Consider the following 55,839-nt stretch of genomic DNA (forward strand, 5'->3'; position numbering starts at 1 on the left):
CGTTGGTCAGGTCTATGCAATTGATATCCAAGAGGCGATGCACGAGTACTACCGCGACAAGGGTGTTCCGGAGAACACCGAGCTCGTGACGTCTGGTGTAGATAGTCTCCCGTTCGAATCCGACGAACTAGATACCGCAGTCTCGACGATGACGTATCACGAGTTTGCAAGTGCACAGGCACGTTCCGAACTCGCACGCGTTCTCGCTCCTGGCGGTCGCCTCGTTATCGGCGATTGGTCAGCGGACGGCGCCGGCGAAGATGGCCCGCCGTTGGAAGAACGCTTTGCTGCCGGTGAAGTGACGTCAGCACTTCGCGATGCCGGCTTCGAAATCGACTTCCAGGCGACCCGACCGGAGACGTTCCTCGTCGTGGGTATCACCGATGAGTAGTATTGGGCCCTCGCAGCTGGACGACCGTCGATCCGACGACGACGTTTTCGTTCTCGATATTCGCCCAGAACAGGAGTACCGGGAGAACCACATTTCGGGAAGCACCAACGCACCGGTCTACCGAGACCTGCAACAAGGCCGTCTCGAAGCGCTCGACTCGCATCTGGACAGGATTCCAGACGACACGGAAGTCGTCACAGTATGTAAGGCGGGTATCGTCGCTCGGAAAGCGACCGAGTACCTCGAAGACGCGGGCTACACAGCCACGACGCTTACCGGCGGATTTACTGGATGGCGACAGTACGAGCGAAATACAGTGCTGTATCGGATTGCCCCTTTCTCCGAAAAATTGTCCGGTAGCCGGGAGAGTGAGACGCTCCAATGACGAGGTCGGTTTGCACGCCGTCACGTACTGTCACCGATTTAGGGCGATACTCTAGCTGAGGAACACTGTGTTAACTCTCAGCGGGTGCTGCGGGTTGCGATTCGTTTTCGTACTTCTCTTCGAACTCGCTGATGAGCTGGCCCATTTTCGCGTACCAGTCGTTGAGCGTCCGCTGCATCTCGTTGGTGATCTCGTCGGCGTCACGCGGATGGTAGACGTGGTAGTAGCCACCCTGCTCGTAGTTCACCTGTTCCTTCTGGATGAAGCCCGCCTGGAGCAGCCGCTGGACGCTGCGGTACGCAGTCGACCGTTCACGGTCGACCTGTTCTGCGATTTCGTCGACGGTGAGTGGTTCCTGGCGGTCCTGAAGCAGCTGGAAGATGTCCTTGTCGATCGTCTTGAGGTCGTGGAAACACTCCAGCAGTCCCTCACACTGCATGTCCCGCCGGAGCATCTCACTCATTGATTCAGCCATTACTAACGGAGTGTAGGTGTTAGAGCCTCAAAAGTATTTGCATAGTCGGCACAATACTGTACCGACCTACGACGTGGTGAGCCGGCACCACGTCCCGGTCCGGTCGTTCCGGAGCCGGCAAACGGCGGCGAGGACGACGGCGCCACTGACAAGCAGCGCCGCACCGAAGATGAGCACCGTGCTCAGCGTGTTGAGCAGGTCGATCCCGTAGACCGTCCCGAGTTTGTTCGACGCGACGGCGAGACTCCCCGCGAGCAGCATCGCCGCGAAGTAGCCCTTGATCTCGTCCTCGTCGACGAGGTTTGTCGCACCCGCCCCGACGCGAGCCCCGAGCGCGCTCCCGACGAGCAGGAACGCGACGACGGGCAGCGCGACCGAGCCCGACTGGGCATAGGTGAACGCACCGAACGCGCCCGAGATCGTGATCTGGAGGATGTCAGTTCCTACGGCGATTGCAGCAGGAACCCCGAGCCCGTACATCATCGCCGGCATGAGGAGGAACCCGCCGCCGACGCCGAGGAAGCCCGAGAGGACGCCGATGACGAGCCCCACGGCGAAGATAATCGTCCCCGAGACGCGGACGCCGCCGCGTAACGTCACCATCGGCGGGATGTGAATCGATTGGACGCGGTCCGCGAGGTCGCTACTCGTCTCGGTATCGTCGTCGTCGGACCACGCGTCCCGGAGCGTGAGCAGCCCCACAGCGGCGAGCAGGCCGACGTAGGCGACGTTGATGATGAGGTCGGCCATTCCGGTGGCTTCGAGGAAGAACACGACGCTCTTCCCGCCCTCGATGCCGATGGTCATCGCGACGGTCATGATCGCTGCGAGCTTGTAGTCGACCTGGCCGTGGTCGCGGTGGCGGAGCGCGCCGATGACGCTCGTCCCGAAGACGAACGCGAGCCCGCTTCCGACGGCGACTGTCGATGGATAGCCCATCACGAGTAGTGCAGGTGTGACGAGGAACGACCCGCCCATACCGAAGAACCCGAACAGGGTCCCGATGAGCAGGCCGAACCCGACGAACACCGCGACCATCGTAAGGCTCAGACCGAGGATCGCCACGGTTAGTCACCTCCGAGGGCGTCGATGACGGTCGCGCCGACCGTGTTACTAAGCAGGCCGTACGCCAGGTACAGCATGAAGGCTTCCGCGAGGACGACCCCAACGGTGGCGACAGCCTGCGCGGGCCCACTCAAATTCTCGAGTCCGAACATCTTACACGACCCCCATAGTCTTGTTTCTAAACCCAGTTACCGTACAATACTGTTGCCGGACGGTGGTGTCTGTGAGCTGTGATGGCATGATTAGGTTCCCTCCTCGCTGCCCGTCAGCGAGCGGACGTATCCCTGTGCGTACGCGCCGAGGAACATCCCGCCGATGGCCCAGAGGATCGGATAGTTCCCGACGCCGAAGCTCGCGTAGGCGGCGCCAGGACAGATTCCTGAGAGCCCCCAGCCGACGCCGAAGATCACGCCCCCGACGACGACGTTGCGGTCGAACTCCTTCACGCGGCGCGTGTACTCGCTCGCTGTGAGCGGCGCACGATCGAGGTAGCGCGTTGCGACGGCGAACGTGATGCCGGTGACGACGGCGGCCCCGCCCATCACGAAGACGAGTCCGAAGTCGTCGAACTGGAGGAAGTCCAGCACGACCTCGGGACGCGCCATGCCGCTGACGGCGAGGCCGAGGCCGAATATCAGCCCCCCGACGTAGATGACGGGAAGGAACCATGGGCTTCGCGTCTCGTCGCTCATGGTGTCACCCCCAGTGCTTGGACGAGTTGCGCGGTTCCAATGGCGAATGCCATGAATGTCGCGACGTTCACGAGCGACGTGTTCGAGAGGGAGCCGACGCCACAGACGCCGTGGCCAGACGTACAGCCCTTTCCGAGGCGGGTGCCGATGCCGACGAGGACGCCGCCGCCGAGCAGCCGCCACCACTGGACGTCAGTCGTCCAGATCGTTGGATCGGGCGCGAGGACGAGCCCCCAGAGAGCTGCGCCACTGACGATACCGAGTGTGAACACGACCCGCCAGCCGCGCGACTGGATATACTTGAAGCGGTTGAACCGCTCGACGTCGGAGACGTACGACAGCGTGGATTCGAGGAACGTGCTCGCGCCCGCGATGATGCCCGTCGCGAGGTAGATGACTGCCGCGCCGAGGCCGACGAGGAGGCCGCCGACGAGGTACGGCAGTATCCCGCGGGGGAAGGGCGTCTCGAGCACGAGCGGTGCGAGAAGTGGCTCCATCGTTAGTTCGTCATCGCCTCTTCGCTCGCGGCGCAGTTGTTCGGGCCGAGCTCCAGCTCGAAGGCCTCCTCGTCGTCGGGAGACTGCTGGCCGAGGTTCGTCGCGATGATGTCCTCGTAGTTCGCCGGCTGCGGCGGCATGTCCGAAACGATGAACTCGACGAACTCGTCTTCGTCCATGGTGAGCGCATCCATCCGCTCGACCAGGTCGCCGAGTTCCGCGGTGTAGGTGCCGTCGTCGTTCGGCGTCGCCGCGTCGCTGAAGTGTGCCGGTGCGACCACCGTGTCGTCAGGGAGGGGAAGGATCTGTTCCTGGAGGCTCTCGTAGAGCGTGCGGGCCGCGTCCTTGGCCGCCTCGGGGTCTTCGAGGTCGGGGCGCGCGACGCTCTCGGTGAACAGGCCGTCCCCCGTGAACAGTACGTCGCCGACCTTGTACGCGGTCATCCCGGTCGTGTGGCCGGGCGTGGCGATGGTCTCGATTTCGACGTCGCCGACGGAGAGTGTGTCGCCGTCGGTGACTGTCTCGTAGGCCAGGTCGTAGTCGACACCGCGCTCGGCGGCGGCCGCGGGGAGGACGGCCGTTGCGTCCGTCTCCGTGGCGAGGTCGCGGACGCCCGAGATGTGGTCGGCGTGGATGTGCGTGTCGAGCGCGTACACGATGTCTGCGCCTAGGGCTCGCGCGTCCTGTTCGTACTCGTCGGTGAATGCACGGAGCGGGTCGACAACCGCCGCTTCGCCGTCCGAGGCGACGAGGTAGGCGAGACAGCCGCTGGAGGGACGGCGGTACTGGGCGACCGTGGCGTCGACGTCCACGTCGAGTTCCTGGTACTCGTAGATGCGCGCCCAGCCCTTCATGCCGCGTTCGAGGTGGTCGACGTCGTAGCCGGCGTCCTCGAGGTTGTCCGCGACGAGTTCGCTCGACCCGCCCTTCGCACAGAGCGCGGTGATCCGGCGGTCGTCGGGGAGCTGTTCGTGGAGGTCCTCCGGGATCTCGTCGAGCAGCTCGAAGTATGGGTAGTTGACGACGTCGACGTTCTCGCCGTCGATGTGCCATTCCTCGAAGTCGCTTTCGGAGCGTGCGTCGAGGATGAACACGTTCTCGCCGCTATCGATGCGTTGCTTCAGCTCTGCAGGCGTGGTTGATGCGACCGTTTCGTCCGATTCGGGATTTGCCGCGTCGGTCATCGTCAGTCCTCTCTATCTACTGCTCGCAAATAAGGCTTTGTATAGTAGTTCAACTATAGTACAACACTCTATTGGTCAAAAACCACTATTAGGGCTACTGAGGCGGGTTATACTTGGACAGAAGGTAGTGTGTTGTGGACTAAGGAAATTACTATCGATATCCTTTTCTAACTCCACCCAATATTGGGGAGTGAAGTCACTACCATGACACAGTACGAAGCCACTGAAACTCTCGACGTGAAAGGCGAAAACTGTCCGATGCCCGTTGTCAAGACGAAGCAAAACATCGACCAGCTCGCCGAAGGCGAGATCCTCGAGGTCCTCGCGACCGACCCGGGGAGCATGAGCGATCTCGGCGGCTGGGCGGACACGACCGACGGCGTCGAACTCGTCGACCAGCAGGAGGGCGACGACGTGTACACGCACTACGTGCGCAAGACGGAGTAAACCAATGGAGAAAATCGGAATCATCGTCGACAACGACAGCCCGAAGAGCCTCGCGATGGCGATGAACCTCGGCCACACGGCGCTCGCCTCCGACACCGAGGTTCTCGTCTACTTCACCTTCGATGGACTCACCCATCTCCTCGAAGGTGAGAACGACCTCTCGGAGATCGAGCCGCTACTCGAAGAGGGGATGCCAAACCCGTACGACCTCCTCGACGCGCTGGTGGCTGATGGTGGCGATCTCGTCACGACAGTCGCGTGCACGACGACCCTCGACATGCTCGAATGGGACCAGGACGCTATTGATGAGACTGTCACGACCAAGTTCGCGGGTGCGGCTACGTTCCTCGATGAAGTCGAGAACGCCGATCAGGTGTTCACGTTCTAACGATGAGTACGAATACGTCACAACCACAAGGTGAGGACGTACCCTCCCGTGCGGAACTCGCCGCCCGCATCGACGAGTTGGAGACTGAACTCGCCGCGGCGACGGAGGACGATAGTGACCCGAAGATGTCGATTATCGCGACGAAGGGTACGCTGGACATGGCATACCCGCCGCTCATCCTCGCGAGTACGGCAGCCGCGTTCGGCTACGAGGTCACAGTCTTCCACACGTTCTGGGGACTCGACATCCTCCACGAAGAGCGCTCCAAGGACCTACAGTTGAGTTCGGTCGGCAACCCGAACATGCCGGTCCCGAATGCCGTCGCTGCGCTTCCTGGGATGGACCGTGTGACGACGAGGATGATGGAGAAGAAGATCGACGACAACGATACGGCCACCATCGAGGAACTCATTGACACGTCTCTCGACATGGGCGTGAAGTTCCAGGCCTGCCAGATGACCATCGATCTCATGGACTACGACGAGGACGACTTCTACGACGGTGTAACGACCGGTGTCGGCGCCGCCACCGCGATTCAGGATATGGCTGACGCTGACATCCAGCTTCTCATCTAATGCAAATCCGGCTTAACTGTTGGTGAACGTGGCTGGAACTCGTTTTTGGCCAGCTTCCGGGTGAGTCACCGCCCCGAGTACGGTCCGTCTCTGGTGAACCCCGGACACAATACCTAATAGCGAGGTAGCTAAATTGAGTAGTATGTCCTATACTCTGGACAAGCGTGTCGACGGTAAATTCGATAACGTCGTCGAACGGACGACGAATGCACTGTCAGAGGAGGGGTTCGGGGTTCTCTGTGATATCGACGTCCAACAGACGCTCAAGAAGAAACTAGACGAAGACTTCCGCCAGTATCGAATTCTTGGCGCCTGCAATCCCCCGCTTGCGCAGCAGGCCCTCGAAGAAGAACTCCAGTTAGGGACGCTTCTGCCCTGTAACGTCGTCGTGTATGAGACGGACGAGGGCGAAATCGGCGTGAGCGCAGTCGACCCGGAGGTTATGCTTTCCGTGGTTGATAACCCTGAACTGGACTCGGTTGCAGCGGAGGTTCGGGAGCGATTCGAACGTGTCCTCAGCGAACTCTCAGACGCCTAATCGCACGACAGCCGAACAGTAATATGCTCACTTCTACGTGCTATCCATGACGGGTCCCGCCTCTGAGGATGTCGACCCAACTGACCCCGAGTATCGGAATATCGGGGAAGGGTTACTAGACGAGGAGATGGGGCCCAGTTCCGCGATGGCGCACCTGTATCGCGGCGAAATCCATCGGATGAAGCTCTGGCGCGAGCGCCTCGACCGGACAACAAACTGGGCGGTCATCGTCATGGCCGCAATCATCACATGGGCGTTTTCAAGTCCGAACAACCCACATTACATCCTCCTCATCGGCGTGGCGACGCTCTCGGTCTTCCTTGTGATCGAGGCGCGTCGCTATCGTGGGTACGAAATCTGGCGTACTCGGGTTCGGATTCTCCAGGAGAACGTCTGGGCGTACGGACTCGACCCTTCAGCCGGCGTCGTTGATCCAGACTGGCGAGCAAAGCTCAGCGAAGATTATCGTACGCCGACCATCAAAATCAGCGCCGAAGAGGCAATCGCTCACCGCCTCCGACGCGTGTACCTGCCACTATTTGGGGTGCTGCTTGCTGCGTGGCTTGTCCGTATTACCGCATTCTCTCCCGAACCGTGGGTGGAGAGTGCAGCAATCGGCATGATTTCGGGTGTCGTTATTCTTGTTACTGTTGGACTCTTCTACCTTACCGCCATTATCATCGGGTGTCGGCCGCGGACATGGCATGCGAAAGGCGAACTCCGAGCAGAGGATCTCCGGGAACAGCGACGCAAATGAGAGCGGTCGTTTCATCACTCGAACGACGAGTCGGAACTTCACGCCCGTGCCGTCGGGAATATTGCAAATCTCTAGAACGGCGAAACCATCGATGCCGAAGCTGTCGTGCTTATTGCAAATAGCAGCGGTTGGAACTCCTGAAATCGATGTCACAGCAGCGCGAGCAAATCATGGATTTGTTCGACCGTGGCGTGACAGTCAAGCAGTGCAGCAATACGATCGAAGGCACCGATATCTCAGAAGACGATCTCATCGAAGGCGTCGAACTCGTGTCGTCTGGCGTTGGCGAGTTAACGCGCCTCCAGAACGAGGGATATGCGTATATCAAACCCTAACGCGCTAGAATAGTTTCGGAATCGTATTCCGGAAGATGTTGAGCGAGATGACGAACAGCAGGGTGATGACGAACCAGTTGAATTTCTGCTCGTCGACTTCGAGCCGCCGCAGATAGGTTCCGAGGAGAAGCCCCACAATCGTGATGACCGCAATCACGGACCCGAGCCAGAGCCGGTACGTAGTCATGAGATCTGTGAAAAGAGCCATCTGAAGAATGCGGACCGTGAAGATAATTCCCAAAACCATGGAGAGCCCGCCGATATAGCGCTCGGTGTCACGCTCGAACGTATGGAAATACGCCGGGAGTAGTGGGCCGAGGTTGGATGCTGCGAGCAGGAACCCCTCAAGAAAGCCAGCAGTACTGAGTGCGACTGGGTGGTGTGCTTCTTCGATTGTCACAAAGTTCTGAACGACTTGGAAAACGACGTATGCGAAGATGATTACGCCGATGAGGAACGGCACAATCGGTCCAGCGGTGTACTGTGCAAGGACGTAGACGCCAGTGATTGATCCCGCAATCGCCAGTAAGACGAGGATCCATTCTTGACGGACAAATGAGATTCCAGTCTTGGTCTCGCCAATCTGGAACATATTGATCATCCAGGGCGGGATTGCGAGAACGACCACCGCGAGCGTCGGGTCAATAACAGAGGCGAAGATAGGCGTCGTAATGAGTGCATATCCGAATCCGATCATCCCTTTCACGACACCTGCGACGATAGCGACGACAGCAAATAGCAGGAATAACTCGGTCGAAACATCCGACTGAATACCTTTCATAACGTTCCCCCATCCCGGGAAAAAGACGATCGCGCTCGTGAAAACCGCGAGCGTCGCGAGCGTCATCGTCACTTCTCGATACCGGAAATGAAGCAGGTGCGCGATGAACTGGTGGGGATCGACTCTGGATTTGCGTGTCCTCATACTACGGAGTAGGCTACTGATGAATCACATTAGCTGAACCCGTAATTCAGTATCCTCTTCGGCAACGTACTCGTGCAGGTATGACGGTCCGGTAACCGCAATTCTCGCCATTAGCGCGGGGCTAAGTGACGAGCACGGCGGTTATAGAATTAACAGCTGTCATATATACCGGTAATACTGTCATTAGCCATCGCAGTGTTAATTGACTCAATGAGCCATCAATAGGATATCTCCCCTCCAACATATGACCAGTAGTATCGCCATTACGGCATCTACACAGGATTAGTCGGCGTTTCACATTCGTTTCAGAAGGTGAATAAGTACTCCCCCATAATTATAATGTCATTCGCCGGTACAGATATTTTTATATGGCACTCACACGCCGGCAGTATCTCGGGCGGGCCGGTCGCGTCGGCGGCGTGGGTGCTGCCGCACTCCTGGGTGGCTGCGCCAGCAACCAGCAACCCGACACAGAGTCAGTAACCGTTCGAATCGGGTCGAAGCCGTTCACTGAGCAGAAGATTCTCGGCTACCTCGCCTACGAACGGCTACGGAGGATCGATTGGATTCGTGCCGTCGATGAAATTGGGGCAGGAAACTCGCTATCGAACTGGGAGGCAACAGCAGCGGGGGATCAACACCTGTACTGGGAGTACACGGGTACGGCGTGGCTGCAGCTCCCACCTCGCCACGAAAGACGGATTACCGACCCAGAGTCACTCTTTGAGCGAGTCCAAGCGGACGCTGATTCCCAGCGGCTCCAGTTGGCTGACCCAGCACCGTTCTCGAACGAGTACGTCATCGCTGCCGACGCTCGATGGGCAGAACGGGCCGACGTAACGACCATCAGCGACTTGGCAGCCCATATCCGAAACGGCGGTGATTCGCCGGGTGTTGCCGTCAACGAGGAATTCTTTCACCGGCAGGATGGGTGGCGTGGACTCGCTTCATATTATGAAATCGAGACTGCGAACGGTGAGCCATTCATCGTAACGTCGATCGGGTTGACGTACGAACTACTCGAACAGGATCGCGTGCAGATTGCAAGTGGATTTGCGACGGACCCGCAGCTCAACCGGTCGTCGGTTACAGTCCTCGAGGACGACCGTGACTACTTTCTTCCCTACCAACCGACCCCAACAGCGTATGCACCGCTCATAAACGAACATCCGGAGATTTTCGAGAGGCTCTCCCCTGTGGTTTCAGCACTCGATAAGTCGACAATGCGAGGCCTCAACAGCCGGGTCCTCCTCGATGGAGATCATCCGTTCACGGTCGCAACACAGTTTTTAGAGACTGAGGTACTCGACGATGCGTAGATCCCTGTCATCCCTCCCAGTTCTGGGAACGGTCGTCGATGTTGTGCGGTCGTCGTTCCGGCGGAAACTTACTACTGCGCTCCTCGTTGTCTTCCTGATCATCAGTATCGGCACAGTCGGCCTATATGTACAGGTGGGGGGATTGCTGGAGGAGAACGTCGAACAGTCGATGACCGCGGCTGCCGAGACCGAAGCGGACGAATTGCGGGAATGGTGTGGCAAGAACCGACTCGTCACTCAGCTGCTCTCCGAACATCCCGTCTTCGAGGATGGCGACCGCACCGAGGTTCGGGAGTATTTACAGGCACAGCAAGGGGACAGATCAGATACCGAAATCGTTCGGGCATACGTAATCGATCGGCGGAACCAGACTGTTGCGGTCAGTTCTGATGAAGACATGGAGTCGCAACCTATCGAAGACCTTGGCTGGACTGAACGGTTTGCCTTCCAGGATTTCGACGACGTGCAAGTGACCGACCCCTACGCAGTACAAAACGAGACGGTTATCGGATTTATTTCCCCAATTCGCCGGACCCCGGAGCAGTTGCTTGTCGTCGAAGTGGACACCGCGACTATCTTCGACCGCTTCGAACACCCCGTTGACGGTGGTTTTACGCGTGTGGTCAATTCCAACGGGACGGTCGTGTTCAGTGATGATGCAGCGGCGACGCTCACTCAATACAGCGATGAAAATCGTCGTGCACCGGCAGTCAGCAGTGGCCTGCGAGGGGACTCTGGATTCACGGAGTCACCAGCTTACGAAACTCGCCCTGAGACAGAGGGAGAGTATGTCGCTGCGTATGCTGCGGTTCCGAACACCGACTGGGTTGTCATCGAGCACGCGCCAGCCAGTGAGGCGTACGTCATTACCCAGCAGGCGCTTCGATGGATCGGCGGAATCGCAGCGCTCACCCTGCTTGCGCTTGTGGGTGTCGTCGGCGTTCTCGGCCGGGATGTGACCGGCGCGCTCTCCCAGCTAACCGACCGGGCAGAGCAGATCGAAGATGGTCAGTACGACGTGGAGTTCGATACCGACCGGGCGGACGAGTTCGGTGATCTCAACCGGACGATAGCATCGACACGGGATGCTCTGCAGTTGCGGATCAATGAGATCCGCGAAACCCAGACAGAGCTTGAAGCATCGAATGCGAGTCTCGAAGAGCGATCCAAGATGGTGAACGTTCTGAATCGTATCCTCCGTCACAACGTTCGAAACGAGGTGAACATCATTACTGGACGAGCTGAATTGGCTGCGTCCCGCATCGACAATGAGGCTGCCCAAGCAGATTTAGAGGCTGTGCAGAATGCTGCGTGGGAACTCAGTACGATTTCGTCTCGAACACAGCGGATCAAGCAGCTGCTCGCCGAAGAGAACACCGAACCAGAACCCCTTGATTTGGACAATATCGCCTCGAAGTTAGCAAGAGTCGATGCCGACACCCCATGCGCAGATGTCGAATTCCACGATGAGACAAACGACGTAGCTGTCCAAGCGACACCGACGTGCCCGACCGCAGTCGCAGATGTTGTCCACCAGATTGCGACGCACAATGAAGGGGAAGTTCACGTGGATGTTACGGTTACCGTTACTGACGCTGGAACAGATGAGGAGAAGGTTGTTCTTCGAATCGATGACGATGCCGACGGACTCCCCGAATTAGATGTTCAAGCTGTCAACGCAGGCGAAGAGACCCCGCTCAATCACGCGGAGGGGCTGGCGCTCTGGTGTCTCGAATGGACAGTGACGAAATCCGATGGTGAACTACACGTCGCTCCTGAGGATACGACTCTCAAAATCAAGCTCCCGACTGCTTCGACCGTACCGTAGACAGTTATTCGCTGTTTTGCTTTTTTTTACAGCGACTATCGTAGGGCCGGTTTCTGTATCGCTTGATGGTATATTCTAGAGTTAACCAACACAGCTACGTTTGAGGGATTATGTGTTGGTTAAGTTTTCTGCGCCTGCGGAAGTGTGGAGTTGCGTTTTGACACGTAGCGAGCGGAGGTCCACTACCTCGGGCCGGAAGCCGTCGCGCCGGATGGAGGTCCAACGGGCGACGTTTGCGACCGACTAGTCGTCTACGAGAACGCACAGTCGCGGGACGAACCCGAGCAGCGCACAAGGCGTGCCGTCGCTGAAGCGATGGACGTCTCAGTCTTCTCGAAAGGTGGTCGCTACGAGGTGCAGTCCACGTCCGAGAACCGGAGCCTGCGCGATTGGAGAAGTGTTCGAAGAATGAATTACCGCCCTTGTTTCGTTCTCCAACGCTCAGAGCGTACCGGCCTCCTTTCGAAACAAGTCGAAAGCTGACGGCAACAACGGCAGACTTGCACCACCAATTGTTCACGCCACTTACCACCAAACTCGGAGTTCAATAGAGCCCTGCCTCGTGACTTCATCCACGCTCGCCTAGTCCGGGCGGGCGTTAATGGTCCCCCAGGCAACGAGCGCCAAGGAGACGACCAGGGATGTCCCCCAGAGGTAGGCGGTCGCTAACAACATGGGTTCGACCGACCGCATCAGCATCGACGCGGGGAGAAGCCACTGCCCAATAATGAATGACCAGACGGCGACCGAGCGGGTGCGCCCCGAAAGAGTTGTGTGCTTAATACCAAACCCGGTGACGACGGCGAGAATAGACAGCATCCCAAATTGGGCGTGTGCGGTGACCGCCATCGGCGGCATCGTGGGGCCGGCGGGTGACAGCGCGAACGTCTGGAGCAGTCCCCACAGCGCTTGCACGGTGAGCGCGACAAAGCCCGACACCCGGAGCGTCCATGACATTAAGTGACAGATGGTACGAGCACGTCAGTGATAAGTCTACGGAGACGACTGTCTGCCGCGTCCAACTCGTAACAGCGACCCGGGCGGGTTGACGGCTCTCGTCGGAATGGAGTGTAAAGCCGGTACAGTAATACGCATCCCCAAACATCATCCGGCAGTGCGACGGAAGAACAAGCTACTGGTCGCCGGGGTCGGCATCCTTGTACTCCTAGGCGTTCTAGGGGCGACGACGATGAGCGCGTCCACTGAGTTTGTAACGCCGACAGTGCTTTCCGAAGACGACAATTACGAGGGCAACTGGGTAAACCTTGAGGGTACCGTCCAAAATCTGGACACCAGCGGCGAACGCACCACGTTCGCCGTAGCTGACGGGAACCACTCTGTCCCCGTCACCTACAAAGGGACGCTCCCCGACACGATGCAGGAGGGGCGGATCGTCGTCGCGAAGGGTCGGTACGCGGATGGCTCTCTGACCGCCCAGCAGCTCTCGGTGCGTGCCCACGAGGGCGAGGAGCGACCCGACGACGTCTGATGACCGCCGATGAGCCCGCTACCGACGGTAAGAGCGCCGGTCCGCCGGCGATAAGCGCCAACAACTTAACGAAGCGCTACGGCCAGTTCCACGCCGTTGACGGTGTCTCATTCTCGGTTGCGGACGGCGAGACAATCGGGTTCTTCGGGCCGAACGGCGCGGGGAAGTCAACAACCATTCGAATGCTCGCTGGGCTCGTGCGGCCGACGGCCGGGTCGGTCCGCTTCGGGGGTGTGGAGCGGTCGCTCGGCGACCCGGACGCCACCAGTGGTGTTGGCGTCGTGACGCACGACGCGATGCTGTACGACGACCTGACCGCGCGTGAGAACCTCCAATTTCACGCCCGCCTACACGGCGTTGACGGCGTCGACGCCCGAGTCAAAACGGTCCTCAACAACGTGGGTCTCGCCGACCGGGGAAGCCAGCGGCCTGCGACATTCTCGCATGGCCTCCGGAAGCGCCTGTCCCTGGCGCGCGCGTTGCTCCACGACCCCGACGTACTGTTGCTCGACGAACCGTACTCGGGGCTCGACCAGCGCGGTGTTACCGACCTCGGCCACATTCTCGATGGCATCGACGACAGGACCATCCTCATATCTACCCATAATCTCAACCTGGGACTGCAGCGGTGCTCGCGAGCGCTCGTCCTTGACCGTGGCCGCGTCCAGGCCGACATCCAGACCGCGTCCACGTCGCCGGACGAGTTCGAAGCTACCTACCGACGTGCTATCGGGCTTGACGGCCAGTCGACGGACAACCGCTCCACCGCCACCGACCAGCAATGACGAGCTACCTTACCGCCGTCTACCTCGTAATGCGCAAGGATCTCCACCTAGAGGTGCGGACAAAGCAGGTGACGACCACGGCCGCCGTGTTCGCGTTACTGGTCGTACTGGCGTTCGCGTTCGGATTCGTGAAGACGTTCACCGACCCTCAGGTCGTCGGGCGGAGCGCGCTCTGGGTTGCGTTCGTGTTCGCCGGCACCCTAGGAGTGACTGAAGCGGCCGACGTCGAGGCCCAGCACGCCGCCCTTGACGGCCTACTGCTGGCGCCTGTCGATCGATCGGCGGTGTACGTCGGGAAGGTCCTCAGCACGACCGCGTTCGTGCTCGCCGTAGACCTCGTCACCCTCGCCGCGACAGGCGTATTCCTCGGGTATGAACTTGCGCTCTCGGTGATGCCGGCGCTCGCCGGCGTGCTCGCGCTGGCCGCATTCGGCTTCTCAGCGGTCGGCGTTGTCGTATCGACGTTGACGTTTCGGTCGTCGCTGGGCGAACTCGTGTTGCCCGTGCTACTCGTGCCGCTGGTCGTGCCGGTGTTGCTCGCGGGCGTCGAACTCACAGCTGCGCTCACGACCGGCGCACCGACGGGCACGTGGCTTCGTGTATTGGGTTCGTACGCAGGCATTCTATTCCTTGGCGGACTTGTGACCTTCGAGTACGCCGTCGAGGAATGAGAATGAGCGAAGGGTGGCGCTGATTACAGCACGCGGTAGGCGACGAGGCCGCCGCCGACCATCACGGTGAGACTGCCGAAGACGGGAATCGTCGGGAACTCAGGGATCGAGTTGCTCTCCGATGACCCTGTCTCGGCCATATTGGCTCCACCAGCACTTCCGTTACCGCCGGCCGTAGCGGAGCGCGCGTCCGAGACATCGACCCTGACAGTCTCGTTCGCGCTCACTGGGCCGTCTGACGTGAGAACCGGGACGGGCGAGTCACCAACGCGGAGGTTCTCGGAGTGGTCAACCTCGTCGATGTCGTATCCCTGGAACGACACCGCGAAGCTCTCCGCGTCACGACGGAGTTGCTTCTCGAACGTTCGGTCGGCAATATCGTAGGCGACGCCGACCTGTGTGCTGCCGTTCGCGGGGACTGACACGTCCACAGCGACTCCGCCGTCGACGCGCCGATAGTTGGTCTCTTCACCGGCCGCCATCGCGGAGTACGGCTGGCCGTCCGACGGCACCCCGACGACGACCGTACCGGCGAACGGCCGGTCAGCGCCGTTCTGGAGGGTAAGCGTTTCCACCACGCCCGTGAGACCCGAGCGGTTCTGTGGTGCAAGCACGCGGACGACGTGGCTGACGGGGTCGCCGCCCATCACCGACAGCACGCTGGGTTCGTCGACGGGCGGCGGCGTCGACACGGTCACATTCTGGGTGCCGCCGTCCACAGTGGAGACTGTCTCGCGATACTGGACGCCGTCGACGGCGACGGCGAGGCGGTACGTCTCGTTTGACTCCAGGGGAGCGAACGCAAACGTTCCGTTTTTGGCCGCCTGGGTGCGGTCGACCGAGAAGCCGGCCTCGTCGATGAGGCTGACAGTGGTGTTTGGTCGCGGCTCGCCAGCCTCGTCGACTACCTGGCCGGAGATGGCGGCCTCGAGGTCGATGGTCGCCGTGGAGTCGTTCCGCAGCACCTCGTAGTGGGCGGCGCCGTCGTGGACGACGCGGACGACGTACGCGGGCGAGTCGGGCGCGTCAACGGAGAAGGTGGTTCCATCGACGGTCGTCCGCACGGAGTTCCCCGTACTGCGCAGGTTTTCGTCGACGGGTGCGACGGTCACGCGAGCGCCATCGGCTGAGCCGTCCGCAACGGTGACGGTGCCTGAAACTGAGGTAGTCGCTGCAGCGATACTTGGGAGGGCAATGATGCAAGCGGTGAAAACAACGACTGCGGCAAGAGCGTGCTTATGGTTCATGTTAGTCTGTTGTCTCCGGTTCGACATCGGTACTCGAAGCAGTCGAAGCAGTTAGCGTCTGAATACCGTGCTCGGGGTCAAACACGAGCACGGTGGACATCCCCGCGACGAGCAACACGATGCTGAGCCGCAGCAGGGACATTAACGGCACCTGCTTGACGGTCATCGAGGCAGTGCCGTCGCTGACGCCCGCGATGACGTAGGTGTCGGTCACGAGTCCCCGGTCGATGAGAACATCCCTGACCTGCATGTTACCTTGCTGGGGGTACTCGCGCTGACCGGCGACCCCGGAAGTGACAAGTTTCCCGTCCTCGTAAACGGCAAGCGAGACGCCGTCAACTTGTACGCGCGTCGGGACCACACCTTCGGGGGGGTTTGCTGGTGAGCCGATGGTCTGCGGGCTCGCGAGCACCGTTGCGTCGGCGTTCGGCACGAAGTTCCACATCAGCCGGCCGCGTGCGACGAGGCCTTGGCCGGTCTGGACGGAGAGATTGCCCGTGGTCTCGTTGCGTTGGATGACGCCCACCCACGTCCGAGAGTTATCAAGTTGGATAACCGTCGCCTGTGGCCCCCTTCTGATGTCAGTGACGGTGCCGTACACCGCCTGTACCGTTCCGTTTAGTGACGGTCCACGAGCAGCCACTTGGTCGGCCGAGAGCGCGTATGACTCAGGCTTGGGGTTCTGGGGGAACTCGTTGCTGGTGTAGTCAAGCACGCGGACCGAGTAGTCGGTGCCGGCAACGTCCTGATAGGAGGTGTCGACGGACTCCGACGCGATGCCGGTCGCCATCGCTGACGCCTGGCCCGCGAACATATACATAAACGGAAGCGACAGCACGAGTAGCACGGCACCGACATGGATGGCAGTGATTCCTGTCTCCTTGAACATCGCGCCCCGGTCGGCGGTCGCCGGGATTCGGGCGAGCGCGCGCTTCGTGACGCCGAGAATGGCGTACGCGGCCGGGGGGAGAATCGAGAGCACGCTGATACTCCCGAGGACGCCGTATATAGGGGATTGAGTCGGCGGCGAAGGGGAAAGCTGCCAGGTCTCTGAGGGTGCGACGAACGCAGCGGCCACGGCCGCTGTGCCGAAGACGGCTAACCCGGTGAGGCTGCGGCGGCGCCCCTCAACGTCGAAGTCCATGTAGAAACCCAATAACAGCAGCGCGATGCCGACCAACGGGTAGCTCCAAAGGTTGAAGTAGTGAGACTCCACGGACACTTCGACGCCGGTAACCGCGGCCCGGAGGACGGGGAACGACAGCCCCCAGAGGGAGACGAACGTCAGCAGACCGAACAGCAGGACGGCGGCGTGCAGGAGATTGTCCCGCGTGAGCCACGCGCCGTCTGAGCCGGTCGCTTCGCCGTCCTGGAGGAACCAGTACGCGAGCGGGACGACGACGCCCAAGACGCTAGTCAACACCATCAGGACGATGAATGAGATGCCGATACCGCCGTCGGCGAAAGAGTGAACACTCCGGAATGTCCCGCTGCGGACGATGGAGGTGGTGTAAATTGCGAGCGAGAATACCGTCGCAGTCATCGCGGGCGCGAGAATCCGGTACTCGTCGTTCGGCCGGTACCGGACGACGGCGTGGACAGTGGCAGTGAGGAACAACCACGGCACGAGAATAGCTGTCTCCACCGGGTCCCACGCCCAGATACCACCCCAGCCGAGTACGGTGTACGACCAGAGGCCGCCGAGCGCCACGGCGACCGTAAGGAACAGCCAGCTGACGCGCAGCCAGCGCGTGACGCTCCCGCGCCAGGCCGCAAACACGCTTCCGTCACCCCGGAATAGAGAGACGAAGTGCGCGGCGCCGATGGCGAACGGCATCGTGAGCAGCGCGTAGGAGACAAACATCACGGGTGGGTGGATGGCCATGTACGGGTCGACCAGCAGAGGGTTGAGCCCCTCGCCACTCGTCGGAATGTACCCTGGTGGCGCGTTCGCGAACTCCGTCCGAATGGACGCGAACGGGCTCTGGAGCAGTAGCATCCCGACGAAGTACGTGACGATCCCGAACGTGATAGCGTGGACGAGCTTCGAGTGGCGGTCCGGGAACCCGCGGATGACCCCGGCGGTGAACGCGACCAGCGCAGTGAGCGCCGCCCACAGCAAGATCGACCCCTCGTTACCGGCGTACACGCCGGTCACGCGGTACAGCAGCGGGAGGTAGTCGGCGGTGTTGTTCCACACATACGCGTTCGAGTAGTCCGTCACCACGAACTGGTACGTGAGCTGGGCTAGGGCGCCGGCCAGCGCTACCGCGCCTGTGCCCGTGAGCATCGTCACGTACCCGACGTGCCGGTCGTCATCGGCGAGGTACGCGCGGGCAAGAATACCGGTTGCGCCCAGCAGAACGGCGAACGCAGTGGCGAGCAGGACATTCCCGACGTTCATTGGTTGTCACCCGCGTCGTACTCGCGCTCGGCCTTTGCGAGGTAATTGAGGAACGCCTCGCGGTCGGCGTATCCGGAGATCTTCACAAGCTGTTCACCCTCGGGCGTGATGATGACGTGCTGTGGCGGGTAGTTGGCGTTGTACCGCTGCTGGAGGCGGCCGTATTCGCCCTGGTCGCTGTCGAGGTTCACCGCTACCTTCACGAAATCGTCGAGTTCAGCTTGTACCTCGGGGTCAGAGTAGACGTACTGGTTGTAGTCTTCGCAGTACGTACACCACGTCGTCCAGAAGTAGATGACGATGGGGCGGTCCTGCTCGCTGGCTAGCTGCTCGGCCTCGGAGAAGTCGGTCCGCCATTCGGTTTCGCCGTGGTACGAATAGTTATCGTCGCTCAACACTGGTGCGGAGTGCATCGACAGGTAGCCAATGCCCAGAAGGAAGACGAAGAAGGCGATTGTAAGCGCCTTTCGAGGCTTCATCGATGTGTGATGCTTTCTCACCTCCCTCATTAAAATGTGCTGTCTGTGAACGACCCGGGGTCGGCGCACGTCAGACGGTTTCTCGCGTGTCCGCTAATACTCCCATGTCCGCAGAAAAGCTTTATTACAGTCGTGTCCACATATTGGAATACCGATTGCGAATACCGCAGTAGCAAGCTGAAATCACCACCGGGACCGATGAGCAATACGTAGAGATCTACGATGAGCAAACGAGATTCAACGAGACTACTGAAACCGACGCTGCTCGTGGTCGGAGCGGTCATCGCGGGTGTCATCGTCGTCTTCGCCGTCAACGGCGCGTTGGCGTTCATGAGCGACACCGGCGGGGCGCCGTCGGCTATGGAGGGCGATGGCGGTGGCGGCGGTGTCATCCAGCTACCGGGAACGTGGAGCGGCTCGCAGTGGTACAGTCCGGAACTCCGCGACGAGGGGTTCGAGTACAAGAATGCTTCAGCGGGCGACAAGGTGGAGTTCGTCCCGAAGGAGATGAACAACTCAACGCTCCCGGAGAACGAAAATCGGCGGGAGCTCATCCAGTACGGGCGTGAGATCTTCGCGAACACGTCCAACGAGATGCCCAACCACGTCGGCAACGAACTGTCGTGTGCGAACTGTCACGGCGGCGGCGACCTGCCGACGACCACCGGTATGGTCGGCCAGGATATCGACATGATTCCGCTCGTCGGCACCGCAGCCGGCTATCCCGAGTGGACCGGCCGCACTGAGCGGATGCGGGACATGCGCCAGCGCATCATGGGCTGCTTCCTGCGGAGCATGGACGCGCCCGGTTCCCCCGAGGGGGTCCCAGCGTACGACAGTCGTGAGATCCAGGCGATGGAGTCGTACATGGTCTGGCTGAACAAGGGCACGCCGAGCCAGAAGGTGCCGTACTGGCGGCACATCCGGAAGCCCGAGGGCGACGAGAAGGTGAACGTAACAGAAGCCAACCCGGTGCGGGGCGCCGATCTCTACCTCGAGAACTGCGCATCCTGCCACGGCGCTGACGGCCAGGGGACTCCCGGCCAGTATCCGCCGCTATGGGGTGAGGGCTCCTACAACGACGGTGCCGGCATGGGCCGGCTGTACACGTCTGCCGGATTCATCCGGGAGGCCATGCCGTACGGCACGGCGCACACGTTCACGGACTGGAGGGACGTCCATGACGTCGCCGCGTTCATGAACGGCCACAAACGCCCGCACCTCCCACGGCAGCCCAAAGACTGGGCCGAGTCTGGGGCGCCCGACGAGGGGATCTACTACCAGCGCGTTCAGGAGCGGTTCGGCTACGACATGAACCCGATGACGAAGAAGCTCATGATCGCCGGGATCCCCATCGGCTCCCAGGAGATTAACCAGAGCGTCATCCCTGACAACGTTGACCGCTACGACCAGCCCCTCCGTGACGTCGAAGTGAACGGCTCGTGGCAGACCACCTGGATTCGGACGTACGAGGAATACGACAACGGCTGGTCCACGAACGAGACCGAGCCGAACAACTCAACGTCCACTGACGCGCAAGAGTTGATAGGGGCAGCAATAGACGGCGGCAGTAGCCAGCAGGCAAGCTGACCGCCGTCCGTGATTCGCTGACATAATGGTAGAGGCTCCAACTACGTTCGCGGTGTTCGCCGCCGGCATTCTGACGATCTTGACGCCGTGCTGTCTGCCGATGATCCCGGTACTCGTAGTTGGGTCGTCAGGCCACTCGTTGCGCCCGGTGGCCATCGTGGCGGGGAGTACGCTCACGTTCACCGTGCTCGGGGTCGCGACTGGGATGATAGGGTCCGTAACCCCTGACACCGTTCGGTTACCGTTCGCCATCATGATGCTGGCGTTCGGGGCCATAATGGCAGACGACGACCTCAACGAGATGTACTCCCGGTACGCGTCCCGGTTGTCAGGACGCGCGTCGGCTGCGAGCACGCGGATCGACAAGGACGAGCGGCCGCTGACAAACGCGTTCGTCGTCGGCCTCCTGCTCGGGGTTATCTGGCTACCGTGCGTCGGTCCCGTCCTTGGGGGCGTGCTCGCGCTCGCCGGAACGACCGGTGACGTTGGGCGGAGCGCATGGCTGTTGTTCACCTACGGTGGCGGCTTCTCAGTGCCGCTGCTCGGGGTGGCCTACGCCGGTAAGCACGGTGTCCAGCGGGTCTTCAATTCCATCACTGAGGGTGTCTCGGGGGACGCGGTCCAGACAGCGACCGGGTACACGTTCCTGGCATTAGGCGTGGCCGTCCTCTTCGACGTGGACAAATTGCTGCTTGCGTCAATCGTTGAGTACCTATGAGAGCACACGCATGAGTTCGGACGAGATTGAATCGACGACCGATCAAGCAAGCGAGCGGTCCCAGAGTCTGCGGCTCGGACAGCTGGTCGGACGTGTGACCCGCGTGCTGCGTGCGGTAATCATGAGCCGCGTCGTGAAGTGGGGAGCGCTGGTGTCAGGCGTGGCATCGTTCGTACTGGTGTTCGGTTCCGCGTCGGACGTGATGTACGGCGTCTCCCACGGTGGAAACCTGCTGGCGTATTGGCACATCGCGCTGGCATGGGTGGCGGCATCCGCGCTCGGGACGACGTTCGTCGGCAGTGCGCTCTACCTTCGGTACCGGGGAGCGTTCTGGAGCCGGCTCGCGCACAGCGCGGGTGAACTCGGGTTCTTGCTCGTGACGCTGACGCTGCTGTTCGGGAGTTTCTGGGGGAAGGTTATCTGGAACTCCTACTGGGAGTGGACGGACGTACGGCTGGTGACGTTTCTGGTCGTGTGGTTCATCTACGCGGGCTACCTGGTCGTCCACGCTGGTACCGATGGTGGCAGCGGCGACCGGTACGCCGCCGTCTACGGTGTGCTTGGCTTTATCACGGTGCCTATCTCCTACGTCTCGACGCGTCTGTGGACGCCGACATTTCACGAGACGACGCTGGGGAACCCGGACGTGAGCGCGAATATCGACCCGACGACGCTACTGGTGTCGCTGCTGGCGGCGTCGCTACTATATCTCTACCTACTCGGGCTCCGCATACAGCTGCACGAACTCGAAGACGACCTCGCGGCACGCCAGCAACGGAGGTGACATAATGGAACCACTGCTACTGGCCGGCTACACGGCACTGTTCGTGACGCTGTTCGGGTACGTAGCGTACCTGCAGCGGCGGATGGAACACCTTGAGCGCCGTCTCGCCGACCTCGACGACTGAAGTCACGCCAACGACCAATAGCTTATTGCCATTACATGGTTCATACATTATTATGAGTTCGAGTGGTAATGGGGGTACGACGGCGGCCGGCCGTCGGGCGTTCCTCAAGAGAGCAGCGCTGGTGACCGGCGCCGCCGCAGCGGGCGGCACAACCGGAACAGTCACAGCTCAGGAGGGCCAGAATTACGACGGCTGGCTCGCCGACACGAGTAACTTCAATGGAACCTACGACTACACGGGCCAAGACCAGGTGACTGTCTGGGTCGGCGCATCCGGTAACGGTGGAAACTTCGCGTTCGCCCCGGCAGCGATCCGCGTCGATCCCGGCACCGAAGTCGTCTGGGAGTGGACGGGCAAGGGCGGCACCCACAACGTCGTCGACAACGCAGGAAACTTCGAGAGTGACATATACAGCCAGGCTGGCAAGACGTACTCACGGACGTTCGAGTCAGAGGGGACGTACAAGTACCTCTGTGTCCCTCACCAGACGTTTGGGATGAAAGGCGTCGTTGTCGTCGGCGGGTCAGGCGGATTGGATCCAAGCGAGTTCGAGAAACCTGCCTCGGCCAGTGACTCCGCCGATGGTAACGGAGCGGGTGGTGACGACTCGTCCAACGGTGGAAACGGCCGACCGGTGTCCCTGGAGGCGGCTCTGATGGTGACTAGTGTGGCAATAGCGTTCCTCTCGCCCATCATGTTCGGCCTGTTCCTGATGTTCGACGACAGCGACGACACTGCCGCCGCCAAGTAAGCACCACTGTCGGCGACCCATCTAATGTTCGACGATAAGATGCACGCCGCCAGCACAGCTGAACCAAGTGACACAAGCAAGTGACATCCTTCGCGCCGTGAACGGTGCGGCTTCCCTCGACAAAGGGAATCCGGTCTTGTACCGGTCGGTTTCAAGACGTGCTCTTCCGAGGTCGGCGGAGCGGGTTTTCAACCCTCGCTCGGAAGCGTCCTCTGGCCTTGTCACGGGGGCTCCTATCCGCCACCGAGTTATCGCCTTGCAGTTTCTCAACGTGGCTCTCTCCGTGGCGGTCGTGTGGCTCAAGAGAGTAAGGCTCTCCCGCCATCACAAAAGGCTCGGGACCTTTTGGACGGTAGTGACTCGATGGAAACGCTGCTATGCCATGAGAGCGTGAACCAAGATATGGGGCGCAAGAGACCGATATCTGAACCGTGCCATCGAGCACGTGGTAGTGACTGGTCCATGTGCGAAGGGAGCCGAGTCATGGGCGTTACAGCCCGGATGCCGCGCGCCGCGGCATCCGGGAAAGCCCGAATAGGTGCATCTCTGCTTCACGCACTGGCGTCCCGGGTGAACAAACCATGTACCTCGGAATCGACGTCCACAAACGGTACGCACAGGTAGAAAATATTCGAGTGGTCGGAAAGAATACATGACACGAGTGGTCACTACCGTGTGTATCGCCGAGTTGGCGCCAGAATTGAGACCGCTGCCGCCAGATTACCTGTCACCACCCTTCGCCCTCCACCCCCATGGAGGAGCACCGGCGATACACCGCTTCACCGTTTTCGACTACACTGCAGAACCCCCTCATTCTGAGAAGTTACTCCCCGTATTATCGCAAGTCGGCGTGGATCAGTCCGGATAAGTAGGGGACGGAACGGTGTCTGACGTGTGCCATACCCATACTTCCACGGCTTCCATCTCCCGGCAGATATTTATAACAGACACCCCCCCATGGCTTCCAACTTCTCCGAAAACCCATGCTTCCACGGCTTCGAGGAGTTCCACGCTCTTAACCACACACCCCCCACGACTTCCAACTTACTTCTTACTCATCTAACACACCGTGTTCTCTCGCTTCCGCACGCAAATCATCTAAGATAAATCCATCATCCGTCTGGTCTGACTCCTCCAGTGCTGACGCTACAGTTTCCAAATCTGTAACGAGCGAGTAACGATTTGGGACGCCACGCTGATTGCGAGCGTTATTGGAGATGTGGAGAATGCCCTTATCTACCATTGAAAGCAGGTTATTGTGCGCTCCACGCCGAGAAATAGCACTCTTCCCATGCTCTTTGACTGTTGCTTCATACGTAGCGTAAATATCCGATGTGCCAGCCGGTGTTTCGGCTCGTGCATGATACTGGGAGATGGACAGCAGGAGATACCGCTGCGAATCGCTCAAATTCTTGATTCCACGAGTGACCGTCTCCTCCTCGACGATTCGTTTTGCCTCTCGGACATGGCGTTCTTTCACTTGTTCAAACGGTTGCGTGGATTCTGGAGCATTCCGAACCTCATCTTCAGCGAGTTGAGTTGCCTTCCGAAGGATGCGGATGGCGTAACGGGCACTCCCGTGTTCCTTGGTGGCGACCGCAGCACAAAGCGGGATAACGTCCTCGGAGAGTGCGTCCTCATAGAATGCGTCCTCTGCTCGTCGTTGAAGAATAGACTGCAGGTCTTGAGAGTCGTATTCTGGGAAGTGAACTTCTGACTCACAGAGTGTGTCCCGCACTGAGGTTTTCATGTTATTTTTAAAGTAGAGGTCGTTGGAGATGCCGACGATGCAGATTTCTGAGTTAAGTTGACCCATAGATTGCCCCCGAGTGAGCTGGTAGAGGAGTTCGCCGTCTGAACCGAGCCCATCAATTTCGTCCAGAACAAGGATGACGTAATCGTCACCGTTCGCCAGCCCCTCGAAGAGTTGTTCGTAGACCTCTGAGGAAGGATACCCAGTGCGACTGAGTTCGGGCTCATCCAGGTCGATGGTTGTGAGTGGGCTCGTCGGAGAGCGGAGTTCGTTGACGATGTCAATGGCGGCTTGATACGATGACTGCGAGCCAGAACAGTTCGTCTCCACAATGTCTACGTCCACACCGTTGTCTTCTGCTTTCTGCTGTAGCTCGGGCAGTAGTGTTCGTGTGGCGAGTGTCTTGCCGACACCTGACTCGCCGAAGAGAAAAATGTTGTCGGCGTCCCATCCTTTCAGAATTGGAGCGAGAAGATTAACGTATTCATCCATTTCCTCGCCCCGTTCTTCGATTTCGTCTGGTTGGTATTCCGGCTTCAGATAGGAGATGTCCTTGATGAAGACATCCTTGACAAGGCTGTCGTCGAAATACTCAGTCATTACTGATGGAGTGAGACAGCGATTGGCATAAAACCAGAGGGTTCCACACCCACCACGGCTTCCAACCCCTCGAACACTTATAAAACACCCTCTCCCCACTATTTCCAACCTAGACTAGGATAACCAGTGCAGTCTACAGCATTTACACTCTAGATAGGGAAACAAGTAAGTGGTTGACAGCAGAACCAAAACCGTAGTGGGTTCAAATCAAAGGGAGTGAGGCACTCGAAGAGTGTCCTCCGACCGATGAACCCATCCTGTTGTCCAGCATCCTGTGGAGAGTTGGAAATAGTGGGGAGAGGGTGTGTCTTAAAGAATTGCCCCGTTGGAAGTCGTGGAGGCGGTGGTTGGGGGTGATTGTCTCTATCTTGCCATCTCCTGCATCGTCCACGAGAAATCACGCTTCCAGCACCAATCCGCTTGACGTCCTGCTTGGTCTCTCCTCATCTTGTCCTTGCTCGTGTCCAGCTCGCTCCAACGGTTTCGCTCATTTGAGCGAGAAATCTTTGACACTATCGACCTCGGGACTTACCGAGGAGACGACTACTCTATACAACTGCTGACGAGGGGACCGGCTTCGGACTCAGTATCGTCGAAGAAGTCGCCAGTCGACACGGCTGGGAGGTTTCGGCAACAAACGGACAAGCGGTGGCGCCAGCTTCGAAATCACTATCACTTGCTAATCGCCCATCCTGATGAGACAGACGAGAAAGGAGGCCAGAACCATCGGTCACTCACGAAGTTCGCTACCCCTCAGGCTGATAACACTGTAGAGTGCCAGTCTGTCAAGGGCCAGCCATCGATTCTTTCGATATTGCGATATGCGATGGCTTGCATCATGTTCGTTTCTCTCGGACGCCCTCGCGGTCACGAGTCATGTCTTCGCAGTTCGGACATACACGTGGTTCGTCGATAGAGTCCGGGGTGAATACACGGACGTAGACGTCTGTGACGTGGCTGCCACAGTTCTGGCACTCCGGCATACCAGTAGCAGTCATCTTATCGGTCATAGGCTTTCTGTCAGCGACGAAACGAGCGAGTAGAACTGCAGAAGCGTCCACAACCCTTCCAGACTTAGTCTTGGGAAGCTCACAACTCAATACCTTGTCGCATAGATCGCCTGGCTATGGAGTGACCAATTTGGCGCTGTTGAAATCCTATTGATCAGATACTATGTTCGGTGAAACAGCCGGTAAGTGAGGATGCGAAGTAAGCACCGAGCTTTCTGTCAGGTGTCGATAATCGGGTGGTACTGTGTTGACTGCCGGGGCGCATCGCTCACCGGACCAGCGTTAGTCCCGAGGTCGTACCGCCGCGCACCACGAACCCGTCTTCAACCGCGACGAGACCATCAATCGTCCCAAGTCCGTACTCCTCGCGTGACCACGTCGTTCGCTGGTCGCCCGTCTCTCGGTCGTAGAGCGTAATTCCGGTGTTCGTCCGGCCAAGCGCGATCCAATCATCACCGATGAGAGGACGGCCAGTAACGATTCCAGTGTTCTTTTTCCAGCGTGTTACACCCGTCGCTGCGTCGAGGACGAAACTCGTACTGCCCATGCCTGCAGGGACGACCACGTCATCGCCATCGACGGCGAGGCCGGAGTGAATCTTCTCAACGCCGTCGAGTGACCGTGACCAGACCGTCTCCCCGCTGTGAGCATCAATCGCGTACACCGTTCCGCGATTGTCCGCAACCCAGACCGTCCCATCTTGAACGGAGGCCGACCCGACAATCTTCCCGAGTGAGAGATGCCACCGCTGTTCGCCGTCTAAATCGTGACCGTAGATGTCACCAGTCCCATTAGCGTTCTCTGTGGTGTAGACGCCTGCATTATCGAGAGCTAGTGTGTCACCACCATTAGCACTCCATAGGCGGTCTCCAGTCCGCATGTCGATCGCAATCAGGGACGACCCAGCAAGGAAGACGGTCTCATCATGCGCCGCGACGGACGTCGCCTCCCGGCTCCCAGCAGTAACACGCCAATACCGGTCGCCAGTCCCCTGATCGAGCGCGTCCAGACGATTCAGTCCGGGGACAAAGGCGACCCCACAAGTAATCAGTGGCACTGCATCAACCTGTTCGTCGAGGTCGTACTTCCAGCGCGCCCCGTCTATTGGGGATTGGAGATCGACCGCGATGAGTCCACTAGCCACCGGAACGTATGCTGTACCGTCTGCGACTACTGGTAGTGCGGCGGCGAGTTCTTGTTGTCCGTCCTTGTGGATGCCGGCGAGGAGATCAACGGCGTCGGCGTCGGGAGCCGGGGGAGAGGTATCAGTGTGGCCGGTGCGACCGGAATCACCACCAGCGGTTGGCCACGTAGTGGGTGAATCGTCACAAGGGCCCTCTACAGTGGTATCGCTCTCGAAGTAGTCTCGAATACCCCCCAGACAGCCAGCCAAACTAGCAGAAGCGGCAGTACCGATGGTGGTCAGGAAGCGGCGTCTAGAGGGCATTAGACGAATTTTGTACGGCCAGCCATAATATTATTTGGCTGGGTCAAATTATCACTCGAAAACTGCTGGCCTAGGCGAGCCGGGCTGCAGAATACACCTTCTGTACTTAGCGAAGCTATGCATCACATCGAGGCGGGTTCTTACCAGTAGATTCGGGTGAAACAATCGCTCAGTAGGAATGCTTACTGATCGAGAATGAACGCTACTGTGAGGAGGCTAATTCCACCAAGAAGGGTCAAGAATGCACCTATCGCGGGGCTAAAGCCGGAAACGTTCATCAGCCGGACGATCCAAGCGAGACTGAGCACAACAACGAGTCCTGCAACCCCTATTGAAGTGATACGAATCCCCCGAGTGCCCGCCGATTGCCAGCCTAATGCGAACGCTCCGACGCCAGCGATGAGCGTATACTGGCCATACACCGCAAGCCCAGACTCCAACCCCGGGAAGTACATGAAATTGAAGACTCCTGCTGGAATCCTCGTCCACGGAAGAAGTGACCCAACGACAACGACGATTGCACAAACTGACTGAATTCGTGGACGAGTCAGGAGTGATGGAGTGTACCCGGAGACGCTCAGGCCCATACGAAGGCTACGTCCATCTGATAAATAATGATTCCGCTACCGTTAGCGTTCAGTAGTTCCTCTGTACTTATCGAAACGTCGCACCACAGCGAGCGGATTCTCACGAGTTGGATTGAGTGGAGCAGCCGATCAGTAGGGGTGCGATCTACCCAGAAGACACTTGCTGAACATGTTCTAATTCAGTAGTGGTGCCCTCTAACCGGTCTCGTCGTGCCATCCTTGCGAGTGTCGGGAGCGTATTGCTTGCCGGCTGTAGCGCCACCTCACCCACTGGGTCAACCACTCAGGACACTCCAAATTCAACCACGCCCGCTCCCTCCTCCCCGCCGTCGTGTTCAGGGTCTGGCGAGGTGACTCTCACCGCTGAAAACGAGGTGTTTACCGTCGAGGAGACGTACGACGGGTTCGAGTTCACGCTCCACAATCAGACGACGGCTTCGCTGACGATTACGCGGACGAAGGCGTGGGAAATCGAGAGACGCACATCTGATGGCTGGGAACAAGTCGCAACGGAGGGCGGTGTCGCGGACGGTGAGACTCGGACGCTGGACTGTGGCGAGGAACACTCGTGGCATCTCGCCCTCTTCGAACATCCGACGCCACCAGGTCGCAAGACCACGTACCTATTTCAGAATCTCTCCGAGGGACGGTACAAATTCTCGGTAACAGGGAATCTCGAAACTGGCGTGGAGATTACTCGTGAAACCCAGTTCAAGGTGCAGAGACAACTACCACCACAGACCAAGACTGAGGAATAACCTCGCCTATCTGAACACTGCCGAACGAATAGGCCCCCAAATATTCCCCTCGTCAGCGACAATCCCTTGGTATGGTTGAGTACTGTGATAAGTGTGGGACGGAACTTGGCTCATCCCAGGAACGCCACCAGCGGTACCGAATCGAGCATCCGTCGGATTCGGTCGAGACACTGGAAGGGCGTCTGTGTTCGGATTGTTTCTGGGAGCTCAAAGAGTGGCTCGAAACGGAGGAGGTCACGTAACGGCGTTCCACTGATTGAGCGATACAGCGTCTGTCCTTACCAATCTACGCTCGGATCTAGTAGCCGTTGAGGGTCTCACCAGCGCCACATATTCCCACCCGCCGTACTTTAAGTGAGTTGTCCGACGAATACTCTGTATGAGCACGCTCGCGGACACAATCCAAATCGAGAATGTCGTTGCATCCAGTGATATCGGCCAAGAACTCGCCCTCGACCAACTCGCCACAGACCTTCCCGGCGCCGAGTACAACCCCGAGGACTTCCCGGGAATCGTCTACCGCCTCCAGGAGCCGAAATCAGCCACGCTGATCTTCCGCTCGGGCAAAGTCGTCTGCACCGGCGCGCAAAGCGTCGACGACGTCCACGAAGCTCTCGGCATCGTTTTCGATGACATCCGCGAGTTAGGGATCGATGTCGCGAGTAATCCGCCGATTGAGGTGCAGAATATCGTCTCCAGCGCCAACCTCAAGCAATCACTGAACTTGAACGCAATCGCAATCGGGCTCGGCCTAGAGCAAATCGAGTACGAACCCGAACAGTTCCCCGGCCTCGTTTATCGACTCGATGAACCCGATGTCGTCGTTCTCTTGTTTGGCAGTGGGAAACTCGTGATTACTGGCGCAAATGAATCTGAGGACGCCCAGCACGCGCTGGCACACGTCAAAGACCGCCTCACCGAACTCGGCTTGCTTGAGTAATCCCCCGTTTATAGAACGACTACCACGCGAAAGGAGCTGTGTTGCTGGGGCGAGTGGCATCCACCTGTCCCTGATCGCTGAGAACAGGGGTGTTACTCGCTGAAGTCGACGTACTGGGATTCCCAGTCACGACGAGCAGCAATTTCACGGCGGCCACGCTGTGTGAGCGTGTACACGTTCGTGCGTTTGTCGAGTTCGCCCTTCTCGACGAGGCCTTTGTCGACGAGGCCATCGAGATTCGGATAGAGTCGGCCGTGATTGATGTCTTGCTCGTAGTAGTCCTCAAGTTCGTCCTTAACTGCGAGCCCATGTGGTTCGTCAAGCCCGGCGATCACATACAAGATGTCCCGCTGGAATCCAGTTAAATCGTGCATTCGTCTATTTCTCTTCTTTTCGCGGGTTGATTAAGTGTTCTCTGGTGCTCAGTGGAGAATATGCGATACGACGAGGTGAGAATTCCGCGTGAGAACTTCGAACCTTTATCTGGTGGGCGGGCGAAACCTGCGATGGAATGTCTGACCTCATCGTCAAAGCAGCCGTGAAGGACGAACTTTCGGAGCACAACGTCTCGGCCGATTTCTACGACGCCCTCAACGAGGAAGTCGCTGAACTGCTCGATGACGCCGCCGACCGTGCCGAAGCGAACAACCGGAAGACGGTCCAGCCTCGCGACCTGTAGGCCTGTGTAACGCAGCCAACCCGGCACTCGAACGTAGCTTTTTGAGGTTCCTGTTCAGAAGTTAGGAAACGGAGATGGCGGACGCACCGGATACCGAACGGCAGGCGGTCGAACCCGATGCGAGAGAGGTCCTTAGCGTGTCCCAGCTGAACGACCGGATCGCGTCGGTCGTCCAGGACACGCCTGCTCTCAACGGCGTCCGCTGTATTGGCGAGGTCACCGACCTGCACCAGAACAGTACGGCGCTCTACTTCACGCTCACCGACGGCGACGCCGAGCTCCCCGGTATGATCTGGGCGAACCGTTACCGGGAGATGGACGCCGACCTCGAGGACGGGACCGAAGTCATCCTCGAGGGCGATATCGACTACTGGGTCGAAGGTGGGAAAATCGATCTCAAACCGTGGGAGGTGATCGTCGTCGGCAACGGCGACCAAGCGGCTGCCGTCGAGCGACTGCGAAGCGAACTCGAAGAGCGTGGCTGGTTTGATGACGAGCAGAAACAGCAACCGCCGGCGTTCCCGGAACGAATCGGCGTCGTCACGTCCTTTCGAGGAGACGCCCGGTACGACATCCAGAACGAGATCCACGGACAGGACCCCACCGTCAACATCCTGGTGAAGGACGCAACCGTCCAAGGATCGAACGCGCCGACGTCCATCGCGAACGGCATCCACCATCTCGACCGCTCGGAGGACGTCGACGCCATCATCGTCGGCCGTGGCGGTGGGAGCGATTCGAACCTCCAAGCCTTCAACACCGAACGGGTCGCGGAGGCGATCTTCACCGCGAATACCCCGATGGTCACGGCGATTGGACACACCGATGACCGGCTCATCGCGGATCAGGTGGCGGACGTCGCGACGATCACGCCGACCGCCGCCGGCGAGTATATCGCGAACTCCCGGAATGACTTTCTCGCCAGCGAGATCGAGCCGCTAGAGCAGCAACTTGACGCTACGTACGAGACCTTCCAGCAGGAGCACGAACACGAGGCGAAACTGGCAGAGGCTGTCGAGGAGGTGACGGCACCAGAGGGTCTTCCGCCAGTCTACTACAAGGCCGCTATTGCCGTGCTTCTGGTGCTGTTGCTGCTCATCACTGCGCTCTGGCTGGGGGTGATCTAAGCGTGGCAAAAGATCCCGAAATCCACGATCGGGTGAGTCGCGTCGAGGAGATTATCAGTACCTCACAAAGCATCGCCGGCTAATCCGACTTGAGCCATCTGTTCTGTTGTGGTGAGTCGTCGATCACGGTTGAGCAACGCTGATCGAAGGCGGAGCTGTCGCTGTCGGCGGCGCTCAGCCGCCGACGCGACAGCGTTGCCACTTGCGGAGACGCCGTACTCGGTGGGTGACTACCGGTGGAACCGGTCGTCTGGTGGCCGGTTCGCGGGGACGGCCCGACGCACCGCGAGGGCCGTCCACGCTGCCCGTCGAACCATATTCACGAACTCCTTGTACGGCCACCACCAGAGGCGACGCCCGCCTCGGCGCGGCGTCGCCACGTATTCGTAGTGCAGATACCGCCACGTGTTCTGCAACAGCAGACTCACCACGACGTACAGCAGTCTCACCGTGGAGTCTCGCGTCGTTGTCGTCGCTATCGCTTGCTCAGACAACCGATAGCTCGACTCGATACCGAACCGTTTCGAGTAGTGGTATCGAGCGTCGCGTGGATTCTCGATGAACGGCGCGTCAGCGGCGTAGCCGTGACGCGCCACGCCGTGCTCGTCGTACCGTCCGTTCAGGTACGTACAGTCGATGTAGACGGGAAACTCGACGGTCCAGCTGTGACCGTCGAGTTTCCCCGTCAGATCGTGTTGGATGACGCGACTCCACCCTTCCGAGAGTTCCTGCTGAATCGCTTCACCCCACCGGATGATCGGGACAACGTAGGCGTAGTTGTGCGTCTGTAACAGCGTGAGACACTTGCTGTCGTAGAATCCGCGATCAAGATAGACGGCCTTGACCTCGGTGTCAAGGCCGTCGAGTACACCAAGGAACTCAGCGAGGACGCTGCTGGCGGTGTCGCCGTCTTCGAGACGGCGCACCGCCAGCGTGTAGCGTTTGTTCTTCACACGCGCGTAGAGTGTGGCGTAGGCGTGGAATGCGGTGGTTCCACGCTTGGCTTCCGAGTGATAGAGGTTCTCCGTGTCGTCTTCATCACCGTAGTAGGGCCGCAGGTGGAGGTCTGCGCAGACCTCCACCTGCTCGGGGAGCAGTTCGACGATGTCTCGGCGAAGAAGCGTGTTAGCGACGCGTTCGAGCCGTTCCGGCTCGAACTTCGTCCGTAGATGATAGAGAATCGTGTTCGCCGATGGGGAGTCTTCACTGGAGTTGCACAGCGTCGAGATCGAGGTCCCGTCGGCGGTCGCGCCGACGAGGACCTCGTAGATGTCCTCTGCACCGATTTCAGCGTTGTTGGCGAGGTTGAGAGAAACTTCCTCGTCAAGGCAGTTGACGAGGAAGTTAAGGAGCTGGTCCTCGTGAATCTCACTGTCTGCTTGCTGGGTCGTAGACACACCTTCAGCAAGCAGACGTTCTAACTAAGCGGCTTTGTGATGTACTGATTATTGAGCAACTCCACGCGGACGAGTGCAATCTCGATGAAGGCACAGCACTCCACGAGGAAGGCCAGGAGCTCTTGACTGAGGTGCGAGAAATCCTCGACGAGGGAAGTGGAGAAGTTGTGGAGCTCGAGTAAGCGAGCTGATTCTCAGAGTTAACCAACAGATCCCACATCTCTCGGCAAATGTTGGTTAAACCTTTTCTACGAGATTAATAAGTAATTCTATTATTATTCTCCCAACAAATTTGCACTACTTACTGACCAGAAAGCATTTAGGCATCATCCAGCTACGCCGCCAATATGTACCGGGACTCAGCCAGGGCACACCCATACCCACATGGATGATTACGAGGTCAGTCACCATCGAGGACATCGATGATCTGTACCTGATGTGGAACGACCACATCAACGCCTCCGCCCTCTACCGCCGCGCTCTCCGCGAGGAAATGGACGTTCGCGGTGTTGATCCCGATGAACTCCGCGACCTCCTCGAACGGGCCCGCGAGCAGGGCTACACACTCGAAGAGATCGCAGAGGACACCAACCGATTCGACGACCTCCAGTCGCTCGTTGAAGACGAGCAGAGCCAGCCACCGACTGGAGATGCCGCCGATGATTAACCCGCTATGTCACCGGATCAGACTCCCTCCGACCCTGAGCGTAGTACCGACACCGAGTCACTACTGACGGGCAGGATTCCCCGACAAGCCGCGCTGACGTTCGTCCTCCTGGGCCTGTTCGCTGTCGAGCCAGTTGCCGCTCAGGACAACGCTGTCTGTAGCGCGGACAACCTCCCAAGTATGATTGAGGGATTCTTCCAGCTGACGACAGCGCTGGGGATCGTTGGCCTCGCTATCGTCTGGCAGGCTGATTCTCTCATCGAGATGTTTACCCTCAATCCCGATCAGAAGAAGGGGCTCAAGCGCCACAAGCGCTCCGCGATGAAGTCCACAGTCGTCCTCGTCGTCCTCGGCCCACTGTACACGGTCGCCGGGTCGATGATGAACCTGCCACTCGCGACGTGCGTTGACCTCGTTCCCTGGTAACCACCCCGCAGTCCCCGTTGCGAGCCCTATGAACCACCAAGAGCTCTCCGTGCTCATGGCCGGCTTGCTCGCGACGAGCCTAGTCACGGGTGTCGTCGCCGCTGATCCGCCGCGACCGGGGACGGAGGGGAACGGGCTCACGGAAAACGAGTCGGCAACGCTGTGGTCACGTGATGCGGACAAATACATCACGCAAGAGGAGTACCGCCAGCGCTACGGCGAGGACCGCTCCGCTGTCCATCAAGTCGCGAACGGGACGGACATTACGTTCAAACGGCCGCCCGCGACAGCGGCGACGTGGACGCGGAACGACTTCGAGGACCTCGACGCCGGCGGCCCAGATACGTCCGTACATCCACCGCACGCAGACCTCGAGGACGGCGTCTTCATCGAGGATGCTCACGCGACGATCTTCGCCGTCCAGCCCTCTACTCGTGGACACCTCGAGTCCGGTGAAACCCCGCTCTATATCGCGCCGAATGGGACGATGCGCGGGTTCGTTGATTACCGCGTTCGCGTCCCCAACGGGAGTTCCTCCGGCAACACGACTATTTCGTGGTCGCTCACGGAGCACGAAATCGAAGAAATTCGGTTGAAGAAGGACAGTGAGACCATCGCCGAGCGTGACGAGGCCCATACGCCTGCCCTCGACTACCAGATCGAGGACGACTGGAGTGCGAATCTCACGCTGGAAGCGGAGATTAGCGTCCGGCTGAAGAAGACCGTCAGAACCGATCTGGGTGACCGGACGGACGTCGACGTCACGTATCGGACGGAAACACGGAACGTCTCCGATTCGATCGCCGTCGAGATCTACGACCTCTCGGCGTACCCCTACTACGCCGAGTATCCGAACGGCGACGCCGGTGTGGCCATCTTCCAGTCGCGGCCGTGGCAGGGGTACACGCTCACGGAGGATGGTGAGGCACGGGTCCGTGGCATCTGGCGGTTCTACACCGCTCGGAACACCAACTGGGACACGCTCGTCCGGTCGAATCGCACGGATAGCGCCACCGTCGAGTCGGACGCAATTCCGGTGTACGTCCACGCCTATCCCTCGCGGATCGGGCCGCGTGCCGAGCCGGTTCGAGACGGGCCGGAACTCATCGAGACCTGGGGGACTGACCGCCCGTCACCAGTCGGCACCATTGGTGAGAACATCAATATCGACATCGTCAACCAGTCGTACACGACGACGTACGGCGTCGCCGTTCGAGCCGAGAACGTCGATCGAGAGGCGCTGCACGTTGGCGGAATCGTCCGGGGCGTGAATGCGTCAATCGTCGAGCCGGACGCCGGCTCCGAGCGGCAGCTCCGCCGCAGCAATCTGACTGTCGAAGTCATCCAGCAGAATCAGTCGCAAGCGACGCTCAGGGTCGAACTACGGGACAATCAAACTGGTGCGCCGATTGCGCTCGACGATAGCCGTCAGTATCCAATTGGCGGCACCACCCGGAACGGGTACATCACGGTCGCGGATCAGCGCGTCGAAACCAACGCCTCGGGGGTGGCGATCGTGACCATCGACGAACCGGGCATCTACACGGCTCAGTACCATCCGGGCTCGTGGCTCGGTCACGACCCGGCGTACGTGAGTGATACCGCGACGGCCCGGTGGCACCCACTCGGGACGATCGACGGTTGGTTTGCGCTGGTGTTCGAGGTCGGCTGGCAGCTCGTGCCCTTCTTCGTGATGTTCTACGCTGGCAAGCGCCTCCTGCGGATGCTCGGCCCAGAAGACATCTTCGGACAAAACCCATGACTCAGGACAATCCCCACCTCAGTAGACGGACCGCCCTCCGAACAGTCGCCGGCGTCGCTCTCGCGAGCGTGGCCGGATGCCTCAACAACGGCGATTCCCCGGGTGGCGGGAACTCAACACCGTCTGATGAAGGAGGTGTCATCCAGGAAGTCACTATAGAGGGGACAGAACTCGTCGTTGAATACTCCTCAGAGGAGGAAGTCGACCAGATCAATCTCGTCCAGCCGAATGGGGAACTGTTCGGTCAGCGAGAAACCGCTGCTGGGTCACAGCAGGTCTCTTTCGAGATCCGGACTTCCTACGAGCCTGGAGAGTATACTGTCGTGGCCCTCAGCGGTGAAGAAACACTAGCTGAGACTTCCTCACTGATACAGCCGGAAATTGGAATTCAAGAGGTCGGTCTTTATCGGAATAACCCTGAGAAGCCGTGGGACGAAGTCTACGGAGACACCGAGACGGATCGGCTAAAGAACGGGGAAGCGTACGTCACCGTCGAAAACACCGGAAGCGGACCAGAAGCGATTGTTGAGTTAATTTTCTCCGGCGATGTTCCAAACCCTGTCGAAGATCCCCGAGGTAGCGGGATGTATGAAACCGAGCAGGTGGTGATCTCGCCGGGAGAAACTACCGACCTGTTCAGTAGTTCGTTCCCGTTTGGTTCTGAATCTGAGGAGGGAATGGGATGCTCCCCGGACGGGAACAGCGGCCAGTTCACCGTCACAGTCCGAACCCAGGTTGGCGGCGACCAGGTATCGAAATCCTTCGATGTACAGTACTCCGGATCCACGGAGATGAGTGACTGCGAGGTTTCAATCACGGAGGCCTAACGATGGTGGACCTGATAGACGTCGTTCTCGAGGGCTTCAAAGGCGTCGTCGATTGGTTCATCGGTCTGTTCATGGACGGGCTTCGGTCGGGGTATCAGACGCTGACCGAAGAGATGTTTGGCACTCCGACTCCCCAGACTGACGGGACGTTCATTTTCGGAGAACCAAGTAACGCCCCTTGGCCAGCAATTCAGGAAGGGCTCATCGGTGGCGAGATCATGTTGATTTCTCTGCTGCTACTCGTGATGAGCGTTCAGGGACGACACACCATCCGCATCTTCAATATCGGGAGTGCGTACGAGGCTCGGAAGACCAAGAAGACTGCCTGGGTCGGTGCGTTCCTGATCATTACGTGGTACTGGATCGGAGCGCTCGCACTCTACCTTGTCGACGGGTTCACAATAGCGCTGATGCCGGAGCTGTCCTCGCTGGCCTCTGCTATGCTGCAGTTCATAACGGGGTCGATTACCAATCCCGGTCTTGGTCTTCTCTTTGCTCTTATCGGAGGAATTTCGATGTGGGCACTGGAGGCGCTGTTCTACATACGGCAGATTCTCCTCTACGTCTACCTGTACGGGATGCCCATAGCGTTCGCCGTTGCGTACGGCAATATCCCTGTCCTCTCTGATGTCGCGATGGGGTTCAGCAAACGGTTCGTCCCATTGGCCATCCTACCCCTGCCTGCGGCGATAGTCCTCAAAGGATACGACCTACTCTACTCTGGAGGGACGTTGACGCCGGGAACAGCGTTCCTCAAGTACCTCGTCGCGTCTTCACTTCCTCTCGTCGCGCTCTATGTCACGTGGAAGACGTTCAAATACGCGACCCCACTCACGGCGAAGGTTCTCGGTGGTGCGACGAAAGGAGCGGCCCTCATCGGCGGTGTCGCCGCTGGAGCCTACATCGGCGGCGCCGGCGTCGCGACGACCGCGGCCCGATGGGGACCGAAGGCCGCAGCGGGACACGCTGTGGCGCAGAAAGCTGCAGCCCGTGGCGCGAACAGCGACGAAGACGGCGGGACGCCGTCCTACCGGCGGACCGAGAACGACCCTGGAGGTTACTAACAATCCATGTCCATCGACGAAGACGCAGCCGCACGGCGCATCATGGACCAGTTCGGTGAGGAGAGTCGCATCCCCTACCTCAACATCGAGGAAGGCGACGTCGGCGTCCTGATCGCCTTCCCGATCGTCGGCCTGTTCATCGCCGGCCTCACCGGCATCGAATCACTCGCCCTGCCGTTCGTCGCAGGTGGCTTCGGGTTCGGCGTCGCGATCGTCTACGTCTCGCCCGACCACCTCAACGCGTGGACGTGGACGAAAGACGTCTATCGCTACGTCAAGCGCCCCCATATCACGTTCAGCGCCCCGGAGGAGGCCGACAGTAGTACCAACGAGACAGAGCGCAACGAGGGCGGGCTCGCGAACTACACGCCGTTCAAGCCCGACGAGCGGACGCAGGACCTCACGAACATCGAACGGGCGTGGCCGGGCGCTGGCGCGATCCAGCGCGCGGACGGCACGATGGAGGCGTTCATCGAGATCGACCCCGGGAACATGGACTTCGCGATGTCCGACGACTGGGCACAGCTCCAGGACGCCGGCGAGGAGTTCGCCAACAAGGAACTGGACTCGAAGCTCAAACTCCACGCGACGACCCGCTCGTTCCCGGTCGAACAGATCACCGAGAACATCGAAGACCGCCTGAACGACGAGGACGTCAAAGAAAACCCGATCTTCCGGGAACTCCTCGAAGAGTATCGAGAGACGCGGCCGAAAGAGATGCGCGAACGGGGCATCCAGCAGGTGCGGTACTACATCGGCGTCGAGGTCACCCCACTAGAGGTCTACGACCGCTTCCGCGATGAGGGGACGCCGGCCGAGAAGCTGACGCAGTTCCCCGTCATCGGGTTCCTGTTCAACACGTTCGTGACCCGCCGTGAGGACCTCACCGACGTCGAGCGCCGCGCCCAGATGTTCGAGAAGCTCGACAGCCGGGTCAACGACGTGCGGTCGGAGTTCATCCAGCAGGCGTCGGGCTGGTCCGCTCGGCGGCTCAGCACGGTCGAACTCTTCGTGTTGAATATGGACTTCTGGAACGGCCGCGAACACGAGTACGACGACGCGGCGCGTGTCGTTCGCGAACAACCGATTATCGGCCACTCGCGCCGGGAGGATGCCCACGATGCGTAACCTCGTCCTCCAGACGGGCAGCGGAGCCGTCGGCCAGCTCACGGAGTGGCTCATGAACCCAACCTCAGGTGAAGGTGCGGCTCTCTACATTCTGCTCGCGGTACTGGTCGGGATCGGCGGGAAACTCCTCTGGGAGTGGTACGCTGATGACGACGAGGAGGAGGTCGAGTTCTCAGACCTCCTGGATGAGGAGACCATCGAACAGGGCGCGGCCGAACGCCAGCTCCTCGACGACATCGCTGAGTCACACAAGACGGTGACCGCGCCGGCGGCGATCGAGTGGGAGACGCGCGCGGCTCGGGTCGGCGAGCAGTGGACGACGACGCTGTACATCGCTGACTACCCGGACTACCCCAACGACGGCTACCTCTCCGAGCTCTTCGAGATGACGGACGTGCAGTTCGATTTGACGGCCCACATCACGCCGAAGAACCAGGAGCGGGCCCGGAACGAACTCCAGGACATCGCTGACGACCTCCAGGTGGACGCTGACCTCGAACAGAGCGTGCGGAGTGCCTACCTACAGGAACGCGCCAACGAGGCCGCAGCGACGTACAAGGCCGTCGAGAACGGCGCGAATGTCTTCGACCAGGGGATGTTCATCACGGTACGAGCCGACGAAAAGGATGCCCTCCGCGACGCCGTCCAGAAAGTCAAGAGCGCGCTCCGCGACGACCCGGCGAACCTCACGCCGAAGACGGCGATCTGTCGGCAGGATCTCGCCCTCCAATCCGCCGCGCCCATCGGTGACAACGAGTTCGGGCGGACGTCGATTGCGCTCGGCGGCGCCGTCGGTGCGTTACTGTCTTCGCCGCACAACGCAACGATCCTCGAGGAAGGCGGCGTCGAGTTCGGCATCCACAAGGACAACCAGAGCCCGGTCGTCATCGACCCGTTCGCGCGGGACAACGGCTACGCGATGTTCACCGTCGGCGACACCGGGTCGGGGAAGTCGTTCAGTTCGAAGCAGAACTTCATCCGGTCGATCGAGCAGAGCAAGGACCGTATCGGCATCATCCTCGAGCCACTGAATAACTGGGCGGGGGTCGCCGAAGCCCTCGACGCCAAACGCATCACGGTCGGCGGGACGCTCGGCTTGAACCCCTTGGAGATTCGGGAGACGCCCGAGCACGTCCAGCGGGCGATGGGCGAGGACGCGAGCCCGTTCAACGAGAAGCTCGACGACGCCATGAGCTTCCTCACCAACTTCTTCGCGCTACGGGGCATCTCACTCGGAGACCGCCGGACGACGCTCGAACTCGGGCTCAAGCGGGCGTACAAGCGCAACGGCATCACCGACGACATCTCGACGCACGGCAACCCGAGCCCGACGATTCAGGATATGATGGACGTCTTCGAGGATATGGTCGACGACCCCGAGGAGTTCGTCGTCCGGTCCGACGAGGAGGCGGGGAAGATCAAAGAGGACGCGACGTGGCTCCTTGACCAGCTCCGCCCCTTCGAGGACGACGGTCGGCACGGCAACCTCGGCCAAGAGTCCGACTTCGATATCCGCGACGAGAAGGTCATCTACCTCGACCTCGCCCAGCAGGAGGGCAGCGTCGACAGCAGCACGGCGCTGACGATGCAGCTACTCATCTCGCTGGTGTACGAGCGGGCGAAAGTCTCGGAGAAGGAGGTCGTGTTCTACATCGACGAGGCGCGCTACATCATGCAGGACGCCGCGAGCTTGGCGTTCCTTGAGACGGTGTTCCGCCACCACCGGCACCACGACCTCTCGATCCGGCTGGTCACGCAGACTGTCGACGAGTTCTTCGAGCACGCCGAGTCCGAGGCCATTCTGGATCAGTGTGCGGTCAAGCAGTTCCACCGCCTCGACGGGATGGACGAGGAGTGGGCCGACGAGTTCGGGCTGAACTACGCGCAGATGCGGTTCGTCCAGGACGCCGTGCCGGGCAACGAGGACGCCGGCTTCTCCGAGGCCCTCGTGGGCGTCGACGGCGAGTGGCGCGGCATTCAGGTCAAAGCGATGCCCAAGGAGAAGCAGGTCATCGACTTCGACCCGACCTCACAGGTCCGGTCCTCACTGCCCGGCGCCGGCGACGACGCCGTCGATACCGAGATGGAGGAGTTCCAGGAAGAGCTCGAGCATCGAGCAACGAACGGAACGAACGAAACGAGCGAACTGAACGAGGAATCAGACGCCGTCGAAGCTGAGCCAGACGGCGGGTCAACGGAGGGGACCAACGATGGCTGAGTACCTGCGCATCACGCCGACATCCGAGCGGCTTGACCCGGAGAGTATCTCCCGCGTCCTCGACAGCCTCCACAAACTGACCACGCCCGGCTCGTCGGGCCTCGGGGCGAAGCTGAACCCACTCCACAGTGAGACACCACCCCGATTCGAGTTCCTCGCGATCAGTGATGGCCCGGACGACCCGGTAGAGTTCTACTACGGGGCCGATGCCCACCTCGATACGCTTGAGAAGCGCCTCCGATCCATCTATCCAGCCACGTTCGACATCGAACGCGTCGACGTCGACGTCGCCGCTCGGCTCATTCAGCCAGTCGAGCTCACACCGCAGGAATTCGTCGACCACTACGAAGCCGGGCGGCTGCAGTACGAGTTTGGCCCGGCAGAACAGTACGAGATCGTCGACGAGGAATCAGGGGACTCCGAGCCAGCCGAAGCGGATCCCGTTGTCGACGGCGGTACGGCAACCACGAGCGTCCCCGATCATCACGTGACTGTCGGAGACGCAGCCCTCGAACTAGCGCCGCCAGATGCACTTCCAGACGACGAGGAAGAGCGACGGGCCATCGAGAAGCCGACGATGACACCGGCGGGAACGATTCTGGCTCGCCCGGCACAAGACGCTGTCTCGCCACTCGGTGTCCGGTGGTGTGGCACCGCGTCGCGGAAGCAGGACTGGATGACCTCGCTGACGCCGTTCACGGCAGAGGAAACGAACGGCGATCTCTCGTCCGTCGACGAACCGGGCGCGGCGCTGGCGTCGTTGATCGACCACCTGATGGAGGCGACAGCGCCGACCGCGTTCCAGGTCGTCTTCCAACGGCGCGCCAGCTGGCAGTCCGATGCGGAGGTGCGGAAAGAGGACCTCGTCGACGGCAGGGATACGTTCTTCCAGGAGGTCGTCGGGTCGTTGCTCGAGGTCGAGGAGCAACGGAGCGACCAGGACGACCGGCAGCTCAGCGAGGCCGTCGAGAAGCGCATCGAGTACATCGACGCGAAGAACGCCAAACGGTCGTTCACGGTCAACATCCGGGCCGTCGGCGTCCCCACCGACGACACTCGCGACGACCTCGATGGCCGGATGGACTCGCTCCTCCCGGTGTTCGACCCGCTGGATGGACCGTTCTACGAGGTCGAGGGACAACGCCTCCGGGACAGCGGGTTCCGTGAGAAAACGAAGGAGAAGAAGGCACGGGCGGCTCTCCAGCGCCTCCTCAATCGCGAGTTGACGACGGGCCGGGGGAAGACCCGCTCCGAGCTGGTTCTCTGTGGGACGGAGCTCGCGAACTTCGTCCTCGTCCCCTCCTCCGAACAGTTGACCGTCGAAGGGACGCGGGGGACCAGAGCCGAACAGCAGAGTCGGAACCCGCTCCCGTGGCCAAATCCGGATCTGATCCAGCAGTTCCAGGACGGGATGGCCATCGGCTACGCGCTCGACGAAAACGGCGAGCCACGACCCAACCCGATCCGGATCCCGCCGGACCTGTTGCCAACGCATTACGGGCGGTTCGCGTCGACTGGTGGCGGGAAATCAAAGGCCATCATCAACGACGCGCTCTCGCTTCGCGAGACGACGGGTGGCCCCGTCGTCCTCGTCGACCCGAAGGGCGACGGAATGTGTGAGAACTACCTGCGCTGCCACTACGAACGGTTCGGTGGTCTCGACGACGTCTACCACTTCCGCGTCCCGGAGACCATCCCCGCGTTCTCGTTCTTCGACATCCGCCCCGCGCTCGAAGCGGGCCGCAACCGTGAGGACGCGATTCAAGACAAGGTCGACCACTTCCACGACATCCTTCGGATGATTATGGGTCGCGAGCAGTACGGCCAGGCGTTCGTCGCGAACGAGATTCTCAGCTACCTGATCAAGGCACTGTTCGACGAGGAGTACGGGAACGACGTGTTCGGGCTGGACGACCTCTTCGCCGCCGCCCTCCGGATGCAGCGCGATCAGACGATTCCCCCGGTCTCAGCGGACAATCAGAACATCGAGGAATCGCTGACGCGCCACTTCGCGAAGGACAACCACCAGTTCCAGGTGTCGATGGACGCCGTCGGAAACCGCCTCGACAAGCTCAAAGAGGACGCGCATCTCCGCCGGATCTTCAGCCACGTCCCCGAGCAGAACGACGCCGGCGAGTACGTCGACAACCGATTCGACTTCCGCGAGTTCCTCGATGAAGACGCCACCATCATCTTCGACCTCGGCGACCTGCGGCCGGAGGCCCAACGAGCGATCACACTGCTGCTGTTGAGCAACCTCTGGGACGCCGTGCAGGTGCGCCGACGCGACGGCCAGACCGACTACGAGAAGCTCACGAATCTCATCATCGAGGAAGCGGCGCCGGTCGCGTCGACGAAGCTCGTCTCCGAGCAGCTACTGCCGCAGGGCCGGTCGTTCGGCCTGAGTATGGGGCTCGTGATGCAGTTCCCTGAACAGGTGCGGAACCGGAACGAGCGAGCCTATGACGAGGTGCTGAACAACATCAAGACGAAGCTCATCGGCAACATCTCGATCGAACGCGACCTCGCAGAGTCGCTTGCCCACGAGGACCTCTCTCCAACCGAACTCCGCAACCGAATCAACACGCTCCCAAGTGGCGAGTGGATTGCACAACTCCCGAGCCCGTCGTTCGGGGAGACTGGTCCGCCGCCGTTTTCACTGAAACCGCTCCCGATTGCGCCGGGGCATCCAGAAAGCGACCAGCCGCTCACAGAACCCCAGGAAGCCCATTTCGAGTCCGTGTCCCGGCCACGGATGGTCGAGCGGACACAGGCCCAGTACGGGCTAACAGAGCCGACTGAGTCGAACACTGCTCCGGAAGAGTCTAGCTGGGGGAGTTCGGGTGCCGAAACGACAGGCTCGGCTGCCGACGCCGACTCAGGAACGGACCCGACGCAATCCGCGTTCATCAGCGAATCGACGACCGAGGACGCGTCGACGTCGACTACGCAGCCCGAGACGGACAGCGACCCAGATGCAGACGAGTCAAAGATGAGTCCCCTGTTCGGGCAGGCCACCGAGACGGACGAGGAGTCAACTGGTGACCAAACATCGGAGCCGGAGAACGGGGCAACGCCCGTCCAGGAAAGTAACGTGCCCGTCCCCGATGACGAACTCCGACAACGCGGGCTCAGCCGTGACGACGTCCGGTTCCTGAATCGGGTCCTCGACGTGATGAACAGAGAGGACGATGAGTACACGCTGCTGGACAGGATGAGCCAGCTTCGGGACGAATACGACGACCTCCATATGGAGCAGCTCACGGAACAGGACCTCTTGGAAGCGGACTCCGCGGCCGGGCGCAAGTACTACACCGTTCTCCCGGACGGTCGAGACCTCCTCGGGAGAGAATTGAAGGCGGGGCCAGGAGCGGGCGATCTCGGCGAGAAAACGCCACACAAGGTTGGCGTCCGGCTCCTCGAGCTCTGGCTCCAGCAGCGGGATGACGTCGTTCGCGTGGACCCGTACTACGAAACCGACGACGGCACGGTACTGGACGTGGCCGGCTTCGACGAGGACGGCGATCTCGTCTGGACCGGCGAAGCAGAGCTCGCGAGTAACAATCGGCACGCCCCGGTCGAGGATTACGACAAACTCAGCGCGGTGGACGCCGACGCGATCTGGGCCTTCAACAATCGCGAGACGGCGCTCGACGTCCTAGATAGCCTTGCCGACGCGGATCGGGTCGACGAGCGGGTCAGCGGGCGGGATGCACGGTCGTTCGCGACCATCAGAGACGCCGTCGACGAGTTCGATGCTTCGGGGCTGACCACCGTTCGGGGCTTCAAAAATCTCGATCGAGAACTCAACCAATGACCTGGCGACAGGCGACCCGCGAGGAGATTTACGCCTACTACACTGAGGAGTTCCCCCGCTATCTGGACGACCTGCCGGAATTCATCACGGCGACCGGCCCGAAACAGTACGCCATCGCCTTCCGAGAGTCCCACCCGGTTCGCAAAGACGAGGTGCCGGCCAAGGACTTCATCCGGCGGGATACGTGGCAGACAGATCCGTCGGGGGACCGAACGACGCCCGAGTTCAACGACTTCGAGGATGTCGTCGAGTTCATTCGACACCCAGCTCGCAACGACCCGCTGGGGCGGAGCAAGTTCGCGCTTGCTGATCCGGAGGTGCTGGAGAAACCGGACCCACGGCCCGACGCCGTCTACTACGCGCTAGATCACTGGGAACGACCCTGGGTCCTCCTCGTCGACATCGACGCGAAAGAGATCGCCCGAAACCGAGCGGACGAGATGGTCTCGGCGGACGGCGACGATCGGGACGACGATGCGCTCCTCGACGCTGCGGGTATCCTCGACGCCGCTCCCGAGGGGCATCCGTACGCCTTCGAAGACGTCGACCGCGCCATCGAGTACGGGTTCGAAGTGCGCGACATCTTCGAGGACGATTTCGACGCCGAGGAGACGATGGTCGTCTACAGCGGGCAGGGAGTCCACGTCTACCTGCTGGATACCGACCCGGCGCACCGATACGACGAGCAGAGTCGCGAGGTGTTGAACGACCTCCTCCTCGAGACGTACGACATCCCGATCGACCCCGTCGTGACGGCCGACCGCCGGCGTGTCGCTCGGCTGCCCTACTCGCTGCACGCCGACGTCTGTAGCATCGTTCAACCAATCGAGAGCCCGGCGTTCGACGTTCGGTCGGCGATACCCGAGGTGATCGACGAATGAGTCCGAGTACCCCCACCGACGACGAGGACATGGCGTATCGGGTTACGGCACTCCCGCTGGAGTACGGTGAGACCCGCATCAACCAACTGTTTACGCGTGGCTACAACCGATACGTCGTCGACGGCGAGGACCAACCCGAGGACCTCGTGAACGACGTCGAGCGGTTCGGGACGGCAGCGTTCAAAGAGCAGGTTCGTGCCGACGCCGCCGAGGAGCCGTTTGTCGACGAGCCGGGGACGCTCGCCGTGCTCGCGACGTTGAGTGCGATCTGTGTGAAAGCGCACCCGAAGTTCGAGCACGTGTCGCCACGGAACATCCAGGTGCTCTACGACATTCGAGAGCTGTACGTCAACAATCTCGCCTCCCTCATCCGCGCCCACGGAGATGGGTCGCTCCAGCAGGACATCGCCGACGTACTGTACAGCAAGGAGCCAGGTGAGGAGGGCCCGCATCCGGGTCGGGTCTGTACAGGCATCACGGAGATGCCGGAGTTCGGGGATGGCCTCTACCTCGAAATCCCGATGGCTGCGGCGTCACGCAAATGCCTTGTTCGGGAGGACGAGGCGTCGACGGGGAGTGACGATAGTGGGGAGATACTGACGCGAGTGAAAGACAACAAGCTGTACGTCCCGGTCGGTGATTTCGACAGCAAGTATCGGAACTACGCTGAGCGGGCGTTCAAGAAGCTCCTGCGGGTGCAAGAAGACGGGCTCTCCGACGACCAGCTGACGTGGCTGACCACGAACGAGTCGGCGATCACGGAGCGGATCGACCGCTTCCTCGAGACCGGCCACCACGAGCGCATCTGGCGGAACTGGGACCGTGGGGAACGGACGATCCGCGTCCTCCGACGAGCTCTGAGTGACGCGCCCGATGACGTGGCGCAAAAGGGTGAGTTCCACACGGCGAAGGAGCTCTATCGAGCGGTTACGGCGTACGACTCCGAGGACGAGTGGGAATCCTCTGTAACGGACTGGATCTCGAGTCCAAGCAGTCTCGCGAAGACGCTGGCCGACCACGAGTCACACTCGGCCGTCACGATCGATCGCGACGGGCGCGTCAATACGTACCGAATCGGGCGAGCTGGAACCGGCGCCGAACAGATCGAGGTCCGGGAGATCGAGGACCTCTTCGAACTTCCCTGTATGGCGAATATGGAGGAGCGGCTACACGAGAAGAAGCCCGTCCGGAAGGACCTCTACAACTTCGCGCGGATGGTGATGTGGCTGCCACAGTATCAGGACAGCAGCCTCGACGAAATCGTCACGGATCTCAAGGACGTCTTCTCTCGGTGGCCGTGGTACGACGAGCAGGAAACCGAGTACCAGGTCCGTTACGAGTTCTCGAACACGATCGACGGCGACACCCCGTTGCCGATGAACTGCGATAACGACGATCTACAGCGCTACTGTATCGGCCAGGACCAGTGTCCCTACTCGATCTGGGGCAGCCTCCCGTTCCCGGATGAGATGTACGAGCAGGTCGAGGAGGAATCTGCCGGTCCTGCTGAGCAATTCTGAGTGACCGATTTTCCTCAGTTTTCGAGGAGAGTTGAAGAGGTTTCGTTGCCCTTCCGCCATCTACAAAATTTCAATCACTGCTAGCAGCGCTAACACCCACAGGTTCCGAGATCCGTAGTAATCCCGAGACACCGAGTACATCCTCGATGATTTCATACACGACTTCGATATGCTCTCTGTTGGTAAGGTGCGAATCCACAGCAACAAGTGTCGATACCGAATGCTGGCGAGAGATCTCGACTGCATCGACTAGAATCTCACAATCGTGGCCAATATCGAGATCACTTCTGAACCGGCGTAACAATTGATCGTTGCTCTGCTGCGGGAAACACCGGTCAATCAATTCATCCGGAAGCTGTACCTGATACAGTTCTATATCCTGAAGACAGCGACGTAGCGTCGACAGCTGCTCTCGCTTATCCATATCGTACCAGCTCATCTGGATATCGTCCCGAAAGTGACTCCGGTCGTTCGGACTGACGTGGATATCCCGATCACGCGGCTCGTAGTCGAAAATCTCGTTGTCAGTATCGCGGAGGTAGGCAATTACGTCATCGTAGAGGTTGTACCGGCGTTCACAGAGCGCATCGAACTCGTCGTTGGCCTTTCCACCGATCACGATATAGAACGACTCACCATCAATGAGTCGCTGACAGCCGCGGTCCTCCTCGAGGTCGCCCGGAAGCTGTGAATAGACGTAATTCACCATCACCGATGTATCCAAGTTGAGTCGGGCGGCTTCGCTCATTCAGTACCCTCCAGAACCTCTCTTGCCATCTCGTGCAGATGCGCCATCTGTTCTTCGTCAACTCTCTGGGAGTGATGGCCAGCGCGCGGGTACAAATCCGCATCAGCACATCGCTCACTCAGCCGATTCCGTCGCGATAGAAGGTCTTCGTGGAAGCTCGTAAACCGGTCTGCGTGCTCCTCGATCAAGTGGTGTCGATTCGGACCCTCCGCAGTTTGCGTAGAAATGTACAATGCCGGGTACCGCCAGACATCATAGTAGAAGTACGGCGCGAGATCCTGTAACACAGTTTCTTGCCCGTTCGATATTGACTCGAGAGTCGTGAGTTGCGCAAACACCTGCTCAATAACATCTGTTCCACGAGTGACTAAGTCCACTATCTCGGACAGCTCGTCGATTTCCGCAAGCTCGAGATGGAGGTCAGAGATGAGCAATCGGAACTCTTGCTCGTCCGCTTCAGACAGCAACCCCTCTTGTGAGCCTCCGCCGAAATCCGACAGCGAATGGTTCGTTGTTTCCTGTTCAATCGTCTCATCTAGGGTTTCGAGGTGCTCCCGAATATCCGTCGACGTGAGATACAGATCGGTGTACTCGTCGGGAGCGCATTCCTGGTAGAAGTCGCGGAGGAAGTCGAATTTCCCGGTATACCAAACTTTCCGCAGATCATAATCGTCAAAGAAAACCTCGGACCCGAAGTAGTCCCGATACTGTTGCACTTCCTCAGTTTCACCGTGATCACGTCGAATCCCACCCGTGTTGGTGGTCATCCGTCCCGGGGCATTGTCGGGCTCGCCGGCAACCTTCGTGTATGCACCGGCAAGGTACCAGCTATAGGTGACCGGGAGGTCGAACTCTTTAATTGCGAAGTAGCACAGCTTCTCTTGCTCCGTACGCGTGATGTTTCGACCAGGGTCGTCGAACACGTCCTCTACCGCAAGTTCAATACCGCGTAGAAGCGCGTCTGCATAGGGTTCCTCCTCACTATATGGGTCGTTTGAGCCCGGCGTGGGAGGAGTCATGATTAGAGTGTTCCCGCTATGGTGCGGATAGGTTTTGTGATACTACTTCGGAAGTTCGATACCTGCTGGTGAGAGCTGTTGTTAGTATAGTATTCAACAGGGATAGTCAAAGATGGTGGCCTCGGACTGAAAGTGAAGTTCGACAGGCATCTTCAGTCTCTACAGATTTGAGCGGCCCCAATCATGATTTTCGTCGGGGACCGATTCTTCTCCCTATTCATCATGGCTGTTGGAACATATCAGATGAAGAAGGATTAAACAGAGCCAGATCTATCTGAATCCTCGTCGAGCTGTTTCAGGGGTTAATACGACCAAAATCGAGGGTATCGGGTTTCCAATGATTCGAAGTGACGAGATGGAGGAACTCGAGGGACGCAGAATAGGTGAATCAGCGACCCAAAGGAATCCAGATACGACCGAAATCACGTTCCTTACCCCGCCGTCGAGCAATTTCTGAAATCACAGCATTATCTCGGAACTCGTCAAGGTACTTTCTACGCTCTCAAATCGGCCCGACGAGGTTCTACTGCAATTTAAGTCCGTCATTTCGGCTTGCATATCGCGGTTTTCGTCCAAAGAAAGAGGCGATATGCAATGTGCGAAGGCCGCCGGCTCTCTCAGGCCGAGGGGCCGTCACAGGGGTAGCGGAACTACGGAAGTATCAGAATTAACGCATAGGTTGACGGAGGGCGTTTCGGTGGTGTCTGTCGTCCCCGCGAGGGGTGGCGGGGCGCATCACGTGCCCCCGATAGACGATGGCTTCGGAACAACGCAGGAAGACACGAGCAGCGGATCACGCAGGAACTACCCCCGACGATGAGGCGCCGTGGGCGGACCTCGAGATGGCGGTTCCGACCGACCGGGATCACGCGTCGGTCGTCGCCCTTGTGGAGTGTGCCCTCGTCGAACTCACGCACGAGGCCGTGGGCGCCGTCTTCATCTCCCGGCAGGTCGGGCGGTCGACGCGGACGCAGTACGTCGCCGCCGACGACGTCGGCGAGCAGTTCCAGAAACGGCGCTTCGACGACCGACTGGGCTGGCACGAGACCACCGTCCCTCGACGAACCGTTCGCGACGAGCTCATCACTCAGCTCACGCAGTCGCCCTCGACGTCGGCGGAGCGATCAGGTGAAGAAGCAACCAGCGAGCCAGACACCTTCGTCGTGAAGCCAGTTCGAGAGCTCCGAACGTCGTAGCAGCTAGTCTTAACCAACATACCGGACCGATACCAACACAGTGTTGGTTAACTCTGGGGCTGGATCCACTCCCTCGCCCCCACCCACCGCCCGACTCCTCGAGTGAGTGCATCCTGGCGGCCGGGCGACTCGAACGGCGGTCGCGACGGGTTTTATCGGGGCACTGTTCGTCGAGAGCGAGTATGGTCGTCGTCGAGAAGGTCACCAAACTGAGCGAGCGCCGTACCCAAACCTCGTCCGAGGTGTTTCCGGATGATTCGTTGGCGTCGATTCGGGAAGCCGTCGAGGCCGCCCCAGCAAGCGTCTTCGACGGCTCGACCAAGCACACAGAGGTCGGCGGCTTCGATGCCGCGATCGCCGACAAGCTCTCGCAGTACGAGTACGAAGGGGACGCCGGCAGCGGCTACAACCCGAACTGTAAGCTCTGGGCGCATCAGGGGTTTAACTACAGCGTCGATCTCTACGACGCAGACGCCCGCATCGCCATCGAGGTCGAGAAGAGCGAGCGGAAGAACGTCAGCGACGACCTCCTCAAGTTCCAGAAGGGGTACCGCACCCAGAAGGACGGTCGGCCAAAGATCGAGTTCGGCTGTCTGGTGGTGCCAGTAAACTACCTGGGTCGGCATAACCTGTACCAGCACAGTCTGACCAAGCTCGACTTCATGAAGGGCGTCCTGTTCATCGACGACGTCGCCGTCATCGGCTATCGAGACCCGCGACCGGACTGATACTGTCGGCCCTGACTGTTTATCTGCGCCAGGAGGCGTGCAGCGCGCAATAGCGTGCGCTGCGTGACTCACCATGCCTGGTCCCGGTCCGCACGACGACACGAGCCGCGACTACGAACGGTTCGAGAAGGAACAGCTCGCCCAGGACCGCGACGCCACCAGCGTCGACACGGCGGACGTCGACGACACGACGGCCCAGCGCCTGGTCAGCGACCTCGTCGACGCGGACGTCGTCACTCCGGTTCCTGAAGACCACGTTCTGGTTCACGAACCGAGCGGCACCGCGTTCGACTCGACGACGCAGCTGGCCGTCTTCCATCGTGGCTGGACGGCTGCACTCGACGCCGACGCGGAGGGCGAGTGATGCAGCAGACCCTCGTCGGCTGTGCGTTCTGCGACGCGCCCCCCGGTACCGAGACTGGCGAGGCCCACACCTGGGGGGAGGACGAACGGGTCACCCACCCAATCTGCGTCGACTGCGCGATCCAGACGGAGCCGGATCCCGACGAGCGCGATCACGTCGCCTGTGACGGCTGTGGGCTAGTCGTCGACACGCTCGCAGCACTCACCCGGTTCCGGGTCGAACTCGGGCACCTAGAAGGCCCGTTGCAGCTCTGCGCCCGCTGTAGTCCGGGTGGCCTCGCGACGTACTGCACGCGCGACCTCGAGGAGCATCTCGTCGTGACGCCGGCAGAGTGACCCCAACACTCTTTACTGGTTCGCTGTAAACTGTAATCAAGAACGAATCGTGTCACGCACTTCAAATCGCGCCGACGGCGACATCGTCCAGGACTTCCTCTCGGTCGCGGACCTTCTCGAGGAGCCACAGCTCGCCCAGCTGTACGCGTATCTCGCTCGGGAGGGGGAAGCGACCGTCCAGGACGTGATGGACGACCTCGAGCTTGCTCAGGGAACCGCCTACAGCTACGTCAACCGGCTCGTCGACGCCGGCGTCGTCGACGTCACCGACGACGAGCAGCCACGCCGGTACGCCGCTCGGGAGATCGACCTGACCGTGACGACCGCCGCGGGCGACCGCGAGTACACGATCACGCCGGCGCTGATCGACGCCGTCGGCCGCCGCGAGACGGACGCCGACATCGACACCTACATCGACCGCCACGGCGTCGCCGGCCTCGCGACCGCGCTCACCTACGCCGTCGCTCGGGAGCGCGGCGAGGTGACCCACCGGCTCATGGCGGAGGATCTGGACATCTCGCCGCTGGCGGCGGAGATGATTCTGCAGGCGCTCCGGCCCGTCGTCCACGAACACTACGACATCGAGGAGGCTGGGGCAGGACTCGACGAGTTGGACGTCGGCGACGCGGCTGACGACGCGTGAGCCGGCTCCACATCGCCGACACCGGCCTGTTCGTCGCAATGGGACAGCCCTCGAATAGCCGCTACCAGGCTGTTCGCCGATTCGCTCGCCGGAACGACATCACCTTCGTCCTGCCCGAACGGGTGTACGAGGAGCTGACCGTCGACGAGTCCGACGTCGAGGCTCCACCCATCGACACCGCGATCGACGAGGGCTGGGCGACGGTTGCGGCGCCGCTCGAGTTCTCCGAACCGGTTGTCTCGCGGGTGATGGACGGGGTCCAGCGGTACATCGCGAACGCCGACGACCGGCCTGCCGACGAGGTCGAGCGTGCGGACGCCGCCCTCGCCGCCCTGGCTGCCCAGCATCTCAGTGCGGGGACGGCGACCGAGGTGTACATCTACACGACCGACATCGCGGCCGGCGAAGGCGCCGAAACCGTACTCGCAAGTGAGGGGTACGGTGACTCGGTGACGTTCGTGAACGGCTTCCGGTTTATCGAGGACCTGATTGCCGGTGACAGCTGACTGAGTGCTTGTCTGATTCAGTGGGAGAAGACCCTCGAAAGCCCGCGGCCGCTCGACGTCCCGCGACCGCCGCTGCGCGCCTCGTGCCTGCGGTGCTTGCGGGGTCGGGGGACGGTCGAGGCGACCTCGCCCTTTCTGAGTCCGCTAGGACTGTTGATGGCCCACCGAGCGACGTAGCCGGTTGAACAGGTGTGTACGTAGCGGCCCGCCCCGCTCGCCGCTGCCGCCCTCCGCGTCGCTCGCGACCGACCATTCCGGGCGGTCTGCCTGCAGTAGCGGGCGGACTGCCGGGCTAAAATGGATGTGCCCTCGACGCCAGCGCTTCACCCGTTCGGGTCCTCCGGACCTCGGCTCCGCCGACCGCGACGGACGTGGTTGCGTCGCGGCGAACGGGGAATGCGCTGGCCGCTCGCTCCGGGCGGGTCGGCGCGCGGTGCTGGTTGGGGCCACCTCATGCAGGCGCGCTCTCGCTCGCGCCCGGTAGGGCGCTCGCGAAGGCGCGAGCGAGAGCGCGCAGATGGTTCTGTCGGTCGTTGTCGTCGGAAAACCGCGATGTTGGAGCATCGCGGAGTCGGCGCGTGAGCGCCTTCGGAATCTGGTGTGATTCCAATGTCTAGTAACAACGCTAGCGGAAAGGTCGTTTCGGTCGATGAACAGGCATTCGAGAAAGCGGGCGGTCAGGCCGTCGATGAAGACGGCTTCCCGGTCGTCGACGAGACGCCGGAGTTCGAGGCCGCGGTCGAGCAGGAGACGCAGGCGAAGGTGGATGCGAACCACCCGGACGGGATCGCGGACACGAGCGAGGACCGGATTCACGGTGTCACCCTCGAACAGGAGGAGCGCATTCGGGCGCGGGAAGCCGAACTGGAGCGCATCAGTGCCCAGGCCGAGCTCGGAACGCAGGAGGGTCGCGAGCAGCGCACGCGAGAGGTCGTCAGCGAGCAGTGTGGTCGTGACGAGCCGGCGCCGGCGGAGCGCACGGATCCCCGAGAGATGCTGACGCAAGAGGAGCTCGCGGCGGTCAACGAGCAGGCGATGCGGATCAGCGACGAAGTGCAGGGCGGCTGGTCAAGATCGGTCGTCGCGAAGCAGCTGGCCGAGAAGGTGCAGCGCGGGCGGGACGTCACGAAGGCGGTGCTGGAAACCCTCGAGGAGCTGAAGGCGGCGCCGGGGGCAATCGTGCCCATCGCGGACGTGCCGGACGTCCCGGTCGGCGAGGTGACGGTCGAAGGCGAGATAATCGAACTCTGGTCTCCCAGTAGTAGCGCAATTCAACAAGTCGGGCTCATCGAAGACGAAAGCGGGCGAACGAAATTCACGGTCTGGGAGAAGAGCGGGAAGACGGTGGTTCGAGAAGGGCAGACAGTCAGGTTCAGAGCGGTCAAGAAAAGTTGGTACCAAGGGCGATGCAGTCTCGCGATCACTGGCTGGTCGCGGATCGAGTTCCCGGAGCGCGGTCGGTGGTGGGACGAATAGCCAGCTGACGCAGCCTTCTTTTTGCTGTGTGCCGGACCGACCCAGACCCCGCCGCCCCACCCTCCGCTCCGTGCTCGCTCCCGCCGGTCGCTGCGCGCGCAGCCACGACCTGACAACGTGCTCGAAACAATCGACGCCACTCAACCGAGACAATCAGAATAACTCTTTGAGATCCGCCACCCAACTACGGATTCTCTGAGTGATCGTCTCGTCATCGTCGAGTTCAATATTATGGTCGCCTTCTTGTTCAAGCCCGTCTGGCGCGGGCTCAACGACACCACTGACTTCGAGGCCGTGATCCTCTAATTGTTCAGTCAAAATCGGATCTACAAACCGATAGATATCATCGATAGCAGGCTCGCCACGCCCCTCGAGTTCCGGTCGGTCACACGACTTCCTACATCCAATCAGCTCGTCTCGTCCGTACTTCATCCGGTCGATCCGTCCGAAGGCTGGCTTGTAACGGAATGACCCGTTTGTTAGTCGTGGTGCAACCCCGAGCGTGAAGGCCTGAAATCGCTGCAGTACGAAATTCTCCATAAGGCCGTTCATAGAGATGACACTGGGAGCACGATCCTCTCCATCCTCTCCCATGTAGGTTCTCGAATCCGGGTTTTCATAGTCTTCACTAACCTGTGATTCCACCCACGCGTCCGCGCATTCGAGACAGGCATGGCTCGGTCCTGCGAGTGAAGCCGACGAGTACGCTTGGCTCGTCAGCTCATCTTGGTCGTCAATATCCAGTGAATTCCCTCCGTCAAATACCGGAATTAGACTTGCGTATGAAAGATCATCCAACACTTTTCTGACCCAGTGGGGGTCGGCGGCATTGATGATGATATCACAGTCAAGAAGGTGGGGAAGCGGATCGTACTCCTCCCGGTGTGATTCGACGACGCTCCCGACAACGGGACGGACTTGGAAGTTTTCGGCAGTAGCTGCGTTCTCCGCAACCCGGCCAGATACACGCACTTTCAGTCGCCGTTCGTCAACATCGATGCGTCGTGCACCCTGATGCCGATTGAAGTTGGCCGGTTCGATTCGATCAAAATCCACCAGAACTACTTCTCCAACTCCAAGCCGAGGGAGGTATTCAGCAAGGATTGAGCCACCACCGCCGCACCCTGTAACGCCAACGCGTAGTCCGGCAAGTTCCCGTTGCCCCTCGAAACCCCACAACTCTTCAACCGAGTCAACCAGCTCCTCGTCGATCTCGCCGGTCGTCCCTTTTGGGCCGGTCCTTGGTACGGTGGCAGCTGTCTCTTTCTTGTCAAACTCTTCGCCGACGATACGGAGCGCTGTTGCGGGCGTTGCAGGGCCTGTATCGGGTCCGAAACCCTCTTGGCCTTGTTGCCCGCTCGTCCGGGCCACAT

60 protein-coding genes and 1 pseudogene (2 of these 61 only partly in view) are annotated in these 55,839 nt (G+C 60.2%); 41 read left to right on the forward strand and 20 right to left on the reverse strand.

The window, feature by feature from the left end; genetic code table 11:
* Positions 1-391: the 3' portion of a class I SAM-dependent methyltransferase gene (locus LT974_RS16665; RefSeq protein WP_232590368.1), read on the forward strand. It extends 173 nt beyond the left edge of the window; only the last 391 of its 564 coding nucleotides appear in the window; the start codon falls outside the window, past its left edge; it ends in the stop codon at positions 389-391.
* Complete coding sequence (locus tag LT974_RS16670) at positions 384-776, forward strand: rhodanese-like domain-containing protein (RefSeq protein ID WP_232590370.1); 393 nt, start codon at positions 384-386, stop codon at positions 774-776. Before LT974_RS16665 ends, LT974_RS16670 begins: the two co-directional genes overlap by 8 nt.
* Positions 777-846: 70 nt before the next feature.
* On the opposite strand, the gene LT974_RS16675 is transcribed toward LT974_RS16670, so the two are convergent.
* From LT974_RS16675 to LT974_RS16700, 6 genes are all read right to left on the reverse strand, one after another.
* Complete coding sequence (locus tag LT974_RS16675) at positions 847-1,251, reverse strand: helix-turn-helix domain-containing protein (protein ID WP_058984921.1); 405 nt, start codon at positions 1,249-1,251, stop codon at positions 847-849.
* A 66-nt stretch (positions 1,252-1,317) separates the two neighbouring features.
* Positions 1,318-2,289: a sulfite exporter TauE/SafE family protein gene (locus LT974_RS16680; RefSeq protein WP_197407824.1), complete on the reverse strand. Its 972-nt coding sequence runs from the start codon at positions 2,287-2,289 to the stop codon at positions 1,318-1,320.
* 29 nt (positions 2,290-2,318) lie between these two features.
* A complete protein-coding gene (locus LT974_RS16685; protein WP_232590372.1) occupies positions 2,319-2,468 on the reverse strand; it encodes a DUF7512 family protein in 150 nt (49 codons plus the stop codon).
* 90 nt (positions 2,469-2,558) lie between these two features.
* Complete coding sequence (locus LT974_RS16690; protein ID WP_232590373.1) at positions 2,559-3,008, reverse strand: DUF6691 family protein; 450 nt, start codon at positions 3,006-3,008, stop codon at positions 2,559-2,561.
* Complete coding sequence (locus LT974_RS16695) at positions 3,005-3,505, reverse strand: YeeE/YedE family protein (RefSeq protein WP_058984919.1); 501 nt, start codon at positions 3,503-3,505, stop codon at positions 3,005-3,007. The genes LT974_RS16690 and LT974_RS16695 overlap by 4 nt, the downstream gene beginning before the upstream one ends.
* A gap of 2 nt (positions 3,506-3,507) precedes the next feature.
* Positions 3,508-4,689 (reverse strand): MBL fold metallo-hydrolase, encoded by a 1,182-nt coding sequence (locus LT974_RS16700; protein WP_232590374.1) that lies wholly within the window; start codon positions 4,687-4,689, stop codon positions 3,508-3,510.
* 204 nt (positions 4,690-4,893) lie between these two features.
* Here LT974_RS16700 and LT974_RS16705 point away from each other — a divergent pair, with 204 nt between their 5' ends.
* The 6 genes from LT974_RS16705 (at position 4,894) to LT974_RS17840 (ending at position 7,729) form a co-directional block, all read left to right on the forward strand.
* Positions 4,894-5,136, forward strand: a complete 243-nt coding sequence (locus LT974_RS16705; protein WP_058984917.1) for a sulfurtransferase TusA family protein — start codon at positions 4,894-4,896, stop codon at positions 5,134-5,136.
* 4 nt (positions 5,137-5,140) lie between these two features.
* Positions 5,141-5,524, forward strand: a complete 384-nt coding sequence (locus LT974_RS16710; RefSeq protein ID WP_058984916.1) for a DsrE family protein — start codon at positions 5,141-5,143, stop codon at positions 5,522-5,524.
* A gap of 2 nt (positions 5,525-5,526) precedes the next feature.
* Positions 5,527-6,099 (forward strand): DsrE/DsrF/DrsH-like family protein, encoded by a 573-nt coding sequence (locus LT974_RS16715; protein ID WP_232590375.1) that lies wholly within the window; start codon positions 5,527-5,529, stop codon positions 6,097-6,099.
* Between the two features lie 142 nt (positions 6,100-6,241).
* Entirely contained in the window at positions 6,242-6,637 is a 396-nt protein-coding gene (locus tag LT974_RS16720) for a DUF302 domain-containing protein (RefSeq protein ID WP_232590376.1), read from the forward strand.
* A gap of 46 nt (positions 6,638-6,683) precedes the next feature.
* Positions 6,684-7,394, forward strand: coding sequence for a DUF2270 domain-containing protein (locus tag LT974_RS16725; RefSeq protein WP_058984913.1), 711 nt, complete (start codon positions 6,684-6,686; stop codon positions 7,392-7,394).
* Positions 7,395-7,540: 146 nt separating this feature from the next.
* On the forward strand, positions 7,541-7,729 hold the full coding sequence (locus LT974_RS17840) for a DsrE family protein (RefSeq protein ID WP_157575707.1): 189 nt from the start codon (positions 7,541-7,543) through the stop codon (positions 7,727-7,729).
* Positions 7,730-7,733: 4 nt separating this feature from the next.
* Here LT974_RS17840 and LT974_RS16735 read toward each other — a convergent pair whose 3' ends face one another.
* Complete coding sequence (locus LT974_RS16735; RefSeq protein WP_230892598.1) at positions 7,734-8,654, reverse strand: sulfite exporter TauE/SafE family protein; 921 nt, start codon at positions 8,652-8,654, stop codon at positions 7,734-7,736.
* A gap of 368 nt (positions 8,655-9,022) precedes the next feature.
* On the opposite strand from LT974_RS16735, the gene LT974_RS16740 reads away from it, so the two are divergent.
* From LT974_RS16740 to LT974_RS16750, 3 genes and pseudogenes are all read left to right on the forward strand, one after another.
* Complete coding sequence (locus LT974_RS16740) at positions 9,023-9,973, forward strand: ABC transporter substrate-binding protein (RefSeq protein WP_232590377.1); 951 nt, start codon at positions 9,023-9,025, stop codon at positions 9,971-9,973.
* Positions 9,966-11,801 (forward strand): methyl-accepting chemotaxis protein, encoded by a 1,836-nt coding sequence (locus tag LT974_RS16745; protein ID WP_232590378.1) that lies wholly within the window; start codon positions 9,966-9,968, stop codon positions 11,799-11,801. Before LT974_RS16740 ends, LT974_RS16745 begins: the two co-directional genes overlap by 8 nt.
* Before the next feature lie 168 nt (positions 11,802-11,969).
* Positions 11,970-12,179, forward strand: a pseudogene (locus LT974_RS16750) (hypothetical protein); the annotation flags it as partial.
* Positions 12,180-12,383: 204 nt separating this feature from the next.
* Here LT974_RS16750 and LT974_RS16755 read toward each other — a convergent pair.
* Complete coding sequence (locus LT974_RS16755) at positions 12,384-12,758, reverse strand: hypothetical protein (RefSeq protein WP_230892595.1); 375 nt, start codon at positions 12,756-12,758, stop codon at positions 12,384-12,386.
* A gap of 157 nt (positions 12,759-12,915) precedes the next feature.
* On the opposite strand from LT974_RS16755, the gene LT974_RS16760 reads away from it, so the two are divergent.
* From LT974_RS16760 to LT974_RS16770, 3 genes are read left to right on the forward strand one after another with little or no spacing between them, the layout of a single operon-like run.
* On the forward strand, positions 12,916-13,290 hold the full coding sequence (locus LT974_RS16760; RefSeq protein ID WP_230892594.1) for a cytochrome c maturation protein CcmE domain-containing protein: 375 nt from the start codon (positions 12,916-12,918) through the stop codon (positions 13,288-13,290).
* Positions 13,290-14,075, forward strand: coding sequence for an ABC transporter ATP-binding protein (locus LT974_RS16765; protein WP_230892593.1), 786 nt, complete (start codon positions 13,290-13,292; stop codon positions 14,073-14,075). Before LT974_RS16760 ends, LT974_RS16765 begins: the two co-directional genes overlap by 1 nt.
* Positions 14,072-14,746: a heme exporter protein CcmB gene (locus LT974_RS16770; RefSeq protein ID WP_230892592.1), complete on the forward strand. Its 675-nt coding sequence runs from the start codon at positions 14,072-14,074 to the stop codon at positions 14,744-14,746. The genes LT974_RS16765 and LT974_RS16770 overlap by 4 nt, the downstream gene beginning before the upstream one ends.
* 23 nt (positions 14,747-14,769) lie before the next feature.
* On the opposite strand, the gene LT974_RS16775 is transcribed toward LT974_RS16770, so the two are convergent.
* From LT974_RS16775 to LT974_RS16785, 3 genes are all read right to left on the reverse strand, one after another.
* Positions 14,770-15,858 (reverse strand): carboxypeptidase-like regulatory domain-containing protein, encoded by a 1,089-nt coding sequence (locus tag LT974_RS16775; RefSeq protein WP_230892591.1) that lies wholly within the window; start codon positions 15,856-15,858, stop codon positions 14,770-14,772.
* 136 nt (positions 15,859-15,994) lie between these two features.
* Complete coding sequence (gene ccsA / locus LT974_RS16780) at positions 15,995-18,397, reverse strand: cytochrome c biogenesis protein CcsA (RefSeq protein WP_230892590.1); 2,403 nt, start codon at positions 18,395-18,397, stop codon at positions 15,995-15,997.
* Positions 18,394-18,876: a thioredoxin family protein gene (locus LT974_RS16785; RefSeq protein WP_230892589.1), complete on the reverse strand. Its 483-nt coding sequence runs from the start codon at positions 18,874-18,876 to the stop codon at positions 18,394-18,396. The genes ccsA (LT974_RS16780) and LT974_RS16785 overlap by 4 nt, the downstream gene beginning before the upstream one ends.
* A gap of 222 nt (positions 18,877-19,098) precedes the next feature.
* On the opposite strand from LT974_RS16785, the gene LT974_RS16790 reads away from it, so the two are divergent.
* The 5 genes from LT974_RS16790 to LT974_RS16810 all read left to right on the forward strand — a co-directional run bounded on the left by LT974_RS16790 (position 19,099) and on the right by LT974_RS16810 (position 22,843).
* Complete coding sequence (locus LT974_RS16790) at positions 19,099-20,466, forward strand: c-type cytochrome (protein ID WP_232590379.1); 1,368 nt, start codon at positions 19,099-19,101, stop codon at positions 20,464-20,466.
* A 25-nt stretch (positions 20,467-20,491) separates the two neighbouring features.
* Positions 20,492-21,184 carry a cytochrome c biogenesis CcdA family protein gene (locus tag LT974_RS16795; protein ID WP_230892587.1) on the forward strand — a complete coding sequence of 231 codons (693 nt, stop codon included), beginning with the start codon at positions 20,492-20,494 and terminating at the stop codon, positions 21,182-21,184.
* A gap of 121 nt (positions 21,185-21,305) precedes the next feature.
* Positions 21,306-21,968, forward strand: coding sequence for a cytochrome c biogenesis protein CcsA (gene ccsA / locus LT974_RS16800; RefSeq protein ID WP_232590380.1), 663 nt, complete (start codon positions 21,306-21,308; stop codon positions 21,966-21,968).
* 4 nt (positions 21,969-21,972) lie between these two features.
* Positions 21,973-22,092: a CcmD family protein gene (locus LT974_RS16805; RefSeq protein ID WP_230892585.1), complete on the forward strand. Its 120-nt coding sequence runs from the start codon at positions 21,973-21,975 to the stop codon at positions 22,090-22,092.
* A gap of 52 nt (positions 22,093-22,144) precedes the next feature.
* Complete coding sequence (locus LT974_RS16810; protein WP_230892584.1) at positions 22,145-22,843, forward strand: halocyanin domain-containing protein; 699 nt, start codon at positions 22,145-22,147, stop codon at positions 22,841-22,843.
* Between the two features lie 1,051 nt (positions 22,844-23,894).
* Here LT974_RS16810 and LT974_RS16815 read toward each other — a convergent pair.
* The 4 genes from LT974_RS16815 to LT974_RS16825 all read right to left on the reverse strand — a co-directional run bounded on the left by LT974_RS16815 (position 23,895) and on the right by LT974_RS16825 (position 28,240).
* Positions 23,895-25,196 carry a Cdc6/Cdc18 family protein gene (locus tag LT974_RS16815; RefSeq protein ID WP_230892583.1) on the reverse strand — a complete coding sequence of 434 codons (1,302 nt, stop codon included), beginning with the start codon at positions 25,194-25,196 and terminating at the stop codon, positions 23,895-23,897.
* 836 nt (positions 25,197-26,032) lie between these two features.
* On the reverse strand, positions 26,033-26,179 hold the full coding sequence (locus LT974_RS18040) for a DUF7563 family protein (RefSeq protein ID WP_230892582.1): 147 nt from the start codon (positions 26,177-26,179) through the stop codon (positions 26,033-26,035).
* Positions 26,180-26,474: 295 nt separating this feature from the next.
* Entirely contained in the window at positions 26,475-27,653 is a 1,179-nt protein-coding gene (locus tag LT974_RS16820; RefSeq protein WP_232590382.1) for an outer membrane protein assembly factor BamB family protein, read from the reverse strand.
* Positions 27,654-27,835: 182 nt separating this feature from the next.
* On the reverse strand, positions 27,836-28,240 hold the full coding sequence (locus tag LT974_RS16825) for a hypothetical protein (RefSeq protein ID WP_230892580.1): 405 nt from the start codon (positions 28,238-28,240) through the stop codon (positions 27,836-27,838).
* 350 nt (positions 28,241-28,590) lie between these two features.
* Between LT974_RS16825 and LT974_RS16830 the strand changes: the two genes are divergently transcribed.
* Both LT974_RS16830 and LT974_RS16835 read left to right on the forward strand, forming a co-directional pair.
* Positions 28,591-28,998 (forward strand): hypothetical protein, encoded by a 408-nt coding sequence (locus LT974_RS16830; RefSeq protein WP_232590384.1) that lies wholly within the window; start codon positions 28,591-28,593, stop codon positions 28,996-28,998.
* Positions 28,999-29,377: 379 nt separating this feature from the next.
* Positions 29,378-29,938 (forward strand): TATA-box-binding protein, encoded by a 561-nt coding sequence (locus LT974_RS16835; RefSeq protein ID WP_232590386.1) that lies wholly within the window; start codon positions 29,378-29,380, stop codon positions 29,936-29,938.
* A gap of 92 nt (positions 29,939-30,030) precedes the next feature.
* On the opposite strand, the gene LT974_RS16840 is transcribed toward LT974_RS16835, so the two are convergent.
* A complete protein-coding gene (locus tag LT974_RS16840) occupies positions 30,031-30,312 on the reverse strand; it encodes a PadR family transcriptional regulator (RefSeq protein WP_232590388.1) in 282 nt (93 codons plus the stop codon).
* A gap of 137 nt (positions 30,313-30,449) precedes the next feature.
* Between LT974_RS16840 and LT974_RS16845 the strand changes: the two genes are divergently transcribed.
* Together LT974_RS16845 and xseA are read left to right on the forward strand one after the other, a co-directional pair.
* Positions 30,450-30,617 carry a DUF1931 domain-containing protein gene (locus LT974_RS16845; protein ID WP_232590390.1) on the forward strand — a complete coding sequence of 56 codons (168 nt, stop codon included), beginning with the start codon at positions 30,450-30,452 and terminating at the stop codon, positions 30,615-30,617.
* A gap of 74 nt (positions 30,618-30,691) precedes the next feature.
* Positions 30,692-31,744 (forward strand): exodeoxyribonuclease VII large subunit, encoded by a 1,053-nt coding sequence (gene xseA, locus LT974_RS16850; protein WP_232590393.1) that lies wholly within the window; start codon positions 30,692-30,694, stop codon positions 31,742-31,744.
* 230 nt (positions 31,745-31,974) lie between these two features.
* Here the strand turns inward: xseA and LT974_RS16855 are convergent, their stop codons facing one another.
* The gene (locus LT974_RS16855; RefSeq protein ID WP_232590394.1) at positions 31,975-33,141 is read right to left on the reverse strand and encodes an ISH3-like element ISH27-2 family transposase; all 1,167 of its coding nucleotides are present in this window, start codon (positions 33,139-33,141) and stop codon (positions 31,975-31,977) included.
* Positions 33,142-33,185: 44 nt separating this feature from the next.
* Between LT974_RS16855 and LT974_RS16860 the strand changes: the two genes are divergently transcribed.
* The 11 genes from LT974_RS16860 (at position 33,186) to LT974_RS16910 (ending at position 47,451) form a co-directional block, all read left to right on the forward strand.
* On the forward strand, positions 33,186-33,323 hold the full coding sequence (locus LT974_RS16860) for an exodeoxyribonuclease VII small subunit (protein ID WP_232590727.1): 138 nt from the start codon (positions 33,186-33,188) through the stop codon (positions 33,321-33,323).
* A 206-nt stretch (positions 33,324-33,529) separates the two neighbouring features.
* A complete protein-coding gene (locus tag LT974_RS16865; RefSeq protein ID WP_232590395.1) occupies positions 33,530-33,808 on the forward strand; it encodes a hypothetical protein in 279 nt (92 codons plus the stop codon).
* Between the two features lie 6 nt (positions 33,809-33,814).
* The gene (locus LT974_RS16870) at positions 33,815-34,234 is read left to right on the forward strand and encodes a hypothetical protein (RefSeq protein ID WP_232590396.1); all 420 of its coding nucleotides are present in this window, start codon (positions 33,815-33,817) and stop codon (positions 34,232-34,234) included.
* 28 nt (positions 34,235-34,262) lie between these two features.
* Entirely contained in the window at positions 34,263-35,996 is a 1,734-nt protein-coding gene (locus tag LT974_RS16875) for a hypothetical protein (RefSeq protein WP_232590397.1), read from the forward strand.
* Positions 35,993-36,823 (forward strand): hypothetical protein, encoded by an 831-nt coding sequence (locus tag LT974_RS16880; RefSeq protein ID WP_232590398.1) that lies wholly within the window; start codon positions 35,993-35,995, stop codon positions 36,821-36,823. Before LT974_RS16875 ends, LT974_RS16880 begins: the two co-directional genes overlap by 4 nt.
* A gap of 2 nt (positions 36,824-36,825) precedes the next feature.
* Positions 36,826-37,887: a hypothetical protein gene (locus LT974_RS16885; protein ID WP_232590400.1), complete on the forward strand. Its 1,062-nt coding sequence runs from the start codon at positions 36,826-36,828 to the stop codon at positions 37,885-37,887.
* Positions 37,888-37,893: 6 nt separating this feature from the next.
* Positions 37,894-39,015: a hypothetical protein gene (locus tag LT974_RS16890; protein WP_232590402.1), complete on the forward strand. Its 1,122-nt coding sequence runs from the start codon at positions 37,894-37,896 to the stop codon at positions 39,013-39,015.
* Positions 38,999-41,233 (forward strand): VirB4 family type IV secretion system protein, encoded by a 2,235-nt coding sequence (locus tag LT974_RS16895; protein WP_232590404.1) that lies wholly within the window; start codon positions 38,999-39,001, stop codon positions 41,231-41,233. The genes LT974_RS16890 and LT974_RS16895 overlap by 17 nt, the downstream gene beginning before the upstream one ends.
* The gene (locus LT974_RS16900) at positions 41,226-45,050 is read left to right on the forward strand and encodes an ATP-binding protein (RefSeq protein WP_232590407.1); all 3,825 of its coding nucleotides are present in this window, start codon (positions 41,226-41,228) and stop codon (positions 45,048-45,050) included. The genes LT974_RS16895 and LT974_RS16900 overlap by 8 nt, the downstream gene beginning before the upstream one ends.
* Positions 45,047-45,931: a bifunctional DNA primase/polymerase gene (locus LT974_RS16905; protein ID WP_232590410.1), complete on the forward strand. Its 885-nt coding sequence runs from the start codon at positions 45,047-45,049 to the stop codon at positions 45,929-45,931. Before LT974_RS16900 ends, LT974_RS16905 begins: the two co-directional genes overlap by 4 nt.
* On the forward strand, positions 45,928-47,451 hold the full coding sequence (locus LT974_RS16910; RefSeq protein ID WP_232590413.1) for a primase-associated protein: 1,524 nt from the start codon (positions 45,928-45,930) through the stop codon (positions 47,449-47,451). Before LT974_RS16905 ends, LT974_RS16910 begins: the two co-directional genes overlap by 4 nt.
* A 70-nt stretch (positions 47,452-47,521) precedes the next feature.
* Here the strand turns inward: LT974_RS16910 and LT974_RS16915 are convergent, their stop codons facing one another.
* Together LT974_RS16915 and LT974_RS16920 are read right to left on the reverse strand one after the other, a co-directional pair.
* Positions 47,522-48,199 (reverse strand): hypothetical protein, encoded by a 678-nt coding sequence (locus LT974_RS16915; protein WP_232590414.1) that lies wholly within the window; start codon positions 48,197-48,199, stop codon positions 47,522-47,524.
* The gene (locus tag LT974_RS16920) at positions 48,196-49,218 is read right to left on the reverse strand and encodes a hypothetical protein (protein ID WP_232590415.1); all 1,023 of its coding nucleotides are present in this window, start codon (positions 49,216-49,218) and stop codon (positions 48,196-48,198) included. Before LT974_RS16920 ends, LT974_RS16915 begins: the two co-directional genes overlap by 4 nt.
* Before the next feature lie 755 nt (positions 49,219-49,973).
* Here LT974_RS16920 and LT974_RS16925 point away from each other — a divergent pair.
* The 7 genes from LT974_RS16925 to LT974_RS16955 all read left to right on the forward strand — a co-directional run bounded on the left by LT974_RS16925 (position 49,974) and on the right by LT974_RS16955 (position 54,466).
* Positions 49,974-50,414: a hypothetical protein gene (locus tag LT974_RS16925; RefSeq protein ID WP_232590416.1), complete on the forward strand. Its 441-nt coding sequence runs from the start codon at positions 49,974-49,976 to the stop codon at positions 50,412-50,414.
* Positions 50,415-50,596: 182 nt separating this feature from the next.
* Positions 50,597-51,142, forward strand: a complete 546-nt coding sequence (locus tag LT974_RS16930; RefSeq protein WP_232590417.1) for a hypothetical protein — start codon at positions 50,597-50,599, stop codon at positions 51,140-51,142.
* A gap of 73 nt (positions 51,143-51,215) precedes the next feature.
* Positions 51,216-51,506, forward strand: a complete 291-nt coding sequence (locus LT974_RS16935; protein WP_232590418.1) for a hypothetical protein — start codon at positions 51,216-51,218, stop codon at positions 51,504-51,506.
* Positions 51,506-51,841 (forward strand): DUF7558 family protein, encoded by a 336-nt coding sequence (locus LT974_RS16940; RefSeq protein WP_232590419.1) that lies wholly within the window; start codon positions 51,506-51,508, stop codon positions 51,839-51,841. Before LT974_RS16935 ends, LT974_RS16940 begins: the two co-directional genes overlap by 1 nt.
* A 49-nt stretch (positions 51,842-51,890) precedes the next feature.
* Entirely contained in the window at positions 51,891-52,484 is a 594-nt protein-coding gene (locus LT974_RS16945) for a helix-turn-helix domain-containing protein (protein WP_232590420.1), read from the forward strand.
* Complete coding sequence (locus LT974_RS16950; protein WP_232590422.1) at positions 52,481-52,990, forward strand: hypothetical protein; 510 nt, start codon at positions 52,481-52,483, stop codon at positions 52,988-52,990. The genes LT974_RS16945 and LT974_RS16950 overlap by 4 nt, the downstream gene beginning before the upstream one ends.
* 609 nt (positions 52,991-53,599) lie before the next feature.
* Positions 53,600-54,466: a DNA-binding protein gene (locus LT974_RS16955; RefSeq protein ID WP_232590424.1), complete on the forward strand. Its 867-nt coding sequence runs from the start codon at positions 53,600-53,602 to the stop codon at positions 54,464-54,466.
* Between the two features lie 153 nt (positions 54,467-54,619).
* On the opposite strand, the gene LT974_RS16960 is transcribed toward LT974_RS16955, so the two are convergent.
* A protein-coding gene (locus LT974_RS16960) for a ThiF family adenylyltransferase (protein WP_232590426.1) crosses the window boundary here: on the reverse strand, positions 54,620-55,839 show its 3' portion. 64 nt of this gene lie beyond the right edge of the window; 1,220 of the gene's 1,284 nt are visible here — the last part of the coding sequence; the start codon falls outside the window, past its right edge — the gene reads right to left on this strand; it ends in the stop codon at positions 54,620-54,622.

The sequence above is a fragment of the Halobacterium noricense genome, assembly GCF_021233435.1.
Lineage (GTDB): Archaea > Halobacteriota > Halobacteria > Halobacteriales > Halobacteriaceae > Halobacterium > Halobacterium noricense.

What these genes read in the sequence shown, in the direction of transcription:
- LT974_RS16670 (WP_232590370.1), top strand. Translation starts at nt 384, where the DNA reads ATGAGTAGTATTGGGCCCTCGCAGCTGGACGACCGTCGATCCGACGAC.
- LT974_RS16675 (WP_058984921.1), bottom strand. Translation starts at nt 1,251, where the DNA reads ATGGCTGAATCAATGAGTGAGATGCTCCGGCGGGACATGCAGTGTGAG.
- LT974_RS16680 (WP_197407824.1), bottom strand. Translation starts at nt 2,289, where the DNA reads ATGGTCGCGGTGTTCGTCGGGTTCGGCCTGCTCATCGGGACCCTGTTC.
- LT974_RS16685 (WP_232590372.1), bottom strand. Translation starts at nt 2,468, where the DNA reads ATGTTCGGACTCGAGAATTTGAGTGGGCCCGCGCAGGCTGTCGCCACC.
- LT974_RS16690 (WP_232590373.1), bottom strand. Translation starts at nt 3,008, where the DNA reads ATGAGCGACGAGACGCGAAGCCCATGGTTCCTTCCCGTCATCTACGTC.
- LT974_RS16695 (WP_058984919.1), bottom strand. Translation starts at nt 3,505, where the DNA reads ATGGAGCCACTTCTCGCACCGCTCGTGCTCGAGACGCCCTTCCCCCGC.
- LT974_RS16700 (WP_232590374.1), bottom strand. Translation starts at nt 4,689, where the DNA reads ATGACCGACGCGGCAAATCCCGAATCGGACGAAACGGTCGCATCAACC.
- LT974_RS16705 (WP_058984917.1), top strand. Translation starts at nt 4,894, where the DNA reads ATGACACAGTACGAAGCCACTGAAACTCTCGACGTGAAAGGCGAAAAC.
- LT974_RS16710 (WP_058984916.1), top strand. Translation starts at nt 5,141, where the DNA reads ATGGAGAAAATCGGAATCATCGTCGACAACGACAGCCCGAAGAGCCTC.
- LT974_RS16715 (WP_232590375.1), top strand. Translation starts at nt 5,527, where the DNA reads ATGAGTACGAATACGTCACAACCACAAGGTGAGGACGTACCCTCCCGT.
- LT974_RS16720 (WP_232590376.1), top strand. Translation starts at nt 6,242, where the DNA reads ATGTCCTATACTCTGGACAAGCGTGTCGACGGTAAATTCGATAACGTC.
- LT974_RS16725 (WP_058984913.1), top strand. Translation starts at nt 6,684, where the DNA reads ATGACGGGTCCCGCCTCTGAGGATGTCGACCCAACTGACCCCGAGTAT.
- LT974_RS17840 (WP_157575707.1), top strand. Translation starts at nt 7,541, where the DNA reads ATGTCACAGCAGCGCGAGCAAATCATGGATTTGTTCGACCGTGGCGTG.
- LT974_RS16735 (WP_230892598.1), bottom strand. Translation starts at nt 8,654, where the DNA reads ATGAGGACACGCAAATCCAGAGTCGATCCCCACCAGTTCATCGCGCAC.
- LT974_RS16740 (WP_232590377.1), top strand. Translation starts at nt 9,023, where the DNA reads ATGGCACTCACACGCCGGCAGTATCTCGGGCGGGCCGGTCGCGTCGGC.
- LT974_RS16745 (WP_232590378.1), top strand. Translation starts at nt 9,966, where the DNA reads ATGCGTAGATCCCTGTCATCCCTCCCAGTTCTGGGAACGGTCGTCGAT.
- LT974_RS16755 (WP_230892595.1), bottom strand. Translation starts at nt 12,758, where the DNA reads ATGTCATGGACGCTCCGGGTGTCGGGCTTTGTCGCGCTCACCGTGCAA.
- LT974_RS16765 (WP_230892593.1), top strand. Translation starts at nt 13,290, where the DNA reads ATGACCGCCGATGAGCCCGCTACCGACGGTAAGAGCGCCGGTCCGCCG.
- LT974_RS16770 (WP_230892592.1), top strand. Translation starts at nt 14,072, where the DNA reads ATGACGAGCTACCTTACCGCCGTCTACCTCGTAATGCGCAAGGATCTC.
- ccsA (WP_230892590.1), bottom strand. Translation starts at nt 18,397, where the DNA reads ATGAACGTCGGGAATGTCCTGCTCGCCACTGCGTTCGCCGTTCTGCTG.
- LT974_RS16785 (WP_230892589.1), bottom strand. Translation starts at nt 18,876, where the DNA reads ATGAAGCCTCGAAAGGCGCTTACAATCGCCTTCTTCGTCTTCCTTCTG.
- LT974_RS16790 (WP_232590379.1), top strand. Translation starts at nt 19,099, where the DNA reads ATGAGCAAACGAGATTCAACGAGACTACTGAAACCGACGCTGCTCGTG.
- LT974_RS16795 (WP_230892587.1), top strand. Translation starts at nt 20,492, where the DNA reads ATGGTAGAGGCTCCAACTACGTTCGCGGTGTTCGCCGCCGGCATTCTG.
- ccsA (WP_232590380.1), top strand. Translation starts at nt 21,306, where the DNA reads ATGAGCCGCGTCGTGAAGTGGGGAGCGCTGGTGTCAGGCGTGGCATCG.
- LT974_RS16805 (WP_230892585.1), top strand. Translation starts at nt 21,973, where the DNA reads ATGGAACCACTGCTACTGGCCGGCTACACGGCACTGTTCGTGACGCTG.
- LT974_RS16810 (WP_230892584.1), top strand. Translation starts at nt 22,145, where the DNA reads ATGAGTTCGAGTGGTAATGGGGGTACGACGGCGGCCGGCCGTCGGGCG.
- LT974_RS16815 (WP_230892583.1), bottom strand. Translation starts at nt 25,196, where the DNA reads ATGACTGAGTATTTCGACGACAGCCTTGTCAAGGATGTCTTCATCAAG.
- LT974_RS18040 (WP_230892582.1), bottom strand. Translation starts at nt 26,179, where the DNA reads ATGCCGGAGTGCCAGAACTGTGGCAGCCACGTCACAGACGTCTACGTC.
- LT974_RS16820 (WP_232590382.1), bottom strand. Translation starts at nt 27,653, where the DNA reads ATGCCCTCTAGACGCCGCTTCCTGACCACCATCGGTACTGCCGCTTCT.
- LT974_RS16825 (WP_230892580.1), bottom strand. Translation starts at nt 28,240, where the DNA reads ATGGGCCTGAGCGTCTCCGGGTACACTCCATCACTCCTGACTCGTCCA.
- LT974_RS16835 (WP_232590386.1), top strand. Translation starts at nt 29,378, where the DNA reads ATGAGCACGCTCGCGGACACAATCCAAATCGAGAATGTCGTTGCATCC.
- LT974_RS16840 (WP_232590388.1), bottom strand. Translation starts at nt 30,312, where the DNA reads ATGCACGATTTAACTGGATTCCAGCGGGACATCTTGTATGTGATCGCC.
- LT974_RS16845 (WP_232590390.1), top strand. Translation starts at nt 30,450, where the DNA reads ATGTCTGACCTCATCGTCAAAGCAGCCGTGAAGGACGAACTTTCGGAG.
- xseA (WP_232590393.1), top strand. Translation starts at nt 30,692, where the DNA reads ATGGCGGACGCACCGGATACCGAACGGCAGGCGGTCGAACCCGATGCG.
- LT974_RS16865 (WP_232590395.1), top strand. Translation starts at nt 33,530, where the DNA reads ATGATTACGAGGTCAGTCACCATCGAGGACATCGATGATCTGTACCTG.
- LT974_RS16870 (WP_232590396.1), top strand. Translation starts at nt 33,815, where the DNA reads ATGTCACCGGATCAGACTCCCTCCGACCCTGAGCGTAGTACCGACACC.
- LT974_RS16875 (WP_232590397.1), top strand. Translation starts at nt 34,263, where the DNA reads ATGAACCACCAAGAGCTCTCCGTGCTCATGGCCGGCTTGCTCGCGACG.
- LT974_RS16880 (WP_232590398.1), top strand. Translation starts at nt 35,993, where the DNA reads ATGACTCAGGACAATCCCCACCTCAGTAGACGGACCGCCCTCCGAACA.
- LT974_RS16885 (WP_232590400.1), top strand. Translation starts at nt 36,826, where the DNA reads ATGGTGGACCTGATAGACGTCGTTCTCGAGGGCTTCAAAGGCGTCGTC.
- LT974_RS16890 (WP_232590402.1), top strand. Translation starts at nt 37,894, where the DNA reads ATGTCCATCGACGAAGACGCAGCCGCACGGCGCATCATGGACCAGTTC.
- LT974_RS16895 (WP_232590404.1), top strand. Translation starts at nt 38,999, where the DNA reads ATGCCCACGATGCGTAACCTCGTCCTCCAGACGGGCAGCGGAGCCGTC.
- LT974_RS16900 (WP_232590407.1), top strand. Translation starts at nt 41,226, where the DNA reads ATGGCTGAGTACCTGCGCATCACGCCGACATCCGAGCGGCTTGACCCG.
- LT974_RS16905 (WP_232590410.1), top strand. Translation starts at nt 45,047, where the DNA reads ATGACCTGGCGACAGGCGACCCGCGAGGAGATTTACGCCTACTACACT.
- LT974_RS16910 (WP_232590413.1), top strand. Translation starts at nt 45,928, where the DNA reads ATGAGTCCGAGTACCCCCACCGACGACGAGGACATGGCGTATCGGGTT.
- LT974_RS16915 (WP_232590414.1), bottom strand. Translation starts at nt 48,199, where the DNA reads ATGAGCGAAGCCGCCCGACTCAACTTGGATACATCGGTGATGGTGAAT.
- LT974_RS16920 (WP_232590415.1), bottom strand. Translation starts at nt 49,218, where the DNA reads ATGACTCCTCCCACGCCGGGCTCAAACGACCCATATAGTGAGGAGGAA.
- LT974_RS16925 (WP_232590416.1), top strand. Translation starts at nt 49,974, where the DNA reads ATGGCTTCGGAACAACGCAGGAAGACACGAGCAGCGGATCACGCAGGA.
- LT974_RS16930 (WP_232590417.1), top strand. Translation starts at nt 50,597, where the DNA reads ATGGTCGTCGTCGAGAAGGTCACCAAACTGAGCGAGCGCCGTACCCAA.
- LT974_RS16935 (WP_232590418.1), top strand. Translation starts at nt 51,216, where the DNA reads ATGCCTGGTCCCGGTCCGCACGACGACACGAGCCGCGACTACGAACGG.
- LT974_RS16940 (WP_232590419.1), top strand. Translation starts at nt 51,506, where the DNA reads ATGCAGCAGACCCTCGTCGGCTGTGCGTTCTGCGACGCGCCCCCCGGT.
- LT974_RS16955 (WP_232590424.1), top strand. Translation starts at nt 53,600, where the DNA reads ATGTCTAGTAACAACGCTAGCGGAAAGGTCGTTTCGGTCGATGAACAG.